Source organism: Mesorhizobium sp. B2-4-14, from assembly GCF_006442155.1.
Taxonomy (GTDB): domain Bacteria; phylum Pseudomonadota; class Alphaproteobacteria; order Rhizobiales; family Rhizobiaceae; genus Mesorhizobium.
Window position 1 is genome coordinate 53,476 of the sequence record NZ_VFVA01000020.1, and the last position, 48,919, is coordinate 102,394.

53 protein-coding genes and 2 pseudogenes (1 of these 55 cut by a window edge) are annotated in these 48,919 nt (G+C 63.8%); 31 read left to right on the plus strand and 24 right to left on the minus strand.

The window, feature by feature from the left end; genetic code table 11:
• On the minus strand, positions 1-86 hold the 5' portion of the coding sequence (locus tag FJ938_RS18145; RefSeq protein WP_140610205.1) for an invasion associated locus B family protein. The gene continues 418 nt to the left of window position 1, outside the view; only the first 86 of its 504 coding nucleotides appear in the window; it begins with the start codon at positions 84-86; the stop codon falls past the left edge of the window.
• A 388-nt stretch (positions 87-474) separates the two neighbouring features.
• On the opposite strand from FJ938_RS18145, the gene FJ938_RS18150 reads away from it, so the two are divergent.
• Positions 475-1,089: an isoprenylcysteine carboxylmethyltransferase family protein gene (locus FJ938_RS18150; RefSeq protein WP_140695979.1), complete on the plus strand. Its 615-nt coding sequence runs from the start codon at positions 475-477 to the stop codon at positions 1,087-1,089.
• Positions 1,090-1,134: 45 nt separating this feature from the next.
• Here FJ938_RS18150 and FJ938_RS18155 read toward each other — a convergent pair whose 3' ends face one another.
• Together FJ938_RS18155 and FJ938_RS18160 are read right to left on the minus strand one after the other, a co-directional pair.
• Positions 1,135-1,497, minus strand: coding sequence for a YkvA family protein (locus FJ938_RS18155; RefSeq protein WP_140610203.1), 363 nt, complete (start codon positions 1,495-1,497; stop codon positions 1,135-1,137).
• Between the two features lie 135 nt (positions 1,498-1,632).
• Positions 1,633-1,929 carry a 4a-hydroxytetrahydrobiopterin dehydratase gene (locus FJ938_RS18160; protein ID WP_140695981.1) on the minus strand — a complete coding sequence of 99 codons (297 nt, stop codon included), beginning with the start codon at positions 1,927-1,929 and terminating at the stop codon, positions 1,633-1,635.
• 157 nt (positions 1,930-2,086) lie between these two features.
• Between FJ938_RS18160 and FJ938_RS18165 the strand changes: the two genes are divergently transcribed.
• Positions 2,087-2,602, plus strand: a complete 516-nt coding sequence (locus FJ938_RS18165) for a low molecular weight protein-tyrosine-phosphatase (RefSeq protein ID WP_140695984.1) — start codon at positions 2,087-2,089, stop codon at positions 2,600-2,602.
• Here FJ938_RS18165 and thpR read toward each other — a convergent pair.
• On the minus strand, positions 2,506-3,102 hold the full coding sequence (gene thpR, locus FJ938_RS18170) for an RNA 2',3'-cyclic phosphodiesterase (RefSeq protein WP_140695987.1): 597 nt from the start codon (positions 3,100-3,102) through the stop codon (positions 2,506-2,508). The genes FJ938_RS18165 and thpR overlap by 97 nt on opposite strands.
• A gap of 128 nt (positions 3,103-3,230) precedes the next feature.
• The gene (locus tag FJ938_RS18175) at positions 3,231-3,875 is read right to left on the minus strand and encodes an arylesterase (protein WP_140695990.1); all 645 of its coding nucleotides are present in this window, start codon (positions 3,873-3,875) and stop codon (positions 3,231-3,233) included.
• An 88-nt stretch (positions 3,876-3,963) separates the two neighbouring features.
• Between FJ938_RS18175 and FJ938_RS18180 the strand changes: the two genes are divergently transcribed.
• The 4 genes from FJ938_RS18180 to FJ938_RS18195 all read left to right on the plus strand — a co-directional run bounded on the left by FJ938_RS18180 (position 3,964) and on the right by FJ938_RS18195 (position 8,915).
• Complete coding sequence (locus FJ938_RS18180) at positions 3,964-4,659, plus strand: ABC transporter ATP-binding protein (protein WP_140695993.1); 696 nt, start codon at positions 3,964-3,966, stop codon at positions 4,657-4,659.
• On the plus strand, positions 4,659-7,208 hold the full coding sequence (locus FJ938_RS18185) for an ABC transporter permease (RefSeq protein WP_140695996.1): 2,550 nt from the start codon (positions 4,659-4,661) through the stop codon (positions 7,206-7,208). Before FJ938_RS18180 ends, FJ938_RS18185 begins: the two co-directional genes overlap by 1 nt.
• A gap of 244 nt (positions 7,209-7,452) precedes the next feature.
• Positions 7,453-8,226, plus strand: a complete 774-nt coding sequence (locus FJ938_RS18190; protein WP_140695999.1) for a Bax inhibitor-1/YccA family protein — start codon at positions 7,453-7,455, stop codon at positions 8,224-8,226.
• Positions 8,227-8,345: 119 nt separating this feature from the next.
• On the plus strand, positions 8,346-8,915 hold the full coding sequence (locus FJ938_RS18195; RefSeq protein ID WP_140696002.1) for a GNAT family N-acetyltransferase: 570 nt from the start codon (positions 8,346-8,348) through the stop codon (positions 8,913-8,915).
• A 63-nt stretch (positions 8,916-8,978) separates the two neighbouring features.
• On the opposite strand, the gene FJ938_RS18200 is transcribed toward FJ938_RS18195, so the two are convergent.
• From FJ938_RS18200 to acnA, 3 genes are all read right to left on the minus strand, one after another.
• Positions 8,979-9,365 (minus strand): DUF2794 domain-containing protein, encoded by a 387-nt coding sequence (locus tag FJ938_RS18200; RefSeq protein WP_140696005.1) that lies wholly within the window; start codon positions 9,363-9,365, stop codon positions 8,979-8,981.
• Between the two features lie 538 nt (positions 9,366-9,903).
• Positions 9,904-10,689 (minus strand): thioredoxin family protein, encoded by a 786-nt coding sequence (locus FJ938_RS18205; RefSeq protein ID WP_140696008.1) that lies wholly within the window; start codon positions 10,687-10,689, stop codon positions 9,904-9,906.
• A gap of 389 nt (positions 10,690-11,078) precedes the next feature.
• Positions 11,079-13,769, minus strand: a complete 2,691-nt coding sequence (gene acnA / locus FJ938_RS18210; RefSeq protein ID WP_140696010.1) for an aconitate hydratase AcnA — start codon at positions 13,767-13,769, stop codon at positions 11,079-11,081.
• A gap of 286 nt (positions 13,770-14,055) precedes the next feature.
• Here acnA and ccmA point away from each other — a divergent pair, with 286 nt between their 5' ends.
• The 4 genes from ccmA (at position 14,056) to FJ938_RS18230 (ending at position 16,335) form a co-directional block, all read left to right on the plus strand.
• Positions 14,056-14,664: a heme ABC exporter ATP-binding protein CcmA gene (ccmA, locus tag FJ938_RS18215; RefSeq protein WP_140696012.1), complete on the plus strand. Its 609-nt coding sequence runs from the start codon at positions 14,056-14,058 to the stop codon at positions 14,662-14,664.
• Positions 14,665-14,744: 80 nt separating this feature from the next.
• On the plus strand, positions 14,745-15,410 hold the full coding sequence (gene ccmB, locus FJ938_RS18220) for a heme exporter protein CcmB (protein WP_140696014.1): 666 nt from the start codon (positions 14,745-14,747) through the stop codon (positions 15,408-15,410).
• Positions 15,411-15,586: 176 nt separating this feature from the next.
• Positions 15,587-15,760, plus strand: coding sequence for a heme exporter protein CcmD (gene ccmD, locus FJ938_RS18225; protein ID WP_140696016.1), 174 nt, complete (start codon positions 15,587-15,589; stop codon positions 15,758-15,760).
• Positions 15,757-16,335, plus strand: a complete 579-nt coding sequence (locus FJ938_RS18230) for a DsbE family thiol:disulfide interchange protein (protein ID WP_140696018.1) — start codon at positions 15,757-15,759, stop codon at positions 16,333-16,335. Before ccmD ends, FJ938_RS18230 begins: the two co-directional genes overlap by 4 nt.
• Positions 16,336-16,558: 223 nt before the next feature.
• Here FJ938_RS18230 and FJ938_RS18235 read toward each other — a convergent pair whose 3' ends face one another.
• On the minus strand, positions 16,559-16,726 hold the full coding sequence (locus FJ938_RS18235; protein ID WP_140696020.1) for a hypothetical protein: 168 nt from the start codon (positions 16,724-16,726) through the stop codon (positions 16,559-16,561).
• A gap of 286 nt (positions 16,727-17,012) precedes the next feature.
• Between FJ938_RS18235 and FJ938_RS18240 the strand changes: the two genes are divergently transcribed.
• The gene (locus FJ938_RS18240) at positions 17,013-17,933 is read left to right on the plus strand and encodes an SMP-30/gluconolactonase/LRE family protein (RefSeq protein WP_140696023.1); all 921 of its coding nucleotides are present in this window, start codon (positions 17,013-17,015) and stop codon (positions 17,931-17,933) included.
• 162 nt (positions 17,934-18,095) lie between these two features.
• Positions 18,096-18,302: a 4-oxalocrotonate tautomerase family protein gene (locus FJ938_RS18245; RefSeq protein WP_140610186.1), complete on the plus strand. Its 207-nt coding sequence runs from the start codon at positions 18,096-18,098 to the stop codon at positions 18,300-18,302.
• Between the two features lie 240 nt (positions 18,303-18,542).
• Here FJ938_RS18245 and FJ938_RS18255 read toward each other — a convergent pair whose 3' ends face one another.
• The 11 genes and pseudogenes from FJ938_RS18255 to FJ938_RS18295 form a co-directional block, all read right to left on the minus strand.
• Positions 18,543-18,863 carry an NAD(P)H-dependent oxidoreductase gene (locus FJ938_RS18255; RefSeq protein ID WP_281407070.1) on the minus strand — a complete coding sequence of 107 codons (321 nt, stop codon included), beginning with the start codon at positions 18,861-18,863 and terminating at the stop codon, positions 18,543-18,545.
• 40 nt (positions 18,864-18,903) lie between these two features.
• Positions 18,904-19,122 (minus strand): annotated as a pseudogene (locus FJ938_RS30400) (NAD(P)H-dependent oxidoreductase); the annotation flags it as partial.
• On the minus strand, positions 19,116-19,736 hold the full coding sequence (locus FJ938_RS18260) for a pyridoxamine 5'-phosphate oxidase family protein (RefSeq protein WP_140610185.1): 621 nt from the start codon (positions 19,734-19,736) through the stop codon (positions 19,116-19,118). The gene FJ938_RS18260 and the pseudogene FJ938_RS30400, both read right to left, overlap by 7 nt.
• 11 nt (positions 19,737-19,747) lie before the next feature.
• Complete coding sequence (locus FJ938_RS18265; RefSeq protein WP_140610184.1) at positions 19,748-20,422, minus strand: septation protein A; 675 nt, start codon at positions 20,420-20,422, stop codon at positions 19,748-19,750.
• A 62-nt stretch (positions 20,423-20,484) separates the two neighbouring features.
• Positions 20,485-22,185 (minus strand): signal recognition particle-docking protein FtsY, encoded by a 1,701-nt coding sequence (gene ftsY / locus FJ938_RS30000; RefSeq protein ID WP_246673395.1) that lies wholly within the window; start codon positions 22,183-22,185, stop codon positions 20,485-20,487.
• 82 nt (positions 22,186-22,267) lie between these two features.
• Positions 22,268-22,495 carry a hypothetical protein gene (locus tag FJ938_RS29540; protein ID WP_181169128.1) on the minus strand — a complete coding sequence of 76 codons (228 nt, stop codon included), beginning with the start codon at positions 22,493-22,495 and terminating at the stop codon, positions 22,268-22,270.
• A gap of 12 nt (positions 22,496-22,507) precedes the next feature.
• A complete protein-coding gene (gene mtaB, locus FJ938_RS18275) occupies positions 22,508-23,854 on the minus strand; it encodes a tRNA (N(6)-L-threonylcarbamoyladenosine(37)-C(2))-methylthiotransferase MtaB (RefSeq protein WP_181169130.1) in 1,347 nt (448 codons plus the stop codon).
• The gene (gene dapF, locus FJ938_RS18280) at positions 23,851-24,735 is read right to left on the minus strand and encodes a diaminopimelate epimerase (RefSeq protein ID WP_140696025.1); all 885 of its coding nucleotides are present in this window, start codon (positions 24,733-24,735) and stop codon (positions 23,851-23,853) included. Before dapF ends, mtaB begins: the two co-directional genes overlap by 4 nt.
• Positions 24,736-24,833: 98 nt before the next feature.
• Positions 24,834-24,995, minus strand: a complete 162-nt coding sequence (locus FJ938_RS18285; RefSeq protein ID WP_140696027.1) for a DUF1328 family protein — start codon at positions 24,993-24,995, stop codon at positions 24,834-24,836.
• 75 nt (positions 24,996-25,070) lie between these two features.
• A complete protein-coding gene (locus tag FJ938_RS18290; protein WP_140696030.1) occupies positions 25,071-25,637 on the minus strand; it encodes a hypothetical protein in 567 nt (188 codons plus the stop codon).
• 77 nt (positions 25,638-25,714) lie between these two features.
• Positions 25,715-26,719, minus strand: a complete 1,005-nt coding sequence (locus FJ938_RS18295) for an MBL fold metallo-hydrolase (protein WP_140696033.1) — start codon at positions 26,717-26,719, stop codon at positions 25,715-25,717.
• A 331-nt stretch (positions 26,720-27,050) separates the two neighbouring features.
• On the opposite strand from FJ938_RS18295, the gene FJ938_RS18300 reads away from it, so the two are divergent.
• Positions 27,051-27,590, plus strand: coding sequence for a protease inhibitor Inh/omp19 family protein (locus FJ938_RS18300; protein WP_140696035.1), 540 nt, complete (start codon positions 27,051-27,053; stop codon positions 27,588-27,590).
• A gap of 188 nt (positions 27,591-27,778) precedes the next feature.
• The gene (gene zapE / locus FJ938_RS18305) at positions 27,779-28,981 is read left to right on the plus strand and encodes a cell division protein ZapE (protein WP_140696037.1); all 1,203 of its coding nucleotides are present in this window, start codon (positions 27,779-27,781) and stop codon (positions 28,979-28,981) included.
• Between the two features lie 176 nt (positions 28,982-29,157).
• Here the strand turns inward: zapE and FJ938_RS30305 are convergent, their stop codons facing one another.
• Positions 29,158-29,283 carry a hypothetical protein gene (locus FJ938_RS30305; protein WP_281409100.1) on the minus strand — a complete coding sequence of 42 codons (126 nt, stop codon included), beginning with the start codon at positions 29,281-29,283 and terminating at the stop codon, positions 29,158-29,160.
• 232 nt (positions 29,284-29,515) lie between these two features.
• Between FJ938_RS30305 and mdh the strand changes: the two genes are divergently transcribed.
• The 13 genes from mdh (at position 29,516) to lpdA (ending at position 42,310) form a co-directional block, all read left to right on the plus strand.
• Positions 29,516-30,484 (plus strand): malate dehydrogenase, encoded by a 969-nt coding sequence (gene mdh / locus FJ938_RS18315; protein WP_140696038.1) that lies wholly within the window; start codon positions 29,516-29,518, stop codon positions 30,482-30,484.
• 32 nt (positions 30,485-30,516) lie between these two features.
• Positions 30,517-31,710: an ADP-forming succinate--CoA ligase subunit beta gene (sucC, locus tag FJ938_RS18320; RefSeq protein WP_140696040.1), complete on the plus strand. Its 1,194-nt coding sequence runs from the start codon at positions 30,517-30,519 to the stop codon at positions 31,708-31,710.
• 4 nt (positions 31,711-31,714) lie between these two features.
• Positions 31,715-32,086 (plus strand): cupin domain-containing protein, encoded by a 372-nt coding sequence (locus FJ938_RS18325; protein WP_140696042.1) that lies wholly within the window; start codon positions 31,715-31,717, stop codon positions 32,084-32,086.
• Between the two features lie 60 nt (positions 32,087-32,146).
• Positions 32,147-32,389, plus strand: a complete 243-nt coding sequence (locus tag FJ938_RS18330) for a hypothetical protein (protein WP_140696045.1) — start codon at positions 32,147-32,149, stop codon at positions 32,387-32,389.
• A complete protein-coding gene (locus FJ938_RS18335) occupies positions 32,379-32,798 on the plus strand; it encodes a PIN domain-containing protein (RefSeq protein WP_140696048.1) in 420 nt (139 codons plus the stop codon). The genes FJ938_RS18330 and FJ938_RS18335 overlap by 11 nt, the downstream gene beginning before the upstream one ends.
• Positions 32,799-32,811: 13 nt before the next feature.
• Complete coding sequence (gene sucD, locus FJ938_RS18340) at positions 32,812-33,714, plus strand: succinate--CoA ligase subunit alpha (protein ID WP_140612901.1); 903 nt, start codon at positions 32,812-32,814, stop codon at positions 33,712-33,714.
• Positions 33,715-33,755: 41 nt separating this feature from the next.
• A complete protein-coding gene (locus FJ938_RS18345) occupies positions 33,756-34,502 on the plus strand; it encodes a hypothetical protein (protein ID WP_140696050.1) in 747 nt (248 codons plus the stop codon).
• Between the two features lie 36 nt (positions 34,503-34,538).
• Positions 34,539-37,526, plus strand: coding sequence for a 2-oxoglutarate dehydrogenase E1 component (locus tag FJ938_RS18350; protein ID WP_140696053.1), 2,988 nt, complete (start codon positions 34,539-34,541; stop codon positions 37,524-37,526).
• Positions 37,527-37,551: 25 nt separating this feature from the next.
• Positions 37,552-38,838, plus strand: coding sequence for a 2-oxoglutarate dehydrogenase complex dihydrolipoyllysine-residue succinyltransferase (gene odhB / locus FJ938_RS18355; RefSeq protein WP_140612898.1), 1,287 nt, complete (start codon positions 37,552-37,554; stop codon positions 38,836-38,838).
• Between the two features lie 94 nt (positions 38,839-38,932).
• Positions 38,933-39,604: a DUF4241 domain-containing protein gene (locus FJ938_RS18360; protein WP_246673398.1), complete on the plus strand. Its 672-nt coding sequence runs from the start codon at positions 38,933-38,935 to the stop codon at positions 39,602-39,604.
• 35 nt (positions 39,605-39,639) lie between these two features.
• A complete protein-coding gene (locus FJ938_RS18365; protein ID WP_140696086.1) occupies positions 39,640-40,143 on the plus strand; it encodes a hypothetical protein in 504 nt (167 codons plus the stop codon).
• Positions 40,140-40,889 (plus strand): SDR family oxidoreductase, encoded by a 750-nt coding sequence (locus tag FJ938_RS18370; protein WP_140696059.1) that lies wholly within the window; start codon positions 40,140-40,142, stop codon positions 40,887-40,889. Before FJ938_RS18365 ends, FJ938_RS18370 begins: the two co-directional genes overlap by 4 nt.
• Positions 40,890-40,903: 14 nt before the next feature.
• Positions 40,904-42,310 carry a dihydrolipoyl dehydrogenase gene (gene lpdA / locus FJ938_RS18375; RefSeq protein ID WP_140612894.1) on the plus strand — a complete coding sequence of 469 codons (1,407 nt, stop codon included), beginning with the start codon at positions 40,904-40,906 and terminating at the stop codon, positions 42,308-42,310.
• 783 nt (positions 42,311-43,093) lie between these two features.
• On the opposite strand, the gene FJ938_RS18385 is transcribed toward lpdA, so the two are convergent.
• Positions 43,094-44,161, minus strand: coding sequence for a TraB/GumN family protein (locus tag FJ938_RS18385; protein ID WP_140696062.1), 1,068 nt, complete (start codon positions 44,159-44,161; stop codon positions 43,094-43,096).
• A gap of 376 nt (positions 44,162-44,537) precedes the next feature.
• Positions 44,538-45,476, minus strand: coding sequence for a tyrosine recombinase XerC (locus FJ938_RS18390; protein ID WP_140696065.1), 939 nt, complete (start codon positions 45,474-45,476; stop codon positions 44,538-44,540).
• Positions 45,477-45,704: 228 nt separating this feature from the next.
• Here FJ938_RS18390 and rimM point away from each other — a divergent pair, with 228 nt between their 5' ends.
• The 3 genes and pseudogenes from rimM (at position 45,705) to FJ938_RS30005 (ending at position 47,161) form a co-directional block, all read left to right on the plus strand.
• A complete protein-coding gene (gene rimM, locus FJ938_RS18395) occupies positions 45,705-46,304 on the plus strand; it encodes a ribosome maturation factor RimM (RefSeq protein WP_140696068.1) in 600 nt (199 codons plus the stop codon).
• Positions 46,301-46,975, plus strand: a pseudogene (gene trmD, locus FJ938_RS18400) (tRNA (guanosine(37)-N1)-methyltransferase TrmD); the annotation flags it as partial. The gene rimM and the pseudogene trmD, both read left to right, overlap by 4 nt.
• Entirely contained in the window at positions 46,973-47,161 is a 189-nt protein-coding gene (locus tag FJ938_RS30005; RefSeq protein ID WP_281409101.1) for a KTSC domain-containing protein, read from the plus strand. The pseudogene trmD and the gene FJ938_RS30005, both read left to right, overlap by 3 nt.
• Positions 47,162-47,187: 26 nt before the next feature.
• Here FJ938_RS30005 and FJ938_RS18405 read toward each other — a convergent pair whose 3' ends face one another.
• Positions 47,188-47,940: a sulfite exporter TauE/SafE family protein gene (locus tag FJ938_RS18405; RefSeq protein ID WP_140696074.1), complete on the minus strand. Its 753-nt coding sequence runs from the start codon at positions 47,938-47,940 to the stop codon at positions 47,188-47,190.
• Between the two features lie 323 nt (positions 47,941-48,263).
• Here FJ938_RS18405 and rplS point away from each other — a divergent pair, with 323 nt between their 5' ends.
• On the plus strand, positions 48,264-48,803 hold the full coding sequence (gene rplS, locus FJ938_RS18410) for a 50S ribosomal protein L19 (RefSeq protein ID WP_137930413.1): 540 nt from the start codon (positions 48,264-48,266) through the stop codon (positions 48,801-48,803).
• Positions 48,804-48,919 lie beyond the last annotated feature (116 nt).

Genomic DNA, 48,919 nt, shown 5'->3' on the forward strand with positions numbered 1-48,919 from the left:
CCGATCTTGGTCGCCTGCTGCGCCAGTGCCGGCGCTGCAAAGGCCACCAGGACCAGGCTCGAAACTATAGCTGTCAATCCGCGCATCGTCTTTCCCGTATTCCAAATGGTGCGGAGGCGGGCCGCCTTGCGTCCTGCCGTCGCTTCATTTTGATCTGCCGTCGCTTCATTTTGATTTAATCTGGGTTACCAAACGGTGAACTTCCTTTGAGAAAAGGACCCACACCCCCCAGGAAACCGCCGCCATTTCCGCACCGCCGCCTTGTCAGCTGCCGGCACGGCGTCCCTTTGGCGACTTGGAGGCCACGAAAGCGGCAAGAGTTTGACTTTTCAAGCCAGGTCCGGCAGCCCCCCTGACTTCCGGGACACGTGACGAATTTCCCTCCAGCCGCTAAGATGCCCGCTTTCGTTTCTGAGGCGCTCCGAGGCGCTCGGCCTGGGCGCCCTCATTGGTAGCGTATGGGAGATTTCAGTCATGGCCATATCCGGGACAGTCCTGATCCTGGTGGGTGGCACTGTTGTCCTGTTGGTCGTGTTCGGCATTCGTGTTGCCATTCGGGCGGTGACCGGTGGCGCCGCGGCGGCGCCGCGATCGGGTGATCGGGAGGCTGCAGGCGGATCGGGCGCGCCCGACGTGGCGGGGGTCATCACGCTGCCACCTTTGATCTTTCTCGGCTTCCTGGCGGCGGCAGCGGTCCTCGAGGCTGTCATCCCCCTCCCGGTCCTGGCCGCGCCGTCGCTCACCCGCTATCTGGGCGGGGCCGTGCTCGCGGCGTGCGGCTTCGTTATCATCTTCATGGCGGCGGGGCGCTTTCGCGCCGCTGGCACCAATATTCCGCCGACACTGCCGACGACGGCGCTGGTCATCGACGGGATCTACCGGCGGACCAGGAACCCATTTTATCTGGGAGCGACCCTCGTCTATTTGGGCCTGGGCGTCGCGGCGGGAAGTTTTTGGGTCATCGGGCTGATCGTCCCGTTGCTGTGGGTGATCAATACCGGCGTCATCGCGCGGGAAGAGCGCTATCTAGAGCGGAAATTCGGCGATGCGTATCGTGCCTACAAGGCGCGGGTGCGGCGGTGGGTTTGACCGGCCGCGGAGCAGAGCCTCGTCCACGCCTTACACCGCGCCGGCTCAGCTCCTATCGGCGATGGCATCCTTGGCGGCTTGGCGATGCGCCGGCGTGATATGGGCGCTGACGGCGGTGATCGCGGCGGTCAGCACGGCGATGTCGTCGGTGAAGCCGAGCCCGACGATGAAGTCCGGGATCAGGTCCACCGGCAGGACGAAATAGCCGAGCGCCGCCACCAATATGCCCTTGGCACGCAGCGGCGTGTTCTTGTCCATGGCGCAGTAATAGGCCGCGACGACGTCCTCCATGAACGGGATCTGCCGCGCGGCCTTCTTGGCCGTGCGCCAGAACTTCTCGCGCACTTCGCCTTCGCCGCCGAGCTTGTCGCCAAAGCCGAAGAAATCAAAACCGGATTCTTGCGCCATCAACATCTCCTTGCCGGCCTATGCGCTTCCTGGCGCATGTCCGCGCGGGAAGATGTGGTGAAAGCCCAACCCCCCTGCAAGATGCCGGCGCCAATTTGGCTGTCTGGCCGGATGGTGACAGGAAGGAAGAGGTGTTCAGCCGCCGGCGAAGCGGTTCATCTTCTTCGCCAGCTCGATGTCCAGCGCGGTCACGCCGCCGGCATCATGGGTGTTCAAGGTCACGTCGACCGTCTTGTAGACATTCGACCAGTCCGGATGATGATCCATCTTCTCGGCCGCCAGCGCGACGCGGGTCATGAAGGCGAAAGCTTCGGAGAAATTGCTGAAGACGAAGCCGCGCTTGATAGAAGCGCCGTCCGGGGCCAGCGCCCAGCCGGCGAGCCCGGCCAGGGCTTCGGTGATGGCATCCTTGGACAGTTTTTCTCTCGTCATGTTCGGTTCCCATGCTATTTGCAAAAACGACCCTCACCATACTGCATGTCGCCCAAAAGTGCGTTGCGGTTTTGGGAAAACGACATGCACAAGCAGGCATGTCGCCCAAAGTGGGTTGCGGTTTTAGGAAACGACCTGGATAGAACAGCCTGGATCGATGAGCGCAAAGCCCATAAAATCCATTCTCTTCGTCTGCCTCGGCAATATCTGCCGCTCACCGTTGGCCGAGGGCGTCTTTCAGGCCGTATGGACGGAGCGCGGACTGATGCGGGACATGCTGCTCGATTCGGCGGCGACCAGCAGCTGGGAGGTCGGCTCGGCGGATCCGCGCGCGATGGCGATCGCGGCGCATCACGGCATCGACATTTCCGGGCAGCTGGCGCGCAAGATCACGTCGCGGGATTTTCACTGCTTCGACCTGATCCTCGGCATGGACCATTCGAATGTCGCCGGCATCAGGGCACTGGCGCCCGCCGCCATGCGCGACCGGGTGCATCTGTTCCTCGAGTTTGCACAAGGCAAGGCGCGCGACGTGCCGGATCCCTACTATGACGGGCAGGAGGCCTTTGCCGAGGTCTACCGCATGATCCGCGAGGCATCGGAGGCATTGGCGACGCGGCTGGCGGCGCGGGAATCACCGCCCGACAAGGGCCATGCCTCCTCGACGATATAGGGGCCGCCGCCGACCGAATCGCGTGACGACATCAGGACGAAGCGGCTGATGCGGAACGGCAGCGTCGAGAAATTGCCGCGCGCCGAGAGATATTGGGCGACATCCAGCGGGCTTGAATTGCGCAAGCGCGCCAAAGTCACATGCGGCATGAACTTGCGCGGATCGGCGGGAATGCCGAGCCGCTGGCAGATGCGCTCGATCTCGCCCTGGAGGGCGTTGAGATCGGGCGAGGGGACGGCGCCGGCCCACACGGCATGCGGCTTCTTCTGGCCGAAGGCGCCGACGCCGGACAAGGTCAGCGAGAAGGAGGGGCGATGGACCCGGTCGAGCGCATTGGCGATCTCGTCGGCGACATGGCCCTGGACATCGCCAATGAAGCGCAGCGTCAAATGGTAATTTTCGACATCGATCCAGCGGGCCCCGGGCAAGCCGCCCCGGAGCAGGGACAGCGAAAGGGCAGCATCACGCGGAATTTCGAGGGCGGTGAAAAGACGCGGCATGAAGAGCCTCCCTTCCTCGAATCGAACTGTCACCCATAGCGAATCATCGATAGTCAAACGGAGCAAGAGGTATATTGGTCACAGGCTTTGCTAAAAGTTTCCCTAAGGGAAGGCAGTTTTCTCGGTTTTCATGCACCTCCCGGCGCCGCCGTGATGGCCTTCTCGACCGTCGGCAGGATGCGCTCGACCATCAGGTCGACCCCCTTTGCGTTCGGATGCAGGCCGTCCTCGAGCTGCAAAGCGGGTTGGCCGGCGACACCGTCGAGGAAGAACGGGTAGAGCGGGACATCGTATTTCTTCGCCAGGTCCGGAAAGACGGCGTCGAAGGCGCTTTGGTAATCCGCGCCGAGATTGGGCGCGGCGCGCATGCCGGCGAGCAGCACGGCAATCTTGCGCTGTTTCAGCTTGCCCAGCATCTCATCGAGGTTCTTCCTGGTGATGTCGGGCGAGATGCCGCGCAGCATGTCGTTGGCGCCGAGTTCGAGGACGACCAGTCGCGTGCCGTCCGGCACCGACCAGTCGAGCCGCGCCAGCCCGCCGCTCGACGTATCGCCGGAGACACCGGCATTGGCGACAGAGACGTCGTGGCCCTTGGCGCGCAGCGCTGTCTGCAGCTTGTCGGTAAATCCATCGCCGGGCCCGAGGCCGAAACCCGCCATCAGGCTGTCACCGAAGCCGACGATCTTGAATGGCTCGGCCCGCGCCGACGAAATGGCGCCGCAAATGGCAAGGAAAAGGATCAGGCCTGCGGCAAATCGGCGTTTGAAAGACATGCGTCAGGCCCCATATGACCAAGAGATTCTTTCGGGCGACGGCTACAAGTAAGCAAAGCCCTCATCCTCCATATAGGACGCTTTCATTTTGACAGAAGCGGTCATCACGCTGAAAGACGTATCGCTGACGCTCGGCGAAGGCGCTTCGTCGGTCCATGTGCTGAAAGGCGTCAGCCTCGAGGTGGCGTATGGCGAGGCGACCGGCATCGTTGGCCCTTCGGGCTCCGGCAAGTCGACTCTCCTGATGGTGATGGCAGGCTTGGAGAGGGTCGATTCGGGCACGGTACGAATCGCTGGCGAGCTCCTCAACGGCAGGAGCGAGGATCAGGTCGCTTCGTTTCGCGGACGAAACATTGGCATCGTGTTCCAGTCTTTCCATCTTATCCCGAACATGACGGCGCTGGAAAACGTCGCCGTGCCACTGGAGCTGGCTGGCTATGCCGATCCGTTTTCGGTGGCGGAACGGGAACTGGCGGCGGTGGGCCTGAGCGACCGCGTCACCCATTACCCCGGCGAACTGTCGGGCGGCGAACAGCAGCGCGTGGCGATCGCCCGGGCGCTGGCGCCTTCCCCACGCATCCTCATCGCCGACGAGCCGACCGGCAATCTCGACCAGGCGACGGGGCGGCAGGTCGCCGACCTTCTATTCGCCAAGGCGGCGGAACGTGGCATGACGCTGGTGTTGGTCACCCATGATCCGGCGCTGGCGGCGCGCTGCTCGCGCCAGGTTTGGATGCGCTCCGGGCGGATCGAGGCGTCGGCGCCGTTGAAGGTCACCGCCTGATGCCATTGGCGCGGACATTGAAGCTTGCCGTCCGCTTCTCGCTGCGCGAGCTGCGCGGCGGCCTGTCCGGCTTCCTGATCTTCCTCGCCTGCATCGCACTCGGCGTCGCGGCGATCGGCGGTGTCAATTCGGTGGCCCGCTCCATCACCGCCGGTGTCGCCAACCAGGGGCAGACGCTGCTTGGCGGCGACCTCCGCTTCCAGATCAACCAGCGCGACGCCAGCCAGGCGGAGCGCGGCTTCCTCGACGGGCTGGGTGTCGTCTCGCGCACCGCGAGCACGCGCTCGATGGCGCGTCTGGCCGATGGCTCCGACCAGGCGCTGGTCGAGGCCAAGGCGGTCGACGATGCCTATCCGCTCTATGGCGCGCTGGAAACCGAACCGAAGCTGACGAAGCATGAACTTTTCGGCGAAGAATTCGGCGTCTTTGGCGCGGCCGCACCCGATCTGCTGTTCGAACGGCTGCATCTCAAGCCTGGTGACCGGCTGAAGCTTGGCACCGCCACCTTCGAACTGCGCGCCAGGCTGGTGACCGAGCCGGACGCCGTGTCCGACGGTTTCGGCTTCGCGCCAAGGCTGATGATCTCGACCGAGGCCCTGGCGGCCACCGGGTTGGTCCAGCCGGGCAGCCTGGTCGAAAATGCCTACAAAATCCGGTTGCCCGCCGATGCCGACGAGGCGCGGCTCAAGGCCATCCAGGACCAAGCCGCCAAGGATTTCCCCGAGGCCGGCTGGTCGATCCGCACGCGCGGCAACGCGGCGCCCGCGCTGTCGTCCAACATCGAGCGCTTCTCGCAATTCCTGACGCTGGTCGGGCTGACGGCGCTTGTTGTCGGCGGTGTCGGCGTCGCCAATGCGGTGCGCGCCTATCTCGACGGCAAGCGCGGCGTCATCGCGACTTTCAAGAGCCTGGGCGCTTCCGGCGGCTTCGTCTTTGCCGTCTATCTCGTGCAGATCCTGATCATCGCGGCACTCGGCATCGCCGCCGGCCTGGTGCTCGGGGCGCTGATGCCGTTCGTGGCAAGCGCCGCGCTGCAGTCCGTCATTCCGGTGCCGGCGCAAGGCGGCTTCTACCCCGGCGCGCTCGCCATGGCGGCGCTGTTCGGGCTGCTGGTGACGCTGGCCTTCGCGCTTTTGCCGCTCGGGCGCGCCCGCGACGTGCCGGCAACCGCGCTGTTCCGGGAGATGGGCCTGGAGGGCCGCGGCTTTCCGCGCCCCATTTATGTCGCGTCGGCCATCGGCATCGCGCTGCTGCTGGCGGCGCTCGCCATCCTGTTCTCCGGCGACCGGCGCATCGCCTCGATCTTCGTCGGCGCCACCATCTTCGCCTTCCTGGTGCTGCGCCTGGTCGGCGGGCTGGTGCAATGGGCGGCAAGGAAAAGCCCGCGGGTGCGCTTCGTGGCGCTCCGGCTCGCCGTGGGCAACATCCACAGGCCAGGTGCGCTGACGCCGTCGGTGGTGCTGTCATTGGGGCTTGGGCTGACGCTGCTGGTGACGCTGGCGCTGATCGACGGCAATCTGCGGCAGCAGATCTCCGGCAGCCTGCCGGAGCGGGCGCCGAACTTCTTCTTCGTCGATATCCAGGGCAGCGATGTCGACGCGTTCTCCGCGCTGATCGGCAAGGAGGCGCCACGGGGGACGCTGGTCAAGGTGCCGATGCTGCGCGGGCGGATGATGGCGCTCAACGGTGTCGATGTCGACAAGGTCAAGGTCCCGGCTGAAGGCGCGTGGGTGCTCAAAGGCGATCGTGGCCTGACCTACGACGCCAGGCAGCCGGAAAACGCGACGCTGACCGAGGGCAATTGGTGGCCGGACGATTATGCCGGCGAGCCGCTGGTCTCGTTTTCGGCGCGGGAGGGCAAGGAGATCGGGCTGAAACTCGGCGATACCGTCACCGTCAATGTGCTCGGCCGCAATGTCACGGCCAGGATCGCCAATTTCCGCCAGGTCGAATGGGAGACGATGGGCATCAATTTCGTCATGGTGTTCTCGCCCAACACCTTCGCCGGCGCGCCGCATGGCTGGATGGCGACGCTGACCGAAAAGAGCGCCACCACGGCCGACGATGCCCGCATCCTCAATGCCGTCACCCGGGCCTTCCCGGCGGTGACCACGGTGCGCGTCAAGGACGCGCTCGAAGTCGTCAACCGGCTGGTCGGCCAGCTCGGCACGGCGATCCGGGCGGCGGCCGGCGTGGCGCTGATCGCCTCGGTGCTGGTGCTGGCCGGCGCGCTCGCCGCCGGCAACCGGGCGCGCATCCACGATGCGGTGGTGCTGAAGACGCTGGGCGCCACCAGGAGAACGCTGATCACGGCATTCTCCCTGGAGTACATGCTAATCGGATTGGCCACGGCGGTATTCGCGCTGGCGGCCGGCGGCATCGCGGCCTGGTACATCGTCGCCCGCATCATGACATTGCCATCGCATTTCATGCCCGAGGTGGCGGTGGCGGCCATCCTGTTTTCGCTCTTCATCACCGTCGGCATCGGCCTCGCCGGCACCTGGCGTGTGCTCGGCCACAAGGCGGCACCCGTGCTGCGCAATCTCTGATTCGCCGGTCGGAGCGCCCTGTCTCGGGTTAAATCTTGGTAAGAATGCCGCCTGAAGGCACTGATGGAGCTGGATTTCGTCCTCTCACGAACCGTTACACGCCGTTACGGTCTTGTTCTCGACGCGAATAACCATCATATTTCGCCACAGGCATGCTGGAGCCCCGCCAGCGGCGCCTGGGTTCGGCGGATGTATATCCGGCAGGGCCCGACACCGGACGGGGCAGAAGCAATAGAGGACTACAATGGCTGATCCCATTCGCAATTATCAGACGCGCGCCGTGCCCGGCGCCGCTGTCGATATCGACCAGGGCCTGCGCGCCTACATGATCAAGGTCTACAATTTGATGGGGCTTGGTCTCCTCATCACCGGCCTTGCCGCCGTCGGCACGATCATGCTGGCGACCACGACCGATCCGGCCTCGGCTGTCGCCACGCTGCCGAGCGGCGAGATGCTGACCTCGTTCGGCTACGCGATCTTCGGTTCGCCGCTGCGCTGGGTGGTGATACTGGCGCCACTTGCCGCCGTGTTCTTCCTGTCGTTCCGCGTCCAGTCGATGAGCGTTTCGGCGGCGCAGACCACATTCTGGGTCTATGCCGGCCTGGTCGGCCTGTCGCTATCTTCGATCTTTCTTGTCTACACCACGGCAAGCATCTCGCAGACCTTCTTCGCCACCGCCGCCGCCTTCGGCGCGCTGTCGCTGTACGGCTACACGACCAAGCGCGACCTGACGGCGATGGGCTCGTTCCTGATCATGGGCGTGTTCGGCATCATCATCGCGTCGGTGATCAACATCTTCCTGCAGTCTTCGGCGCTGTCCTTCGCCGTTTCGGCGATCGGCGTGCTGGTCTTCGCCGGCCTCACCGCCTATGACACGCAGAACATCAAAGAGATGTATTTCGAGGGTGACGCTTCCGATGTCGCCGGCCGCAAGGCGATCATGGGCGCGTTGAGGCTCTACCTCGACTTCATCAACCTGTTCATGTTCCTGCTGCAGTTCATGGGCGACCGCCGCTAAGGCTTCGTCCGCGGGTCTCGCTGGACCATCGACTGGCGGAAGGGCGGCCCAACGGCCGCCCTTTCCTTTTGTGTCGGCCTTTGCTGTTATTGAAGGCAGATGAAAGGCTTGCATAATAAATGAGCATTATCGTGATTCGGCCGGCGATCTCGGCCGACCTCGACGCCGTCACCGAAATCTATGCCGACGCAGTAACCAACGGCACGGCGAGTTACGAGTTGGAGCCACCCGGCCGCGCCGAGATGGGTGCGCGATTCGAAACGCTCGCGGCCGGCGGCTTCCCCTATCTGGTGGCGGAAAAGGCTGGCCTCGTGCTCGGCTATGCCTATGCCGGTCCCTTCCGGCCGCGCCCGGCCTATCGCTTCATCGTCGAGGATTCGGTCTATATCGCGCCCGATGCCAAGGGCCAGGGCGTCGGCCTCAAGCTGATGCAAAGCCTGATCGCGGCGGTCGAGGCAGCGGGCTTCCGCCAGATCGTCGCGGTGATCGGCGACGGCCATGCCGACAGCGCCTCGGTCAAGCTGCACGAAAAGCTCGGCTTCCGCCATTCAGGCCGCCTCGAAGGTTCCGGCTACAAGCACGGGCGTTGGCTGGACACGGTGTTCATGCAATTGCCACTGAATGGTGGAGCGTCACTGCCGCCTGATCCGGCTTCCCTACCGGAGCGTCGATTTCAGCAGCAGAAATAAGGGATTGAGTTCTTTACGCAATTCCGGACGCAAAAACCGCTGCGCACTTTTCCTGGAATTGCTCTAGGCCTGCACCAGCTTCAGCTTGCCATCGAAGACGCCGAGCACGCGGCCAAGCTCCTGGCCGCGTTTGAGGATGCGCCCGCCCGCCGCGATGACGGCGAACGCACCCTGCTTGCGCGCCAGTTTCGGATCCTTGACGATCTGAAACAGCGGCACTTCGCTGGCGCGGCGGAAGACGGAAAACACGGCTCTGTCGGTCAAATGGTCGATGGCGTAGTCGCGCCATTCATTGGCGGCGACCATGCGCCCGTAGAGCCTGAGGATCTGGTCCAGTTCCCGCCGGTCGAAGCGCACCGGCTGGTCGAGGCGGTCACGTCGCGCCTCGTGCAGCGGGATCAATATTGCGGATGCGTCACCATCCCCCGTCCCGCCGCCATCGTCCGTCATGCCTCGATCCTTCAAAATGAATCTTTGCCAACCAAAGTTGGCCCCTTCGCGTTACAATTGCAAGAGCCGGCGAGGAGAGGCGGGGGTGCGCCTTTTTGGACACGTCCAGTCACTTTTGTAATGCGTCCTGTTGGAATTGGTGATGCTTCGCCACATTTCTGCCTTTTTTTATCCGCGCTCATGCCCCAATGTCCGACGAATTTACCGGCGTTGCCTGAGACGGTTCGGTCCGGCACCGACTCGTAAACCCCAAGCCCCCCGCCCACGGGTCTGCGTCGGATCGAACCAACCTCGGTTTTTCCTTGGAGAAATCGGGTGCGACGATCCCAAATACCCTGAATGACCGGCGTCAGAAGCAAGCTGACGTCGGTTTTTTCATGCCTGCGGTTTGGCGTGCCAGCCGGTCTCCCGGACAACTCAGACATCCTGTTGCAGTCAGCAAAGCAATTCCAGGAAATGTGGAACGGTCTTCCGTCCAGAATAGCGTTTGCGATAGGTTCAGCGTTTTCGTGAACCGATGAACCGCTCGCTATGGCCGTCAGGGCTTGTGAATGAAGGCGGCACCCAGGATAGGCCCCGGCATGCCGTCCTTGCCGACGGACTGCAGCAGCACGGCGCAACCGCCCTTCTTGGAAACCTCGCTCAGCGGCAATTCATAGCGTTGCGCCTTGCCGTGCCACATGCCCGCCGTCTGGATGTCGGTGACTGCGTTCCAATAGGTCATCTTGCGACCGGTGTTCTCGCCCTGGGCGATCTTGATCGTCTGCGGCGGCTCGAAATAGACGATGACGACATGGGCATCGCTGGGGCCGGCGCCGGCGTCGCCGGCGTCGATGATCACACGGTCGCTGGTCCGACTGACCTTGACAGGGACCCGAATGCCCTCGCCACCCCTGGCCATGCGGGCGAGCGCGCCATTGACCTCGCTGCGGTTGGCGCCGTTGACATGGATGCGGCCGTTGATGACCGCCTGTGGCGTATAAACGGACCGGCTGCCGAAGGCGCGCATGTAGTCATTCTGCCGCTCGGTGTTTTCCTTTTGGCTCAGCGTGTCCTTCCAGCCGAGATAGTCCCAATAGTCGACGTGATAGGCGAGCGCGACAATGTCTTCCTTGTTGGCAAGCTCGGCGAAGAAGGCGTCGGCTGGCGGACAGGAACTGCAGCCTTGGCTGGTGAACAGTTCGACCACGCCAAGCGGCTTGTCGGGCTGGGATTTTTCGGCCTGGACCCTCTCGGACTCGCCCGCGTGGCCCGAACCGGCAAACGCCGAGAAGGCCAGCGCAAAGGCTGCCAGCCACAGTGATCTTCGCCTGGCCATGACCATTCCAATTCCCGCCGGTGATGCCGGCTTTGTTCTGATTTGCGGAAATATGTGGCAGAAGCGCAAGTCAACGGGAAGTCACGTTGCGGTGAAATTTTTGCATCGCAGCCGCAGATAAGGCGGCGATAGGAGCGGCACTGCATTTCACGACGCGGTTCGATTTGGGGGTGGCATCACCACCATGTGGCAAACTCTCCTGATCCCCGACGATCTCTATTGCGGGCGAACTGGTCAGGAACTTGGGCCGAGCCGCTAATGCTTTGAGCGGCCTGGCTTTTATTGCCGGGCAGTAGGGCAGTAGGGCAGTAGGGCAGTAGGGCAGTAGGGCAGTAGGGCAGTAGGGCAGTAGGTGTTGCTTCCCTACGGCCCTACTGCCTCATTCCCTTGCTGCCTCAGGCAGCGAGATCGCGCAGCACGTATTGCAGGATGCCGCCGTTCTTGAAGTAGTCGAGCTCATCCAGCGTATCGATGCGGCAAACGATCGGCACGTTCTTCACCGTGCCGTCGCCATAGGTGACCTTGGCGTTCATCGTCTGGCGCGGCTTGATCGCATTCAGGCCGTCGATCTCGACGAGCTCGTCGCCCTTGAGGTTGAGCGACGCCCAGGAGGTGCCGTCCTCGAAGACGAAGGGGATGACGCCCATGCCGACCAGGTTCGAGCGATGGATGCGCTCGAAGGACTGGGCGATGACCGCGCGGACGCCAAGGAGATTCGTTCCCTTGGCCGCCCAGTCACGCGACGAGCCGTTGCCGTATTCGACGCCGGCGAAGATGACCAGCGGCACGCCTTCCTTCTTGTACTCCATCGCCGCGTCGTAGATCGATTCCTCTTCCTTCGACGGGTAGTGGATGGTGTAGCCGCCCTCGCGGCCGTTCTCGCCCAGCATGTGGTTGCGGATGCGGATGTTGGCGAAGGTGCCGCGCATCATCACCTCATGGTTGCCGCGTCGCGTGCCATACTGGTTGAAGTCGGCAACGCCGACGCCATGGTCGGTGAGGTATTTGCCGGCCGGCGACGCGGCCTTGATCGAACCCGCCGGCGAGATGTGGTCGGTGGTGATCTTGTCGCCGAACAGGCCGAGGATGCGAGCCCCCTTGATATCACCGATCTTGCCGAAGCCCGAGGTCATGCCGGCGAAATAGGGCGGGTTCTGCACATAGGTCGAGTTGTCGTCCCAGGCATAGGTCTGGCCTTCCGGCGCCTTGACGTTCTGCCAGTATTCGTCGCCCTTGAAGACGTCGGCATATTTGCGGGCGAACAGCTCGCGGGTGACGTTCTTCTCGATGAACTCCTGGATCTCGGCCGAGCTTGGCCAGATGTCCTTGAGGTAGACCGGATTGCCGTTGCTGTCCTCGCCAAGCGGCTCTGACGTCAGGTCCTTGGTGACGGTTCCAGCCAAGGCGTGGGCAACGACCAGCGGCGGCGAGGCGAGGTAGTTGGCTTGCACGTCGGGCGAGACGCGGCCTTCGAAGTTGCGGTTGCCGGACAAGACCGCGGCAGCAATCAAACCTTTATCGTTGATGGTCCTGGAGATCGGCGCCGGCAGCGGGCCGGAATTGCCGATGCAGGTGGTGCAGCCGAAGCCGACTAGGTTGAAGCCGATCTGGTCGAGTTCCTTCTGCAGGCCGGATTTCTCCAGATATTCGGCGACCACCTGGCTGCCGGGCGCCAGCGAGGTCTTCACCCACGGCTTCTGCTTGAGGCCAAGGCGGTTGGCGTTGCGGGCGAGCAGCCCAGCGCCGATCAGCACGCTCGGGTTCGAGGTGTTGGTGCACGACGTGATGGCGGCGATGACGACGTCGCCATGGCCGAGATCATGATCGGTGCCTTCGACGGCGTAGCGCTTGGAAATTTCCGCCGCCTTCCTGTATTCGGTGTCCATCGCCTTGGCGAAGCCGGCCGGAATGCCTTCGAGCGCGACACGGCCTTCGGGGCGCTTGGGGCCGGCCATCGACGGCACGACATCGCCGAGATCAAGTTCGAGCAGGTCGGTGAAGACGGGGTCGGCGGAGCCTGCCTCGCGCCACATGCCTTGCGCCTTGGAATAGGCCTCGACCAGCGCGATGCGGCTTTCCTCGCGGCCGGACATTGTGAGGTAGCGGATTGTCTCGCTGTCGACCGGGAAGAAACCGCAGGTGGCGCCGTATTCGGGCGCCATGTTGCCGATGGTGGCGCGGTCGGCCAGCGTCATGTTGGAGAGTCCGGGGCCGAAGAACTCGACGAACTTGCCGACGACGCCCTTCTTGCGCAGCATCTGGGTGACGGTGAGCACGAGGTCGGTGGCGGTGACGCCCTCCTTGAGCTTGCCGGTGAGGCGAAAGCCGATGACTTCCGGCAAAAGCATGGAAACGGGCTGGCCGAGCATGGCCGCCTCGGCCTCGATGCCGCCGACACCCCAGCCGAGCACGCCAAGGCCGTTGATCATGGTGGTGTGCGAATCGGTGCCGACGCAGGTGTCGGGATAGGCTGTCGTTTCGCCATCCTCGGTGTTGGTCCACACCACCTGGCCGAGATATTCGAGGTTGACCTGGTGGCAGATGCCGGTGCCGGGCGGCACGACGCGGAAGTTGCGGAACGCCTGCTGGCCCCACTTGAGGAACTTATAGCGTTCCTCGTTGCGCTCATATTCGAGCTCGACATTGCGGGCGAAGGCCATCGGCGTGCCGAACTCGTCGACGATGACGGAATGGTCGATGACGAGGTCGACCGGCACCAGCGGATTGATCTTCTGCGGGTCGCCGCCGAGCGAGGCCATGGCGTCGCGCATGGCGGCAAGGTCGACCACGGCCGGAACGCCGGTAAAATCCTGCATCAGCACGCGGGCCGGGCGATAGGCGATCTCGACGCCGGCGGTGCCCTTGTCGGTCAGCCAGCCGGCGACCGCCTGGATGCTGTCCTTGGTGACGGAGCGGCCATCCTCGTTGCGCAAGAGGTTCTCCAGCAGTACCTTCATCGAATAGGGCAGTTGGGCGATGCCGGTGAGACCGTTCTTCTCGGCCTCGACGAGGTCGAAATAGGCATACTCCGCACCGCCCGCGGTCAGCGTGCGGCGGCAATTGAAACTATCCAGGGATTTTGACACGTGCGATCCGTCCTTGTCTGTTCAGCCTGAAAGGGAACGGACGCCGATGGCATGCAATCACGCGCAAAGGTGCGGGTACGGCCATTTCCGCTGTCCGTTCCCAAGCAACCCGAGCCGTTCAAGGCGGCGCGTGCGCTGGTTTCGGCGCAAATTCTGTTCCCGCGCCGACCGCTGGCACGGATGCACCGCATATAGAGAATTTTCTGGAATAGTTCTAGACAGTTGCGGAGCAAATTTGTGCGATGCGGCAGCGCTCGCGAAACATTGTTTTCAGGGCAGGCGAGGGATGCGGCTTATCGCCGAAAATCTGGGCGGCGAACGCGGCGGCGAATCGGTTTTCTCCGGCATCGGCTTCGCGCTCGACCAGGGCCAGGCGCTGGTCGTCACGGGACCGAACGGCGCCGGCAAATCAACCCTGCTCCGGATCATCGCCGGGCTGCTGCCGAAGGCCGAGGGCCATCTGCTGCTCGAGGGCGGTGGTGAGGCGTTTCCGTCGATCGCTTCGGCCTGCCATTATCTCGGTCATCAGAACGCGATGAAGACGGCGCTCAGCGTGGCGGAGAATTTGCGCTTCTGGCGGGAGTTCAATGGCAGTGGAGATACCGGCGTTGAAGAGGCGCTGGAAACGGTCGGGCTGGGGGGCATCGGCCATCTGCCGTTCGGCTATCTCTCGACCGGGCAGCGTCGCCGCGCGGCGATCGCGAAGCTGCTGGTCAGCCATCGACCCTTATGGTTGCTCGATGAGCCGACGGCGGGGCTGGACAAGGCTTCGGAGGAGCGGTTCGCGGGGCTGATGCGCAAACATCTGGGAGACGGAGGGATTGTCGTGGCGGCAACGCATCTGCCGCTGGGGATCGAGGGGGCAAAGGCGCTGCGGATGGGGGAGGCCGGCTGATGTCTGCGCTCTACGGCACCCCCCTCTGTACAGAGGGGGGCGCGAAGGAACTCCCACCTAAACAAAAGGCCGCAGTGTAAATGTGGTCCCTCTTCCTGCGCGACATCCGTCTCTCGATCCGCGCCGGCGGCGGGGCGCTGACCGGCGTCATCTTCTTCCTTGCCGTCATCGCCACCATCCCGTTCGGTGTCGGGCCGGACCTGAAGCTGCTTTCCCGCATCGGCCCGGCGATCCTTTGGATCGGGGCGCTGCTGTCCTGCCTGCTCGGGCTCGACCGGCTGTTCCAGGCCGACCGTGAGGACGGTTCGCTGGACCTGCTGGTGCTCGGCAACGACCGGCACATGCTGGCGCTCAGCGTGCTGGTGAAGTGCCTGGCGCATTGGGCGGGAAGCGTGCTGCCGCTGGTGGTCGCAGCTCCCCTGCTCGGCCTGTTCATGAACATGGAGCCGCTGGCGATCGGCGCCACGGCGCTCACCTTGCTGGTCGGCACGCCGGCGATCACCTTCATCGGCGCCGCGGGTGCGGCCGTGGCGGTGGCGCTGCCGCGCGGCGGGCTGCTGATCTCGGTGCTGGTGCTGCCGCTGACCATCCCGGTGCTGATCTTCGGCGTCTCGGCGAGCTATGGGGCGACGGCCAATCCGGACCCCTTCCTGCAACCCTTCCTCATTCTTGCCGCGCTGACGCTGTTTCTTGCCGTGCTGGGGCCGGCCTCGGCGGCGCTGGCCTTGCGCCATGGTACGGATTGAGTGACCTCGGCCAGGGTTTTGCGCGACATCACGGCGGCGGCGCGGCGACCATGCAGGTTTGGGACTGCGGCGCGGCAGCCGATTGCGAAGCCACGGGCAGGCCGTTAAGGGAAAAGCATGATCGAGCGAGGCGAAACGATCCGGTCGGAAAGAAGAACGTCGATGGAGCGGCGGCCGTGAGCGCGTATGCCCTCTATGTCGCTGCGGCCTATGCGATTACCGCCGTGGTGCTGGCCGGCTTGATCGGCTGGATCCTTCTCGACCAGCGGGCGCGCAAGCGCGAACTCGCCGAACTCGAAGCCGCCGGCGTGCGACGCCGTTCCGACAAGGCCGGGACACCGAAGCCATGAGCAGTGAAAGCGAAACACCGCCCCCCCGCCGGCGCCTGTTCGTATTTTTGCCGCTGCTGGTCTTCCTCGGCCTGGCGGGACTGTTCCTGTCGCAGCTGCTGTCGGGACGCGATATTTCGGAAGTGCCCTCGGCGCTGATCGGGTTGCCGGCGCCGCAAACCAGCTTGCCGGCGCTGGAAGGGTCAAACCTGCCGGGGCTCGATTCGAAGGCCTTCGCCGGCAAGGTCACGCTGGTCAACGTGTTTGCCTCATGGTGCGCGCCGTGCCGGGAAGAGCATCCGGTGCTGCTGGCGCTGGCGCAGGACAAGCGCTTCACCATGGCGGCGCTGAATTACAAGGACCGGCCGGAAAACGCCCGCCGCTTCCTCGGCGACCTCGGCAATCCATTCCAGGCGATCGGCGTCGACGAGGCGGGCCGCACGGCGATCGACTGGGGGGTCTATGGCGTGCCGGAAACCTTCGTCATCGGCAAGGATGGCAAGATTGCCTACAAGCATGTCGGTCCGCTGACGGCGGAGTCGGCGAGGGATCTCCTGCTGCCGCAGATCGAAAAGGCACTGGCGGCGCCGGGTTGAGGCGGCCCTTCGGTCGTCATTCTAGGGCGAAGCAAGAAGCGAAGCGACGCGGCGCAGACCCTAGAATCCATTCCGTGACATTCGTTAGAAGTGCGGCGGTCCGAAACGCGTACGAGCCCTGCACCGCGGTAACTCTCGAAAATCACGGCATGGATCCTTGGGTCATCGCTCCGCTTCGCGTCGCTACGCCCAAGGATGACGAACGTGATTGGCCGACCGAATACTAGCCGTAGATCTGCTTGTGGATCTGGTACAGCATCTCGCTGCGGTCGGCGCGCATGTCGGCCAGGTCGCGGCTGGAGAAGCTGTCGATTTCGGCGACGAGGCGGTTGTACTGCTTGCGCTTGGCGATGCTGGTGCGAGCGCGGGTCACGAGATCGTTGAAGATCATGTCAAGGTTCCTTCTATGCCGCGTTTGTCGCGGCTGGTTCTTCCTCCCTTGATCGATACGCAGCATGACATAGGAATGGTGCGCTGCAAAAAGAAGATGTTGCAATGCACCATTGCGCGGAGCGCATAGCAGGTTAATGGCGTTCTAAAGCGTCCTTCCGCACATCGGACCGCCGGCGCGAAAGGCTGGCCCAATCCATTTTGTCTTACAAATGCGAAATCCACGGCTTGCCATATCGATCGCGGGCTGGCTTGATCCGACGTCACGTGATGCCGGGAGGAAATGCATGGCGGCCTCAGACTATTATGAAGTTCTCGATCCGCGCTTCGCGCGCCTGTTCAATGGCAGCGCGCAGGTGGAGAAGCTGTTCACCGGATGCCGCTGGGCGGAAGGGCCGGCCTGGTTCGCCGCCGGCCGCTACGTCGTCTGGTCGGACATCCCGAACAACCGCATGCTGCGCTACGACGAGACGGATGGCAGCGTCAGCGTCTTCCGCCAGCCCTCCGGCAATTCCAACGGCAACACCGTCGACCGGCAAGGCCGGCTGGTCACCTGCGAGCATTCGGGCCGCCGTGTCAGCCGCACCGAGCATGACGGCTCGGTCACCACGATTGCCGCCAAATGGAAGGGCAAGCGGCTGAACTCGCCCAACGACGTGGTGGTGAAATCCGACGGCTCGATCTGGTTCACCGACCCGAGCTATGGCATCGACACCGACTATGAGGGCGACAAGGCCGAGAGCGAGATCGGCGCCTGCCATGTCTACCGGGTCGATCCCGAGACTGGCGAGGTGGAGGCCGCCATCACCGACATGGTCAAGCCGAATGGCCTCGCCTTCTCGCTCGACGAAAGCCTGCTCTATGTCGTCGATACCGGCCGCACGCATGGCGCTGAGAACCCGGCGCATATGCGCGTGTTCAACGTCGGCAAGCACGGCAAGAAGGTTTCGGGCGGCAAGGTGTTCGCCGACTGCACCGCCGGCCTGTTCGACGGCTTCCGGCTCGACGCGGACGGGCGCATCTGGACGAGCGCGGCTGACGGCATCCATTGCTACGATCCGGACGGGACGCTGATCGGCAAGGTCAAGGTGCCGGAGGTGACCGCCAATTGCGTGTTCGGCGGCGCCAAGCTGAATTGTCTCTACATCGCCGGCACCACCTCGCTCTATTCGGTGCGGCTGATGGTGAATGGGGCCAAGACCTATTGAGGCTACTGGAAACTTTTCTCTGGCGGCCTCTGCTGGCGTTTCTGCGCCTATCTGATGCGCTCGCCGCGCCACGGGTACTGCAACCCCCGCGCTGCGGTTTGCCGGAGCGAGCTTCGAAACACTTGCCGGGCGGCGACCGGCAGAATCCAAGGGGAGGACGTCATGCCATTCGTCAACATCCGCATCGTCAAGGAAGTGATCGCCGCCGATCCGGCCGGCAAGAAGGCTGAGATCGCCAGGAAGGTCACGGCCGCCATCATGGACGCCACCGGCCTCGGCAATGACGATGTCTGGGTGGTTTTTGAGGAGGTCAATGCCCGCGACTGGTATGTCGGCAAGACCGATGTCGAAACGCTGCGCAAGGGCTAACCCGACTAAGGCTGCTACGCGGACATTGTGAGGGGCCGGCGGGACAGCGCCCCCCTCTGTCCTGCCGGACATCTCCCCCACATGGGGGGAGATCTGATGCCGCTACCGCTTTCGCCAATAATCAACGTTACGAGAGGAAGCCGGCGGCGGAACTGCCAATCTCCCCCCAAGTGGGGGAGATGCCCGGTAGGGCAGAGGCGGGCGCGAAGGATCGCAAACGAAGGATAGTGGCCAACACGCTCAACGCGTCCCGATAAACTCCGCAAAAGCCGCAACCGCATCGTGCATGACCAGCCGGTTCGCCGGTTCCGTGAGAATATTCTCCACCTCCGGCGACTTCTTCCCCAGCAAGGCAATCTCAAGCCCGCCATCGTAAAGCGCGAACGACATGGTGCGCATGATCTCGGCCAATGCGGCGCGCGCATAGAGCGAGCGCGGCGAGGCGTGCACCAGCATCGCCGGCTTGTCGATGGCGGCCTCGCCCGACACCAGCCAGTCGAGCGCGTTCTTCAGCCCGCCCGGAACGCCATGGGCATATTCCCGGGCACGAGATGATGACACCGTCCGCGCGGGTGATCATCTCGATCAAGCGTGCCGCTTCGGAAGGCGTGCGCTCGCCTTCGTCGTCGGGATTGAAGATCGGCAGCCGGCTGAGGCCGTCATAAAGCTGGACGCGGCAGTCCGCAGGCGCGTTGGCGGCCAAGGCCGCCACCAGGGCCGAATTGGTCGAGGCGGCGCGCAGGCTGCCGGAGATGGCGATGATGTTGAGCACGGTGAAGAAGGCCGGTTCGGACGAATCGTGTCCGTCCGAGCCTACCACATGGTCCGCCGGTAATCGTCGTCCAGCCAGCGGTCAGTCGCCTCGGCGGAGTCGGCGAGCGCCAGCTGGTCACGCAGGATCTGGCCGAGCGTCGGCAGCATGGCGCGGTCGTACCAGCTCTCCGGCTTCCACAGATCGGAGCGCATGAAAGCCTTGGCGCAATGCATGTAGGTGGCCTTGACTGACACCACGATGACGCTTTGCGGTTCCTTTCCGTTAACGGCAAGGCGCTCGCGCAAGGTGGCATCCACGGTGATGCGGGCATCGCCATTGACGCGCAGCGTCTCGTTCATGCCGGGGATGAGGAAGAGCAGGCCGACCGAAGGATTGCGCAGGATGTTTTCCAGCGTGTCCAGCCGGTTGTTGCCGGGCCGGTCGGGGATGGCGATGGTGCGGTCGTCGAGAATGGCGGCGAAACCGGGCTTGTCGCCCTTCGGCGTCACGTCGGAATTGCCTTCGCCGTCGGAGGAGCCGATCAGCACGAAGGGGCTCTTGCCGATGAAGGAGCGGCAGTGGCCGTCGAGGGTCTTCAATTCCTTGCGGATGGAACCGTCGGTGGGGCGCGGCGTCTTGTAGATCGTCCGCAGCTCTTCGCGCGTGGTGACGAATTCCATGCCTTTACTCCCTATTTGCCGGCCTTCTCCTCGCCGCCTGCCTTGTCGTCCAGCGAATGGCGCAGGATCAGCGGCATCTGGCTGAAGGTGAACAGGAGCGTGATCGGCATGATCCCCCAGACCTTGAAGGTAACCCAGGCGTCGGTGGAAAAGTTGCGCCAGACAACTTCATTGACGATGGCCAGGAACAGGAAGAACAGGCCCCAGCGGAAGGTCAGTTTCCGCCAGCCTTCGGCATCGAGCCGGAACGCCGAATCGAAGACATAGCCGAGCAGCGACTTGCCGAAGAACAGGCCGCCGAGCAGCACGCCGCCGAACAGCGTGTTGACGATGGTCGGCTTCATCTTGATGAAGATGTCGTCCTGCAGGTAGAGCGTCAGCGCGCCGAAGATGAGGACGACGACGCCCGACACCATCGGCATGATTGGCAAGGTGCGGGTGAGCAGCCACGAGACGGCAAGGGCGATGACGGTTGCCGCCATGAACAAGCCGGTGGCGACAAAGATCGGCCCGCCGAATTCGGCCAGCACCGGAAATTTCTGCGTCAGCCATTCGCCACGCGCATTGGCGAAGAAGAAGACCATCAGCGGCCCGAGCTCAAGCACCAGCTTGAGCACGGGATTGACGCCTTCCTTCTTCTCTTTCTGCGGATCGGAGGGATCGCGCTCGAGGATAGGTGGGTTCATGGAATCTCTTTCTTATGCATGGTCTGGCCCAAAAAGCCTGCAACTTTTTGGGGCATGCTTGTTTAGGCCACTCCGGCGATCGCCCTGGCGAATTCGCTTGCCGAGAAAGGCTCGAGGTCCTCGACCTGTTCGCCGACGCCGATGAAATAGACCGGCAATTTGTGCTTTGCCGCGATCGCCACCAGAATACCGCCGCGCGCCGTGCCGTCCAGCTTGGTCATCACCAGGCCGTTGACGCCGGCGACATTGCGGAAGATCTCGACCTGGTTGAGCGCGTTCTGGCCGGTGGTGGCATCGACCGTCTGCAGCACCGTGTGTGGCGCCTCGGGGTCGAGCTTGCCCAGCACGCGCACGATCTTTTCCAGCTCGGCCATCAGTTCGGTTTTGTTCTGTAGGCGGCCGGCGGTGTCGATGATCAGCACGTCTGAACCCGCCTCCTTGGCCTTCTCGAAGGCGTCATAGGCGAGGCCGGCGGCGTCGGCGCCAAGTTTCGAGGCGATCACCGGCGATTTCGTCCGCTCGCCCCAGATCTTCAGCTGCTCGATGGCCGCGGCGCGGAACGTGTCGCCGGCGGCCAGCATCACCGACAGGCCGCCATCGGTCAGTTTCGCCGCCAGCTTGCCGATGGTGGTGGTCTTGCCGGTGCCGTTGACGCCGACCACCAGGACGACATGCGGCTTGTGCGAGAGATCGAGCTCCAGCGGCATGGCGACAGGTGTCAGCACCTTTTCGACCTCGGCCGCCATGATGGCGCGGACTTCGGTGTCGGAGACATCCTTGCCGTAACGGCTGGAAGCCAGCGCATCGGTGACGCGCAGCGCCGTTTCCATGCCGAGGTCGGCGCGGATCAGCACATCCTCCAAATCCTGCAGCGTGTCCTCGTCCAGCTTGCGCCGGGTGAAGACGCCAGCGATGTTGCCGGTGAGTTCACGCGACGAGCGGGCAAGCCCGTCCCGCATGCGCTGGAACCAGGACCGCCGCGGCGCCGCCTCGGGCGCTTTCGCCGGCTCGGCCTTCTGCTCGACCTTTTTGGAGACGGTTACCTTTCCCTGGGCGGGTTTCGGTTCCGGCAGGGGTTGTGGGACAGACTGAGGTTCCGGCGCGATCTCGGCAATGACCGGCTGTACTTCGACCGGGGATGGTTGCCGAAGGGGGGGCACGATTTCCGCTGGTGGCGCCGGAATCGTCGGCGAAGCTTCGGCGGTCGGTGCGGAATTTTCCGCAGGTTGGCGCTGCGCCTCACCCTTACCCTCTCCACGTGAAGTACGGGGAGAGGGGGGCGTCAGCGTCGAGGCTTCTTCTTCGGTATCAGCAAAAGGGGTTCCGGCGTCGCGATCAGCGCCCTTCCCCCCGTCCCTATACGGGGAGAAGGTGCCGGCAGGCGGATGAGGGGCGGCGCTGACTTCCGGGGCAAGCCTTGCGGACGGGATCGTCGACGGCGTCTCGATCGGTGCCGGCACTTCGGCGGGCGCTGGCTCCGGCAGTTCCTCCGGTTCCGGCGCGATCCCTGGCCGTTCAGGAATTTCCTGTGGCGCAGGTTCCGGAAGCCGTTCCGGCACCACCGGCACGTCGGGGGTTTCTTGCGGCGCTGGCTCTTCGGCGGGTATTTCGGGAGCCGGCGGCTTCGGGGCGGGCTCGACCGGCGCCGGTTCCTCTTCCGGCTCGGGTTCCGGCAGCGGCTCCGGTTCGGCGGGAACCGTCGGCTCCTGCGGTGACGGTATAGTCGGAATGGGCTCGGGTGCCGGCGCCTCGACAGGCGCCATCGGGGGCGCGTCCTTTACCTCCCCCTCGATGGGGGAGGTCCCGAGCGCAGCTCGGGGGTGGGGGTGATCGGCGCCGGCGCTATCACCCCACCCCCGAGCTGCGCTCGGGACCTTCCCCATCGAGGGGAGGGTGGGGCGCTGCTTCCGGTTCTTCGCGCTTCAAAAATTCCGGCATGGCCTGCTCGGCCGCCGGCTTTAGCGCGTCCAGTGCTTCCCATTTGATCGGCGGCAGCGGGGCGGTCTCGTCGATCCGCTCCTCGACAACCTCTTTCTTGCCGAACGAAAATATCTTCTTGAAAAAACCAGCCATGCTTTGCGTTTCTCAGGCGGCGCGGGCGGCAAGGGGCGCGGCGATCAGGCGAGCGCCGTCATGGCCCGATATCTCGGCCTCGACGATTTCGCCCGGCGCGCCTGTGCCCAGTGCGGCAAGTGTAAAACCCTCGGTGCGGCCAAGGCCATCGCGTTCGATCAGGATCGACTGGCGTGTTCCGGCAAGCGAGGCCAGATGGCGCCGATAGGCCGCCTCGCCGGCGGCGCGCAGTCGTGCGGCGCGCTGCTTGACCACTTCGCGGCGCACTTGCGGCATGCGCGCGGCGGGCGTGCCTTCGCGCGGGCTGAACGGGAAGACGTGGAGATGGGTCAGGTCGCACTCCGCGACGATCTTTATCGAGTTCTCGAACATGTCGTCGGTCTCGGTCGGGAAGCCGGCGATGATGTCGGCGCCGAAGACGATGTCCTTGCGCAGCTTGCGCACATCCTCGCAGAAGCGGATCGACTGGTCTCTGCTGTGGCGGCGCTTCATGCGCTTCAGGATCATGTCGTCGCCCGACTGCAGCGACAGGTGCAGATGCGGCATCAGCCGGGGCTCGGTGGCGATGGCGTCGAGCAATTCGTCGTCGGCCTCGATCGAATCGATCGAGGACAGCCGCAGGCGCTTCACGTCGGGCACCTGCTTCAGGATGGTTTTCACCAATTTGCCGAGCTTGGGCGCGCCCGGCAGGTCGGCGCCGAAAGACGTCATGTCGACGCCGGTCAAAACGACCTCGGCATAGCCGTTGCCGGCAAGCCGCTTGACCTGCTCGACGACAGCGCCCATCGGCACCGAGCGCGAATTGCCGCGGCCATAGGGAATGATGCAGAAGGTGCAGCGATGGTCGCAGCCATTCTGCACCTGGACGAAAGCACGGGCCCGGCCCTCGATGGCGTCGACCATATGGCCGGCGGTCTCGCGCACCGAAAAAATGTCGTTGACGCGCGCCTTCTCGGTGTCGTTGACGCCGAAATCCGGCAGCGCGCGGTAGGAGTTCGCTTTCAGCTTCTCCTCATTGCCGAGAACGAGATCGACCTCGTCCATGGCCGTGAAGTCCTGTGGCGCGGTCTGCGCGGCACAGCCGGTGACGATGATGCGCGCGCGAGGGTTGTCGCGGCGAGCCTTGCGGATCGCTTGCTTGGTCTGGCGGACCGCCTCGCCGGTGACGGCGCAGGTGTTGAAGATCACGGCGCCGCCGGCCAGCGTGCCAAGGCCGGCACTTTCAGCCTCGCGCCGCATCACCTCGGACTCATAGGTGTTCAGCCGGCAGCCGAAGGTCACCACGTCAATGCCATTGGAACGGGGAGCCTCGGAGAGGGGGCCCTCGAAGACCGGGCTCTTGGACAGAGCCGACATCAGGCCGCGCTTTCGGTGTCGCGGGCCCAGGTGCCGTTGGACGGATCGAAGCTGCCGGAAAACTCCCATTCGGCCGCACCGGTCAGGATGACGTGGTCGTCGTCGCGCCATTCGACATGCAGCGTGCCGCCGCCGGGGGTCAGCAGCCTGACGCTGCGCCCGGTCCGCCTGGTGCGGGCCGCCGCCACCACGGCAGCGCAAGCCGCCGAGCCGCAGGCCTTGGTCAGGCCGGCGCCGCGCTCCCAGGTGCGGATGACCATGGTTTCGGGCGACGTCACCTGCGCGATGGTGATGTTGGCGCGCTCGGGGAAGATCGGGTGGTTTTCGAGGAGCGGGCCGAAGCGCTCGAGTTCATAGGACCAGACATCGCGGTTGACCCAGAAGATGGCGTGCGGGTTGCCCATCGAGACGGCGGAGGGCGAATGCAGCACCGGCGCGTCGATCGGGCCGATCTGCAATTCGATCATGCGGGTGTCGCGGAATTCCTCGGCGAGCGGAATTTCCTGCCAGCCGAAACGCGGCATGCCCATGTCGACCGAGATCAAGCCGGCGGCATGCTCTTCCGCATTGAGAATGCCGGCGCGGGTCTCGAAGGTAAACGTCTTCTGGCCGGTCTCGGCGGCAAGCGCCTGCACAACACAGCGCATGCCGTTGCCGCAAGCCTGCGCGCCCGAGCCGTCGGAATTCAGGATGTCGACATAATAGGCAGTGCCCGGCGTCTTCGCGTCATGGATCGCCATGATCTGGTCGAAGCGGGTCGCGGGATCGGCGTTGAGCGCGATCGCCGCCGCCGCCGTCACCCGGTCGGCACGGCCGCGCATATCGGCGACGATGATCTCGTTGCCGATGCCGTTCATCTTGGCGAAGGGGGCGATGCCTGCCATTTCTTGCGGTCGTTCCATATCCGTTTGGCGCTATATGGCGGAAACGGGCGGGAATTACCAGTCTGCCAGCGTGTTCAGCCGCGCTGAAGGCGCCGGCCCTACGTCACCGCGAAGATGCCAAGCACCACCAGCAGGAAGATGATCAGAACGATGCCGATGAGGACGCGCGCGCCGGTGGCCGCGGCTCCCGCGAGCGCCGGCATGCCGAGCAGGCTCGCCGCGGCGGCGATGATGAGAAGAATGATGATCCATTTGATCATGGGGATGCCTCAGACGTCGGATTTTTGAAAGCGTATGAAAACGTCCCCATGGCATTTGGGTTCCAGGCTACGAAATTAGCCGGCGATCTCGATATCGGTGCTGAACGGCGCCGTCTTGGCCGAATTCTCGTCATGCATGAGGAAGTCGCAGCGATATTTGCCGGGCGGCAGGCCATCGAGCGAGAGGTCCAGCTTGAAGAACAACTCGCGGTTGTGCGAGCGCGAGGCGACTTGCACACGGCCAACCTTCTCCATCGTGCCCAGCGTTTGTCCCGCGGCGGAGACGACGGTGATGTCGACCGAAAGCGCAATGGAGCTGTTGCCGAGCCCGTCCGAGCCATAACCATAGCCGACGGGTTCCATGTACAGGGCGATCTTCTCGCCGGGCTTATAGATGTGATTGGCTCGTTCGCCGTAGATGCCGAAGCCGGTGGCGCTGTCCACCTGCTTGACGTTCAGCACGCCAAGCGGCATCGCCTTCCAGAAGGCTTCCTCGGCGCTGTTGAATTTTTCCATCGCGCCGGAGCCATCCCCTGACTGGAGCAACTTCTCGGCCTCGGCGGCCCGGTCGCTGATTTCGCCCGCGAAAGCCGCCGGCGTGCAGATGGCGGTGGCGAGCAGGGCTGCCAGGATTATTTTCACGAGACGCCTCTCCGTTCCTTTGAGCCGGCATCGTGGGGCAAAACAGCCACGGCGTAAATGGCAATCGCCGATGCGCCTCAAGGCACGTCCCATACCTCGCCGGGCCGCAAGGCGCGAAAGCGCTCCCGCGAGATGCCTTGATCGTCCAGTGCTTCGGCCAGCTTGCGAACCGGCTCGTCGAACGACTCGTCGGTGAGCTGAAAGGTGCCCCAGTGGCAACCCGCGGCCAAGGCGGCGTTGCACAAAAGCATGCCTTGCACCGCCTCCTCCGGGTTCTGGTGCTGCGGCGCCATGAACCAGCGCGGCTCATAGGCGCCGATCGGCAGGATGGCGAAGCGGAAGCCGTCATGCTTCCCGGCGATCAGCCGGTAGTTAATGCCTTCATGGAAGCCGGTGTCGCCGGCGAAATAGATCTTTCCGCCTGGTGTCTCGATGACGAAGCCGGCCCACAGCGCCATACGCCGGTCGCGGGCGCCGCGCGCCGACCAGTGATGCGCGGGTTCGACGTGGATGGCGGTGCCATCTCCAACGGCGATCCTGTCGCCCCAGTCATGCGCCGTCAGCCGCATGCCGGGCACGGCGGCGTTGATGATGGTGTCGTTGCCGAGCGGTGTCATCACCAACGGGTCGTGCGTTTCCTTCAGCCGCTTCAGCGTGGCGAGGTCGAGATGGTCATAGTGATTGTGGCTGACCAGCACGAGGTCGATCGGCGGCAGGTCGGCGAAAGCGATGCCTGGCGGACTGACGCGTTTGGGACCGGCGAAGGAAAACGGCGACGAGCGCTGCGACCAGACCGGATCGGTGAGGATGTTCAGGCCAGCCGTTTGGATCAGCAATGTGGAATGGCCGACCATGGTAACCTTCAGATCGGAGCCTTCCACCCGTGCAGCCGGCCTTGCCTGCTGAAACGGGCTCGGCTGCGCCGCCGGCCATTTCGAGCGCCGGCCATTCAGCTTCCATTTCAGGAGATCGGCAAAGCGGCCAGGCGGCTTGCCATCGGGATTGAAGAACAAGATGCCGTCGAAATGGTCGCTGGACGGGCCGCTGTAGTAGCGATTGGCGGCTCTCTTTCTCGCGATCAAGTCTTTGCTCCGGCGGGGTTCGTTTCCCTGACATAGGCCCTGCCTCGCCTGGCGCAAGCGTTTGCCGGCCGAATGCCATCGGTCAGGGCGGCACCTTGGCTACTTCGGGCTGCCAACTGGCCATACGTCGCTTGGATCATTTGACGCATGCCGTAGTCCCAAAATCGCTACGCATTTTTGGCGAGACGCATTATGTGATAAATCTGCAACAAATCCTGCTGCAAACCCTATTTTAACCATATCGGGTTGAAATTTCGCCACCTTCTCCATTTTGGTGGAGGTGAGATTGCGCGGACGGCGTTCCCCCCAGCCGGATCCGACGGAGGTGGTAATGAATTTTTCGAAAAGCGGCCTGGTGGCTGTATCCCTGGCTGCGCTTTTTGCAAGCGGCTGTACGACCTCGCGATTCTCGTCGATGGACGAACAGCAGCCGGCGCCGCTGCAGCCGGCGCCTTCCGGCCAGGTGACCTCCAACCAATTGCCGCCGCCGGCTTCGCCCGGCACCACCGACCCGTCGCAGTTCCCGACCGCGCCGCAGAACACGCAAGTGGCTTCGCTGCCGCCGGACGGCTCCGCGCCCGCCGGTGCCGCGGACCTTAACGCGGCAAGCGTCGCGGGCGTGTGGAATGCCAGCGTTTCCGGCCAGAGCTGCAAGATTGCGACGCCGCAGACCAAGTTCGGCGCCGGCTTCCGCGCCGGGCCGCTGCACTGTCCGGCGCCGATCGACGGCATCAAGTCGTGGAATGTCACCGGCAAGCAGCTGACGCTTTATGACGAGAATGGCGGCTCGCTGGCGCGGCTCTATTCTTCAGGCGGTTCGAAATTCGACGGCCAGACTTCCAATGGCCAACCGATTTCGCTTACAAGGTAGCTGGATGTGCCGATATTCAGGTGATGCCGGCCTGCGAGCGGCGGCTTTCTGCGCTTCCGGAGCCCACGTACCCAAAAGTACGCTCCGCTCCGGTTCTCGAAAGCCGACATTCTCGGCTTGGCCTGACCTGAATCTCAACACACCTAGTCCTCCCCGGAGCATCCTGCTCTGAACAAATGACGTGACCGATGCATCTGCGTGACGGCCTCCAGACCCATGTGACCGTCAGGCAGCGCTACGACCATCTGGTGGAAACCGGCGTGATCGGGCGCGATGCGGCGCAAGAGAGAATCGCCGCCGCGCTCGACCGATTGATCGACGAGATCTCGGCCAAGCGGCTGGCGCAAAAATCCAGTGCGCTGGGCTGGCTGTTTGCCCGCAAGCGCGAGACGCATGCGGCCGTCAAGGGCCTCTACATCCATGGCGGTGTCGGCCGCGGCAAGACCATGCTGATGGACATGTTCTTCGAGCTGGTGCCGGTCAGGCGCAAGCGCCGCGTCCATTTCAACGACTTCATGGCCGAGGTGCAGGACCGCATCCAGAAGCACCGGCAGGCGCGCAAGAACGGCGACGTCAGGGAAGACGATCCGATCCCGCCCGTGGCCAAGGCGCTCGCCGAGCAGGCCTGGGTGCTGTGCTTCGACGAGTTCTCGGTCACCGACATCGCTGACGCGATGATCCTGTCCAGGCTCTTTTCGGCGCTGTTCACCAATGGCGTGGTGTTGGTCGCCACCTCGAACGTGGCGCCGGAAGACCTCTACAGCGACGGGCTCAACCGCCAGCTCTTCCTGCCCTTCATTGGCATTCTGGAACGGCACGCGCAGGTGCTGTCGCTCGACAGCGACAAGGACTATCGACTGGAAAAGCTTGCCCGCACGCCGGTCTATGTCACGCCAGCCAATGCCGCGGCCGACCGGGCGCTCGACGAGGCCTGGCGGACGATGACGCGCGGCGCGCCGACGGCGGCGACATCGCTTGCGCTGAAGGGTCGGCAGGTGCTGGTGCCGGCCGCCGCCGGCGACGCGGCGCGGTTTTCCTTCGCCGACCTCTGCGAAAAACCGCTCGGCGCGCGCGATTTCCTGGCCATTGCCGGGCGCTTCTCGACCGTCTTCATCGATCACGTGCCGGTGCTGGGGGAAGGCAAGCGCAACGAAGCCAAGCGCTTCATCCTCTTGATCGACACGCTCTACGACCACCATGTCCGGCTGGTGGTGAGCGCCGAGGCGCCGCCGCAAGAGCTTTACGTGGCCAAGCGCGGCGTCGAGGTGTTCGAGTTCGAACGCACGGCGTCAAGGCTTATCGAGATGCAAAGCCGCGACTGGCTGGAGGATTGGGCGGAGCGGCGGAAGACGCGGACGATGCCAGCGGAAGCGGGGCGGGCGCAGGCGTAGCTCGTCATTCTAGGGCGCAGCGGCGCAAGCGCCGCGCAGACCCTGGGATCCATTCCGCGACCTGCGAGCGTCACATCGAGGCGCAGCCTTACGAAGTTCTCCGGTCGGCTTGTCCGGATGGCGGTGGATGACCGCCGCGCATTGGCCGACGACAACACCCTCGGCCAGGGCCATGATCATGAAATGGCCCGATGCGTGAGATAGCTGGCAAGGGGCCGCACCGGCTCATCGAACACGGCGCCGGCCACCCGCATCACAAGGGCGTCATCGCCGGGAAAGAGCCTTCTGATCGCGGTCGTCATTGTGTAAATTCCCCCAGGCGGCCTATAAAGTTTTGACGTTTACGTAAATCCCAACTGGTCTAACCGATTGAAAATGCTCGCTTCAAAATAATCGTTTGAATTTATCTTGCGCCGGGGCTATGGGTGCGGCGAAATCTCGCGGTTCTCGCATCCTTCCGGCCTCTTCCTCAATGTCGTCATCAAGTCGTCAAAGATTTGGGCGCAGTCACAGACAAAGGGAAAACATCCTCACATGGCACGCAACAAGATAGCGCTTATCGGCTCGGGCATGATCGGCGGCACGCTCGCCCATATGATCGGCCTCAAGGATCTCGGCGATGTGATCCTGTTCGATATCGCCGAGGGCATTCCGCAAGGCAAGGGGCTCGATATCGCGCAGTCGTCGCCGGTCGACGGCTTTGATTCCCGGCTGACCGGCGTCAACGACTATGCCGGCATCGAGGGTGCCGACGTCTGCATCGTCACCGCCGGCGTACCGCGCAAGCCGGGCATGAGCCGCGACGACCTGCTCGGCATCAACCTCAAGGTCATGGAACAGGTTGGCGCCGGCCTCAAGAAATACGCGCCGAAGGCCTTCGTCATCTGCATCACCAACCCGCTCGACGCCATGGTGTGGGCGCTGCAGAAGTTTTCCGGCCTGCCCAAGACCCATGTGGTGGGCATGGCCGGCGTGCTCGACTCGTCGCGCTTCCGCTATTTCCTGTCCGAGGAATTCAAGGTCTCGGTCGAGGACGTCACCGCCTTCGTGCTGGGTGGCCACGGCGATTCCATGGTGCCGATGATCCGCTATTCGACGGTCGCCGGCATCCCGCTGCCCGACCTTGTCAAGATGGGCTGGACCTCGAAGGAGAGGCTCGACCAGATCGTGCAGCGCACCCGCGACGGCGGCGCCGAGATCGTCGGCCTGCTCAAGACCGGCTCGGCCTATTATGCGCCGGCGGCTTCGGCGATTTCGATGGCGGAAGCCTATCTCAAGGACAAGAAGCGCGTGCTGCCATGCGCGGCACACCTTTCTGGTCAGTATGGCGTCAAGGGCACCTATGTCGGCGTTCCCGTGGTGATCGGCGCCGGCGGCGTCGAGCGCATCATCGAGATCGACCTGTCGAAGGCCGAGCAGAAGATGTTCGATAGCTCGGTGGCCGCGGTGCAGGGCCTGACCGAGGCCTGCGTCAAGATCGCGCCGCAACTCGCCTCGAAGTAAACCCCGCCAAAACGATCTGGAGACAGTTCCCCATGAACATCCATGAATATCAGGGCAAGGCGCTGCTGAAGAGCTTTGGCGCGCCGGTGGCCGAAGGCGTGCCGGTGTTCAAGGCGGGCGAGGCGGAAGCCGCGGCCAAGGCGCTGCCCGGTCCGCTCTATGTGGTGAAGAGCCAGATCCATGCCGGCGGCCGCGGCAAGGGCAAGTTCAAGGAACTCGGCCCCGACGCCAAGGGCGGCGTGCGGCTGGCGAAGTCGGTTGCCGAAGTCGTCGCCAACACCAACGAAATGCTCGGCCACACGTTGGTGACCAAGCAGACCGGCCCGGCCGGCAAGCAGGTCAACCGGCTCTATATCGAGGACGGCGCGGACATCGAGCGCGAGCTCTATCTGTCGATCCTTGTCGACCGCTCGGTCGGCCGGATCGCCTTCGTCGTCTCGACCGAGGGCGGCATGGACATCGAGGCGGTCGCGCATGACACGCCGGAAAAGATCATCACCGTCGCCATCGACCCGGAAAAGGGCGTTACGGCGGACGACGTGGAGAAGCTCAATGCCGCGCTGAAGCTCGACGGCGACGCGGCCGAGGATGGCGCCACGCTGTTCCCGATCCTCTACAAGGCCTTCGTCGAGAAGGACATGAGCCTGCTCGAGGTCAATCCGCTGATCGTCATGAAGAATGGGCATTTGCGTGTGCTCGACGCAAAAGTGTCGTTCGACAACAATGCGCTGTTCCGCCACCCCGAGGTGATGGAGCTGCGCGACACCACCGAAGAGGACGAGAAGGAGATCGAGGCGTCGAAATACGACCTCGCCTATGTCGCGCTCGACGGCAATATCGGCTGCATGGTCAACGGCGCCGGGCTTGCCATGGCGACGATGGACATCATCAAGCTCTACGGCGCTGAGCCGGCTAATTTCCTCGATGTCGGCGGCGGCGCATCGAAGGAGAAGGTGACGGCGGCTTTCAAGATCATCACCAAGGATCCGGCTGTCGAGGGCATCCTGATCAACATCTTCGGCGGCATCATGAAGTGCGACATCATCGCCGAGGGCGTCATCGCCGCGGTCAAGGAAGTCGGGCTGAAAGTGCCGCTGGTGGTGCGCCTGGAAGGCACCAATGCCGAGCTCGGCAAGAAGATCATCAACGACAGCGGCCTCAACGTCGTCTCCGCCGATGATCTCGACGACGCGGCCAAGAAGATCGTCAAGGCGGTGAAGGGCTGAGCGGATGCCCCCGCGCAAGATAAACCTGGTCGAGGCGGCGGACCGGAAGATCAGCAAGGTCTTCGATCCGCATATTGCCGGCGACGTGAACGACAGCCAGGCCAAGGTCGCCAAGTTCGGCGCGGTTTTCGACTGGCATGCGCATGACCATGAGGACGAAGCCTTCCTCGTGCTGCGCGGCCGCATTGCCATCGATTTCCGCGATGGCCCGGTCGAACTCGGCGAGGGCGACTTCATCGTCGTGCCGCGCGGCGTCGAGCACCGGCCGCGTTCGCTGACCCTGGAGCCGGTGGTGCTGATGTTCGAGCCGGCGACGACGCTCAACACCGGCAATGCCAAGGGCGATCTCACCGTCACCGATCTGAAGCGGTTATGAGGAACTTGCGATGGCTACACAGTTACACATATACTGTGGAACATTCGCGGGAGAAACGAAATGAAGAATATCACCCTGGCAGTCGAGGACGAGATTCTGGAGCAGGTCAAGCTGACGGCCGCCGAACAACGAACGACTGTCAACGGCATGGTGCGGGAGTTTTTCGCGACAGTGGCGGCGAAGCGGCGCGCCAAGGACGAGGCACGGCAAGCCCTTCTGCGGCTCGCTCGCGAGGCGGCTGGAGATGCAGCGGGAGATATGGGCAGCAAAAAGTGGAACCGGGAAGATCTCTATGACCGCTGAGTGCTTCCTGGACACAAACGTTCTCGTCTATGCCGCCATCGGACACAAATCCGAGCGTGCGAAGTATGAACGCGCCGTGGAATTGATTGCCAAGGAAGACTATTCGACCTCCGCGCAGGTGCTGCAGGAGTTCTACATAAATGTGACCAAACGAGCGGAGGTCGTGCTCGCGCCAGCGAAGGCGGCCGAGTGGGTCGCTGCGATTTCGATGAAGCCCTGCCAGGATCTGGACAGCGCCGTTGTGATGCGAGGCATCGAGAATTCGCAACGGTACCAGATTTCCTATTGGGACGGCGCAATCATCGCCGCGGCCGAACGCCTCGGCGTCAAGGTACTTTACACCGAAGATCTCAATCACGGGCAGACTTACGGTTCCGTGGTCGCCGTCAACCCCTTCCGTACTCACTGATCAGGTCGCAAAAATGTCCATTCTCGTCGACAAGAACACCAAGGTTCTCGTGCAAGGCCTGACCGGCAAGACCGGCACGTTCCACACCGAACAGGCGCTGGCCTATCACGGCACCAAAATGGTCGGCGGCATCCACCCGAAGAAGGGTGGCGAGACCTGGACCGGATCGAAGGGCGAGAGCCTGCCGATCTTCGCCACGGTTGCCGAAGGCAAGGAAAGGACCGGCGCCAATGCGTCCGTCGTTTATGTGCCGCCGGCGGGTGCTGCCGAAGCCATCATCGAAGCCATCGAGGCCGAGATCCCGCTCATCGTCTGCATCACCGAAGGCATTCCGGTGATGGACATGATCAAGGTCAAGGCGCGGCTCGACCGCTCGGCCTCACGGCTGATCGGCCCCAACTGCCCGGGCGTGCTCACCCCCGACGAATGCAAGATCGGCATCATGCCCGGAAACATCTTCCGCAAGGGTTCGGTCGGCGTTGTTTCGCGCTCGGGAACGCTTACCTATGAAGCTGTGTTCCAGACCACCAATGTCGGCCTCGGCCAGACCACCGCCGTCGGCATCGGCGGCGACCCTGTCAAGGGCACCGAGTTCATCGACGTGCTCGAGATGTTCTTGGCCGACGACGAGACCAAGTCGATCATCATGATCGGCGAGATCGGCGGCTCGGCCGAGGAAGACGCCGCGCAGTTCCTCAAGGATGAGGCCAAGCGTGGCCGCGGCAAACCGATGGCCGGCTTCATCGCCGGACGCACGGCGCCGGCCGGCCGCACCATGGGCCATGCGGGCGCGGTCATCTCCGGCGGCAAGGGCGGCGCGGAAGACAAGATCGCGGCGATGGAATCGGCCGGGATAAAAGTTTCGCCGTCGCCGGCACGGCTTGGCACGACGCTGGTGGAAGCCATCAAGGGTTAGGACCGTGGGCAGTCGAGCTTTCGAGTGCCGGTGAGCAGGACATGGAAGACGAGAAGCGCATCATCGTTTGCATACCTGGCCCGTGGGAAGGCAAGTCGGCCTTCGTGCGCGCTGTTGCGCAGGCATCGATGCATTCAGAGGATTATGCCGCCGCCGGGATGGTCATGATGCATGGCCCGAGCAAAGCTGCGTTCGAGTTTGATTTCTGCGATCGCGACGAGGACATGACGAGAGCCTTCGCAAGCGCAGGGCTCGCCAATGGGCTCGGTAAGGATGTCATCGAAAAGATCGACTCGCATAAGAGCGTCGTCTACCTGCTTTCCACCGCCCCTCAAACGAAGGAAACATCGATTTCCATCGCGAAGGCGGCAGCTCATCTGGTCAAGGCCGGCGGTCTTGGTGTGAAGATCGAAACGGCTGGCAAGGCGTTCTCAGCGGATCAATGGCTTGAACGGACAAGCGGTGGTTTTGTTGAGATATATGAGTTGATGGTTTTGGATTCCGTCACGGACGGTACCACGACCTACAGCTGCGGCATGCGTAATCTGGGGCTTTGGGACGCTATCGTTTCAGGTGACGAGTTTCAGTCTGCCGTGAAGTTGCTTCGCGGCTTCAACATGTATCAACTTTACGAAAGCCCCGAGCTTTTGGCTGGTCAGACGTTTGGGCTGGAAGCAGGAGCGCCGCGATATCGTTTGAGTGTGGAAACGCAGCAGCCCGACGCGGAACACAATCTACATACAAACCCTTTTGGCATGTGGCGGCTTAGCCGTGTTTTGGCGCATTAGCGATAGGGAGAACGGAGCAGAGCTCCGCTAGGCAAAATGGCACGACAAGATCAAACCAACGCCCAATTTTCGCTCACCTCTTTCCTCTATGGCGGCAATGCCGACTATATCGACGCGCTCTACGCGGCGTATGAGGACGATCCCGCCTCGGTCAATCCCGAATGGCAGGAGTTCTTCGCCGGGCTGAAGGACGATGCCGGCGATGTGCGCAAGAACGCCAAGGGTGCGTCCTGGGCAAAGCCTTCCTGGCCGCTGCAGGCCAACGGCGAACTGGTGTCGGCGCTCGACGGCAATTGGGGCATTGTCGAAAAGCACCTGGAAAAGAAGGTCAAGGACAAGGCGGTCACCAACGGCGTCGTGCTGTCCGACGCCGACGTGCACCAGGCGACGCGCGATTCGGTGCGCGCCATCATGATGATCCGCGCCTTCCGCATGCGCGGCCATCTGCACGCCAATCTCGACCCGCTCGGCATCGCCAAGCCGCTCGAGGATTATAACGAGCTGTCGCCGGAGAATTACGGCTTCACCGCAGCCGATTACGATCGGCCGATCTTCCTCGACAATGTGCTCGGGCTCGAATTCGGCACCATCCGGCAGATGCTGGAAATCCTGACCCGCACCTATTGCTCGACGCTGGGCGTCGAATTCATGCACATCTCCGATCCCGAGGAGAAGGCCTGGATCCAGGCGCGCATCGAAGGCGCGGACAAGGAAATCTCGTTCACCGCCGCCGGCAAGAAGGCGATCCTGTCGAAGCTGGTCGAGGCGGAAGGCTTTGAACAGTTCATCGACGTCAAGTACAAGGGCACCAAGCGCTTCGGCCTCGACGGTGGTGAAGCGCTGATCCCGGCGCTGGAGCAGATCGTCAAGCGCGGTGGGCAGCTCGGCTTGAAGGAAATCGTGCTCGGCATGGCCCATCGTGGCCGCCTCAACGTGCTCTCCCAGGTGATGGCGAAGCCCCATCGCGCCATCTTCCACGAGTTCAAGGGCGGTTCGGCCGCCCCCGACGAGGTCGAGGGCTCGGGCGACGTGAAGTACCATCTCGGTGCCTCCTCGGACCGCGAGTTCGATGGCAACAAGGTGCATCTGTCACTGACCGCCAACCCGTCGCACCTGGAAATCGTCGACCCGGTGGTGATGGGCAAGGCGCGCGCCAAGCAGGACTATTTGTTCGCCCGTGGCCGCGAGGAGATCGTGCCGCTGGAGGAACGGGCCAAGGTGCTGCCGCTCCTGCTGCATGGCGACGCCGCCTTCGCAGGCCAGGGCGTGATCGCCGAAATCCTCGGCCTGTCCGGCCTGCGCGGTCACCGCGTCGCAGGCACGCTGCATTTCATCATCAACAACCAGATCGGCTTCACCACCAATCCGCGCTTCTCGCGCTCGTCGCCCTATCCGTCAGACGTGGCCAAGATGATCGAGGCACCGATCTTCCACGTCAATGGCGACGACCCGGAAGCCGTGGTCCATGCCACCAAGGTGGCGATCGAATTCCGCATGAAATTCCATAAGCCGGTGGTCGTGGACATGTTCTGCTATCGCCGCTTCGGCCATAATGAGGGTGACGAACCGGCCTTCACGCAGCCGATCATGTACCGCAACATCCGCACCCACAAGACGACGGTGCAGATCTACGCCGACCGCCTGATCGCCGAAGGCCACATCACCCAGGCCGAATTCGACAAGATGAAAGCCGACTGGCGCGCGCATCTGGAATCCGAATGGGAAGTCGGCCAGCACTACAAGCCCAACAAGGCCGACTGGCTGGACGGCGCCTGGTCGGGCCTGCGCACGGCCGACAACCAGGATGAGCAAAGGCGCGGCAAGACCGCCGTGCCGGTCAAGACGCTGAAGGAAATCGGCAAGAAGCTGACCGAGGTGCCGAAGGGTTTCGAGGCGCACAAGACGATCATCCGCTTCCTCGAGAATCGCCGCGAGGCGATCGAGTCCGGCGAAGGCATCGACTGGTCGACGGCCGAGGCGCTGGCTTTCGGCGCCATCCTGCTGGACGGCAATCCGATCCGCCTGTCGGGGCAGGATTCTGAACGCGGCACCTTCTCGCAGCGCCATTCCGTGCTCTACGACCAGCGCGACGAGACCCGCTATATCCCGCTGAACAATCTGTCGGCGGCGCAAGCCGGCTACGAAGTCATCAATTCGATGCTGTCGGAAGAGGCGGTGCTGGGCTTCGAATATGGCTATAGCCTGGCCGAGCCGAAGGCGCTGACCCTGTGGGAAGCGCAGTTCGGCGACTTCGCCAATGGCGCCCAGGTGGTGTTCGACCAGTTCATCTCGTCGGGCGAGCGCAAGTGGCTCAGAATGTCGGGCCTCGTCTGCCTGCTGCCGCATGGGTATGAAGGCCAGGGCCCGGAACATTCCTCGGCCAGGCTGGAGCGCTTCCTGCAGCTTTGCGCCGAAGACAACATGCAGGTGGCGAATTGTACGACGCCGGCTAACTACTTCCACATATTGCGCCGGCAGCTGAAGCGCGACTTCCGCAAGCCGCTGATCCTGATGACGCCGAAGTCGCTGCTGCGCCACAAGCGGGCAGTGTCGACGCTGCCGGAAATGTCGGGCGAAAGCTCGTTCCACCGGCTGTTGTGGGATGACGCCCAGCTGTTGCCCAACCAGGCGATCAAGCTTGTCAAGGACAGCAAGATCCGCCGCGTCGTGCTGTGTTCGGGCAAGGTCTATTACGACCTCTACGAGGAGCGCGAGAAGCGCGGCATCAACGACATCTACCTGCTGCGCGTCGAACAGCTCTATCCGTTCCCGGCCAAGGCGCTGATCACCGAATTGTCGCGCTTCCGCAATGCCGAGATGGTGTGGTGCCAGGAGGAGCCCAAGAACATGGGCGCCTGGTCGTTCATCGACCCGTATCTGGAATGGGTGCTGGCGCATATCGACGCCAAGCACCAGCGGGTGCGCTACACCGGCCGCCCGGCGGCCGCGTCGCCGGCGACCGGATTGATGTCGAAGCACCTTGCCCAGCTCGCCGCCTTGCTCGAAGACGCGCTTGGCGAATAGAACTCAGGAACAACGGACAGGCACAATGGCTACCGAAATCCGCGTCCCCACTCTCGGCGAATCCGTCACCGAGGCGACCATCGGCAAATGGTTCAAGAAGGTCGGCGATGCCATTGCCGTCGACGAGCCGCTGGTCGAACTCGAAACCGACAAGGTGACGGTCGAGGTTCCGGCCGCTGCCGCCGGCACGCTGGGCGAAATCACCGTCAAGGAAGGCGAGACGGTCGGCGTCGGCGCATTGCTGGGCTCGATTTCGGTTGGAGGCGCGGCCGCGCCGGCGGCCAAGCCGCAGGCGGTGGCGCAGGCGTCGAGCCCCGACGCGGCGCAGACCACCAAGCAGGCCGCCGCCGAGACCGCCAAGATCGCCGGCGATGCCGGCCCGGTCGAGCCTCGCACCATGCCGCCGGCGCCGGCGGCTGCGAAATTGATCGCCGAGAACAATCTGTCGGTCGACCAGCTTTCCGGCTCGGGCAAGCGCGGCCAGGTGCTGAAGGGCGATGTTCTCGACGCCATCTCCAAGGGTGCGCCATCGCAGCCGGCCGAGACGCCGAAGGCGGTGCCTGCTCCGGTGGCTCCGGCCGCTGCCCGCGCCCCTTCCTCGGGTGACGACGCGTCACGCGAGGAGCGCGTGCGCATGACCAAGCTGCGCCAGACCATCGCGCGCCGGCTCAAGGAAGCGCAGTCGACCGCCGCCATGCTCACCACCTTCAACGAGGTCGACATGAGCGCGGTGATGGCGCTCAGGACCAAGTACAAGGACGTGTTCGAGAAGAAGCACGGTGTGAAACTCGGCTTCATGGGCTTCTTCACCAAGGCCGTCACCCACGCGCTGAAGGAAATCCCGGCGGTCAACGCCGAGATCGACGGCACCGACATCATCTACAAGAATTTTGCGCATGTCGGCGTCGCCGTCGGCACCGAAAAGGGCCTCGTGGTTCCGGTCGTGCGCGATGCCGACCAGATGTCCATCGCCGAGATCGAGAAGGAGATCGGCCGGCTGGGAATCGCCGCGCGCGATGGCAAGCTGTCGGTCGCGGATATGCAGGGCGGTACGTTCACGATCTCCAACGGTGGCGTTTACGGGTCGCTGATGTCGACGCCGATCCTCAATGCGCCGCAATCCGGCATCCTCGGCATGCACAAGATCCAGGACCGGCCGGTCGTGGTCGGCGGCCAGATCGTGATCCGGCCGATGATGTACCTGGCGCTCAGCTATGATCACCGCATCGTCGACGGCAAGGAAGCGGTGACCTTCCTGGTGCGGGTCAAGGAAAGCCTGGAGGATCCGGAACGGCTGGTGCTCGATCTGTGATCGGAGCTGATCCGCAATGGGCAGCTGGGTAGAGGAGTTAGGGTTCAGGCTAGGCCGTGCGCTGCGGATGTTGCGGCGTGAGCCCTGGACTTCCATGACCATGCCGACCGCGCCGGCCGAATGGAATCCGGCGCAAGCGAGCAGCAATCTCGGCCTCTTCGACCTGAGCGAAGCGCAAATGGCGGAGCGAGAGATAACCGTCACTGCGATCGGGGAGCTGGATTTGCCGACAGGCGAAATCATTGCCTGCGATCCGCTGACTACCGGAATCGACTGGCCAGCATTGAGCCGTAAGATCAAACCGGGGCGCTACCCGGTCTCGCTGCTTGAGGCACAAGGCCGTGTTGCTGTGGCAGTCCTGCGTTTCCGGCCCGGCAAGCCAATTCGCTGGGAACTGGCAACCTTGCCCGGCCAGGATGCATCGACCTTGAAGGGCGACGAGGTATTTGGCTATCCCGTCGATGCCGGCCTTGGTTCGTTCATGGACAAGATGGCGATGGCGTTGATGTCGGATCAGCAAGACAAGCTTGAGGCCGACCAGAATTACTATGACGACGTGCTGGCGACCGAGTTCGCGCCCAACCAGGACCGGTTCGTCATGCACTATCCCGTTCCTGGTAACTCGATCAATGTTGCGATGTTCTGGAGTGGTTGGGGTGATGGGATTTATCCGTCTTTCTGGGGATTGAATGCGGCCGGCGAGCCGTTGCTTTTGATGACGGATTTCGGCGTGCTGGAAAACGCCGACGGCCGCGAAAGCCAGTAGGCCGCCTAATGCTGCGCGACGCCCTGGCATCCGTCATGATCAAATGCGCCGCCGGGGCGCCGGTGATCCTGTTCACCGGCTCGACAGCCTTCGCCACCTGTCCAATCGAACTCGCCGTCTATGGCGACGCCCAGAGCGGTGGCGAATCGAGCGGCAGCGAGATCGACTTTACCCCGACAGGCACATCGGCGACCGTCACCAACACGTTTCGGTTGGTCCTCGACAACAATGTCGTGCTGAGCGGCATCGTCATGTGGACGCAAGGGGCTCCTCGGCCGAATGGTTCCTTGATGTACAAATGCCCGGAGGGCGATGCCACCGGCCAGGAGCTTGCCGCCTGCACATTGTGGGGCGGCGTCATCTACACTGGGGATGACAAGGGCACGATCGGCCTGTTGCCGGCCGAGGGCATAGAGGCGCCGAAAACCCTGGTCCTGCCTGATCTCGGGCCGGTGCTGCGGCAATCCAGCGCCTTTGGCGGCAGCGGCTTTTCGAAAATACCGTCCGATGTATTTGCCCTGAAGGGATGCCAGGAATGAGCGGGAAGGTTCTGCTGGTCACTGGAGGCAGCCGCGGCATTGGCGCCGCGATCTGCCGGCTCGGATCGAAGGCCGGTTATCGGGTCGCGGTCAATTATGCCTCGAACAAGGCTGCCGCCGACGCGCTGGTCGCCGAGATCGAGGCCGCCGGCGGGGAGGCTTTCGCGGTAAAGGGCGATGTCGGCAACGAGGCCGATATCATAACCATGTTCGAAGCGGTGGACCGCGCCTTCGGCGGGCTCGATGCGTTCGTCAACAATGCCGGCATCGTCGACGTCAAGGCGCGCGTCGACGAGATGGATGTGGCGCGGCTCGAGCGCATGATGCGCATCAATGTCGTCGGTTCGTTTCTCTGCGCCCGCGAGGCGGTGAAGCGCATGTCGACACGCCACGGCGGCAAGGGCGGGGCGATCGTCAACATCTCGTCCGCCGCCGCCAGGCTCGGTTCGCCCGGCGAATGTGTCGACTACGCCGCCTCCAAGGGCGCGATCGACACCATGACAGTCGGCCTGGCGCGCGAGGTGGCGCTGGAGGGCATCCGAGTCAATGCGGTCAGCCCCGGCATCACCGACACCGAAATCCATGCCTCCGGCGGTCAGCCCGATCGCGTGGCGCGGATGCAGGACATGCTGCCGATGAAGCGGGCGGGCACGGCCGATGAAGTCGCAAGCGCGGTCCTCTATCTTCTATCCGACGCCGCGTCCTATACGACGGGCGCGATCCTGAATGTCAGCGGCGGCCGCTAGAGAAGGACACCATTATGGCTTATGACGTCGTTATCATCGGATCGGGACCAGGCGGCTATGTCTGCGCTATCAAGGCGGCACAGCTCGGGCTTAAGGTCGCCGTGGTCGAGAAGAACGCGACCTTCGGCGGCACCTGCCTCAACATCGGCTGCATCCCGTCCAAGGCGCTGCTCCATGCCTCCGAGATGTTCGCCGAGGCCGGCCATTCCTTCGATACGCTGGGCGTCGAGATACCGGCACCGAAGCTCAATCTGAAGAAGATGATGACGCACAAGGACACGACGGTGGCGTCGAACGTCAACGGCGTCGCCTTCCTGTTCAAGAAGAACAAGATCGACTCCTTTCGAGGCACCGGCAAGGTGGTCGCGGCCGGCAAGGTGTCGGTGACCGGCGAGGACGGCAAGGTCGAGGAGATCGAGACCAAGAACATCGTTATCGCCACCGGCTCCGATGTCGCCGGCATTCCCGGCGTCAAGGTCGATTTCGACGAGAAGGTGATCGTGTCGTCGACCGGCGCGCTATCGCTAGAAAAGGTTCCCGGCCATCTCGTCGTGGTCGGCGGCGGCGTCATCGGGCTCGAGCTCGGCTCGGTCTGGGCGCGGCTTGGCGCCAAGGTCACGGTGGTCGAGTTTCTCGACACGATCCTCGGCGGCATGGATGGCGAGGTCTCCAAGCAGTTCCAGCGGATGCTCTCCAAGCAGGGGTTCGAGTTCAAGCTCGGCGCCAAGGTCACCGGCGTCGCCAAGGCCAAGAAGGGCGCCAGCGTCACCTTCGAGCCGGTAAAGGGTGGGGCGGCCGAGACGATCGAGGCCGATGTCGTGCTGATCGCCACCGGCCGCCGTGCCTATGCCGACAGTCTCGGCCTCAAGGAGGCTGGAGTGGAGGTCGACGAGCGCGGCCGGGTCAAGACCGACGGTCATCTCAGGACCAATATGCCCGGCATCTATGCCATCGGCGACGTCATCGCCGGACCGATGTTGGCGCACAAGGCCGAGGACGAGGGCGTGGCGGTGGCCGAAACCATCGCGGGCCAGGCCGGCCATGTGAACTACGACGTCATCCCGAGCGTCGTCTACACCAGCCCGGAAATCGCCTCGGTCGGCAAGACCGAGGAAGAGCTGAAGAAGGCCGGCATCGACTACAAGGTGGGCAAGTTTCCGTTCAGCGCCAATGGCCGGGCGCGCGCCATGCTGCACACGGACGGTTTTGTGAAGATCCTTGCCGATAAGGCCAGCGACCGCGTGCTCGGCGTGCATATCGTCGGCTTCGGCGCCGGCGAAATGATCCACGAGGCGGCGGTGCTGATGGAGTTCGGCGGATCGTCGGAGGACCTCGCCCGCACCTGCCACGCGCATCCGACGACGTCGGAAGCGGTGAAGGAAGCGGCGCTGGCGACGTTCTTCAAGCCGATCCACATCTAGAGGTAACGGTTCGCCGGGCCACGCTTCGCCTGCCCTGCTCCGCGGCGCTCGCAAGAGTTTGCCAGCGTCGCGCTGCCCCTGGCTGCCGCCGGCGGTTTCGCCAATTGCCAGCGTTGCAAGAGAAGCGCCGGCGCTGGCACCAGCCTCTTTCTCCCCGTTTACGGGCAGAAATGCTCGGCGGGACTATGAGGGGCGGCACTGCCATTGACAATATCCTGCAGAGGCGGTTCCCGTCCGGCTTGTCGCATGCTCCAAACAAAACGGCCCGCTTTTCAGCGGGCCGTCTCGGATTTGGCACTGAGCCGCTTACTGGGCGGGTGCTGGCGCCGGAGCGGGTGCCGGAGCCGGGGCTGGCGCAGGAGCTGGCGCTGGAGCCGGCGCGGGTGCTGGCGCCGGGGCGGGAGCAGGTTCGGCTGGCTTGGCCGGTTCAGCAGGCTTCATCGGTTCCGCCGGTGCGGGCGCCGGGGCCGGTGTGCTGGCGGCCGGTGGCTCGGCGGGTGTCGGATGTTCACCACTTCTTCCGAAAACGTAATACGCTACAACCGCCAGGATGACCACGACCAGCGCAATCAGCCAAGTGCTGCCGCCGCCGCTCGGCCGCGGAGCATTGGTGGTCGAATTGTACGGGTCGTTTGGATTTGGTGCGTTCGCCATAAATCTGTCCTCCGAGAAATGAAAGTGATCAATCAACATCCATCAACGCGCAACCGTTGAATGGGTTTCACGCTAGGGGAGGAAAACACCGGAAACGCGGCGCTTGGGCCCCCTCCACTGCCGTCCGACTCAATTGACGGCGGTGACAGTATAACCGGCTTTGCGGAAATCTTCGACCAGCCCCTCTGGACCGGGAAGGTGCAGGGCGCCGACCGCCATGAAGGCGTTGCCCTTGGCCAGGATCGGCCCGGCATGGTCGACCATCACCTTGTTGCGGCTGGTGATCATGGTTTCCTCGAAGGCCGCATAGCCGGCTGGGTCGTCCTGCTCTTCCGGCATGGCGGCGCGGAACAGCGGCCAGAACATGCCTGTATCGCCGCGCTGGTAGAGCAGGATCATGGTCTCGTTGATATCATTGACCTTGTCGCCCAGCTTCAGCGTGTCGACCAGCCCCTTCATGTGAAAGGCGAGCGGCAGCGAGGCCATGGCGCGCAACTGGCTTTCGGCCGTTTCCAATCCTTCCACCGGCTTGCCGGCCGCCTTGGCGCTCTGCGCCAGCTTGACGTCGAGCACCGGCGCTCCGCCGGACTGGCGGGCGAGTTCGCAAGCCGGAAGCGCCATCATGGCCGACAGCATCCATGGCTTCATCTTGGCGACGGTTGCCGGCGGGATGCCACGCGCGTCCAGTGCCGCATTCATCGCCGCCGCATCGTCGGGTGACAGCAGTGACGACAGCGTGGTGGAGTCCGTGAACATCATCAGGTCCGGCTGCTTGAGCATCGCCGTCATCATCTTCTGCTTGTCGAGCACGTCGGTGGTCTCGATGATGAGGGTGCCGGCTGCGTCAAAGGCCTTTTGTGCGTCCTCCGGCAGCGTGGTGACGCGCGGGTCGGTCATGTGCATGGTGCCGAACAGATAGGACGGCTGTTCGCCTGATTTCTCCAGCTTCCACAACAGGCCTTTGCCGTTGAGCGTGGCGGCGGCGTCCGCCTCGATCTTGCTGTAGGTGGCAGGGCTGCTCTTCTGCAGGGCCGACAACATGTCGGCGCCGGTGCAGGTCGGGATTTCCGCATGCGCCCTGCCGGCCGCGAACAGCAGGACGGCAAGGAAGGACAGGAAAAACAGGGCGTTGAGCGCGACAAGCAGCTTCAGCGACACGGAAGCCGCGCGGTCGGCCATAGCGATGACACGTTTCATGGTTTTTTCCTAAGACCAAAAAACGGCGAAACGGTTAATTGGCGTTACGAAATTGTCCTAACCGGCTATCAGCCCTGTGCTGACGTTGATTGGCGCATGCCCAGCGATTGGCGGAACCGGCCATTCTTCGTCATCCACGGGCGGAGCAAGGAGCGTAGCGACGCGGCGCAGGCCCGAGGATCCATGCCGCGACACACGAGCGCCGCTGCGGTGCAGAATTCTGCTCCGCTGCACTCGGCTAAGGTAACGGCATGGATCCCAGGGTCTCCGCGACGGAGCTTCGCTCCTGCTTCGCCCAGGGATAACGAAGTTGGGAAGGTTTCAACCAATCCCGAACGTTTACAATAGCCCCGATCCGGTGCGGGCCACCGGGCGTTCATGCCCTCGGATGAGCCGATTCGTAGATTTCGAGCAGCCTTGCGGTGTCGACGCCGGTATAGATCTGCGTCGTCGACAGGCTGGCGTGGCCAAGCAGTTCCTGGATGGTGCGCAGGTCGCCGCCACGGCCGAGCAGATGCGTGGCGAAGGAATGGCGCAGCGCGTGCGGCGTTGCGGTGTCGGGCAGGTTGAGCGCCGAGCGCAGTTTCGCCATGTCGCGCTGGACGATGGCCGGGTTGAGCGGGCCGCCGCGCGCGCCGCGAAACAACAGGCCCTTCGGATCGAGATGATGGGGGCAGAGCCGGCGGTATTCGGCAATCGCCTTGAGCGCGACCGGCAGCACCGGCACCAGCCGCGTCTTGCCGCCCTTGCCGGTGATGCGCAGCACGGTGTCGGCCTCCGAGGCCAGGTCGGCGCCGGCGAGGCCGAGTGCTTCGGAAATGCGCAGGCCGGAGCCGTAGAGCAGCGTCAGCACGGCAGCATTGCGAGCGGCGATCCAGGGTTCCTCCGCCAGTTGGCCTTCCACCGACACGACATGTTTGGCGTCGCTCGCCGTCAGCGGTTTTGGCAGGGATTTGGGCTGGCGCGGCGCGCGCAATGCGGCGGCACCCGCCGCATTGGCGAGGCCACGCCGCTCGAGGAAACGCAGCAGCGAGCGGATGCCGGCCAGCCCGCGGCCGAGGGTGCGGGCGCCGGCGCCGGCGTTGCGGCGGGCGGCGAGGAAACCTCGCAGGTCGGCCGGGCGCAGATCGGCGATATCCGAAATGGCGGGTGGCCCGCCGAGATGGCCGGTGAGGAAATGCAGGAACTGCCTGACATCACGCTCATAGGCCTCGACGGTTTCCGGCGACAGCCGGCGCTCGCTCGCCAGCATCTTCAGCCAGCTTTCGCGCGCCGCCTGGAGATCGGGTTTCGCCGGGATGAGAAATTCCTGCATGGCGCCTGTTCCGGTTCGCGGTCATTTTCGGGCAGCCTGGTTAGGAAGCGGTGAAGAGCCCGTCATTGAAATGCCGGCCCGGCGGGGCTAGGAGATTGGCTGGAACGAGACCGGTGAGCCTCTTCTGAATTGCCGGGTGTTTTGGCCACCGTAACGGAATGGATCCTCGGGTCTGCGCAGCCGCTCCGCGCCTGCTTCGCTCGTGGATAACGAAGGTAAAACCGCGCCATGAGCAAACCGCAAAATCCTGTCCAGATGGCTGTCATCGGCGCCGCTCACGGCATCAAGGGCGAACTCAGGGTGAAAACCTTCACCGGCGAGCCGATGGCGCTGGCCGACTATGGGCCGCTCTATGCCAGGGATGGCCGTGCCTTCCAGATAACAGACATAAGGCCCGCGAACACCGTCGTCGTGGTCCGCTTCAAGGGCATCAATGACCGCAACGCCGCCGAGGCGCTTGCCGGCACGGAGCTGTTCGTCGACCGCTCGATGCTGCCCGACGACGGCGAGGAGGACGAATTCTACCATGCCGACCTGATCGGACTGGAAATCCGGGACGATACGGGTGCGGCCATCGGCAAGGTGGTCGCGGTGCACAATTTCGGTGGCGGCGACATCCTCGATGTGACGCTCTCCGGCCGCAAGGGCGTGCTGATCCCGTTCACGCAGGCAGCCGTGCCGCAGGTGTCGATCGCCGAGGGTTTTGTCCGCGTCGACCCGGTGGCCGCCGGACTGGTCGGGGACGAGGACGGCGACGCGCCACGCGAGGAAGGCTTCGACCCGAAGGGCAGGCCGCGCGGACCGCGCGATGCCGGGGGCAACCGGTGAGTTTTGCCGCTTCGGTCCTGACGCTCTATCCCGAGATGTTCCCGGGCCCGCTAGGCCTGTCGCTGGCCGGGCGGGCGCTGGAGGCCGGAACATGGTCGCTGGAAGCGATCCAGATCCGCGACTTCGCCACCGACAGGCACCGCACCGTCGACGACACGCCGGCCGGCGGCGGCGCCGGCATGGTGATGCGCGCCGATGTGCTGGCCAGGGCGATCGACCATGCTTCGCCAGCGGGCGATGTGCGCCCCCGCCTGCTGATGAGCCCGCGCGGCAAGCCGCTGACGCAGGCGCGTGTGCGCGAGCTCGCGGCTGGTCCGGGCGCCGTCATCCTGTGCGGCCGCTTCGAAGGCGTCGACCAGCGGTTGATCGACGCGCGGGCATTGGAAGAAATATCGGTCGGCGATTTCATCCTGTCGGGCGGCGAGCCGGCAGCGCTCGTGCTGCTCGACGCGGTGGTGCGGCTGCTGCCCGGCGTGATGGGCAACGCGGTGTCGGGCGAGGAGGAAAGTTTCGAGAACGGCCTGCTCGAACACCCGCACTACACGCGCCCGCAGGAATTCGAAGGACGGGAGATTCCCGATGTCCTGGTTTCTGGCAACCACAAAAAGATCATGCACTGGCGGCGCGGTGAGGCAGAGAAGCTGACGGGTGAACGGCGGCCGGACCTGCTGACGGTCGTAGACTACGACCCCTCGACAAAGGTTCTTTCGGTGCGGTTCGCACCAAGCGGGACCCAATATGACTATGAGGGAGTCGAGCCAGAGACCTTCGCGAAATTCAATGCTGCCTTCTCTAAGGGTCGGTTCTTCACCGAATTCATCCGCGACCACTACAAGTACCGTCGCGTCGGGCACTAGCGCGTACTGAGCACCCCGTCGGCTGGTTATGCTTTGCCGAAATAGTAAAAGGCGAGAAACAGGCCGACGGCGATGACGAAGCCGCGCACCACGTTCTGCGGTACGCGTTTGGCGATCCAGACACCGGCATAGCCGCCAAGCGCACCGCCCGGGATCATGACGATCGCCTGCGGCCAGGCGACGACGCCGCCCGAGACGAAGACGATAATGGCGACGGCCGCGATGACGATGGCCAGCATGTTCTTCAGCGCGTTCAGCCGGTGATAGTCGCCGGCTTGCGTCAGCCCCAGCGTCGCCAGCATCATCACGCCCATGCCGGCTCCGAAGAAGCCGCCATAGGTGGCGGTGGCGAATTGCGCGAGCGAACCGGCGAATGAGCCTACCGACGCTTCATGGCCGGGTTTCGGCGCCGGCTTCAGCCAAGGTCCGGCGGCGAACAGCGCCGTTGCGCCCAGAAGCAGCCACGGCACCAGGACGCGAAACGACGGATTGTCAAGCGCCAGCAGGATCAGCGCGCCGGCCAGCGCGCCGACCGCCGATATCAGGCACAGCAGCAGGGCGCCGCGCCAGAAATGCCGGATGTCGTCCCAATAGGCCAGCGTCGAGGTGACGTAGCCTGGAAATTGCGTGACCGAGGAGGTCGCGTTGGCGACGATCGGCGGCAGGCCGACCAACGTCATGGCGCCAAAGGTGATGAAGGTGCCGCCGCCGGCGACCGCATTGGCGGCGCCTGACAGAAAGCCCGCGAGGAAGAGAAGGATGGCGTCGAAGAGAGACATGGTGCGGCCGCTTGGAATTGTGCTACCGCTGCTTAGAAAGCTTGTGGAACGTATACAACCCGGCACGGCGCGATTACGATGATGCCATGCCGGCGAAAAATACACCGTTCGGGCGTGACAAAGCGCCGAAATAGCTGTATGTGCCCGCCCGTACTGGCTGGAAAACCCGCCGGACCCGTCAACAATGACGGTGTAGTCGCCCCTGTCCGATGTCTCGGAGACAAATGTCTCAGGGACAAAGGACATAGCCGAGCGGTCGATGGGACTGCAAGGCGAGTGTCGGACGCTCTGACTGTCGGAAGAACAAGAAGTGGATTTTTAAGATGGATCTCATCCGTCAGCTCGAGGCCGAGCAGGCCGCCAAGATCGAAGCCAAGCGCAAGCTTCCCGAATTCCAGCCCGGCGACACCGTGCGCGTCCAGGTCCGCGTGACTGAAGGCACCCGCACCCGCGTCCAGGCCTATGAGGGGGTGGTCATCGCCCGCTCCGGCGCCGGCTTCCAGGAAAATTTCACCGTCCGCAAGATCTCCTATGGTGAAGGCGTCGAGCGCGTGTTCCCGGTCTACTCGCCGATGGTCGAAGGCGTCGAGATCGTGCGTCGCGGCAAGGTGCGCCGCGCCAAGCTCTATTACCTGCGCGATCGTCGCGGCAAGTCGGCCCGTATCTCGGAAAACACCGGCGTGCGCGCCCGCAAGCTCAATGACGAAGAGCGCGATGCGCTGAACGCCGAGAAGGCCCGCATCGAGGCCGAGAAGGTCGCCGCTGCCCAGGCGCTGGCCGCCGAGACGGCCGCCAAGGAAGCCGCCGAGAAGAAGGCAGCCGACGAGGCAGCCAAGGCCGCGGAAGCGACCCCCGCCGAATAAGTTTTGACGACGATGTTTTCAAAAAGGCGGCTTCGGCCGCCTCAGACTGCTGACAAACCCCTGGCATTTGCCGGGGGTTTTTGATTCACTGGGTCATGTTGAAGCGACCCGCCCCT

Excerpts from the sequence above, each read along its gene's own strand:
- FJ938_RS18150 (WP_140695979.1), top strand. The coding sequence starts at position 475 with ATGGCCATATCCGGGACAGTCCTGATCCTGGTGGGTGGCACTGTTGTC.
- FJ938_RS18155 (WP_140610203.1), bottom strand. The coding sequence starts at position 1,497 with ATGGCGCAAGAATCCGGTTTTGATTTCTTCGGCTTTGGCGACAAGCTC.
- FJ938_RS18160 (WP_140695981.1), bottom strand. The coding sequence starts at position 1,929 with ATGACGAGAGAAAAACTGTCCAAGGATGCCATCACCGAAGCCCTGGCC.
- FJ938_RS18165 (WP_140695984.1), top strand. The coding sequence starts at position 2,087 with ATGAGCGCAAAGCCCATAAAATCCATTCTCTTCGTCTGCCTCGGCAAT.
- thpR (WP_140695987.1), bottom strand. The coding sequence starts at position 3,102 with ATGCCGCGTCTTTTCACCGCCCTCGAAATTCCGCGTGATGCTGCCCTT.
- FJ938_RS18175 (WP_140695990.1), bottom strand. The coding sequence starts at position 3,875 with ATGTCTTTCAAACGCCGATTTGCCGCAGGCCTGATCCTTTTCCTTGCC.
- FJ938_RS18185 (WP_140695996.1), top strand. The coding sequence starts at position 4,659 with ATGCCATTGGCGCGGACATTGAAGCTTGCCGTCCGCTTCTCGCTGCGC.
- FJ938_RS18190 (WP_140695999.1), top strand. The coding sequence starts at position 7,453 with ATGGCTGATCCCATTCGCAATTATCAGACGCGCGCCGTGCCCGGCGCC.
- FJ938_RS18195 (WP_140696002.1), top strand. The coding sequence starts at position 8,346 with ATGAGCATTATCGTGATTCGGCCGGCGATCTCGGCCGACCTCGACGCC.
- FJ938_RS18200 (WP_140696005.1), bottom strand. The coding sequence starts at position 9,365 with ATGACGGACGATGGCGGCGGGACGGGGGATGGTGACGCATCCGCAATA.
- FJ938_RS18205 (WP_140696008.1), bottom strand. The coding sequence starts at position 10,689 with ATGGTCATGGCCAGGCGAAGATCACTGTGGCTGGCAGCCTTTGCGCTG.
- ccmA (WP_140696012.1), top strand. The coding sequence starts at position 14,056 with ATGCGGCTTATCGCCGAAAATCTGGGCGGCGAACGCGGCGGCGAATCG.
- ccmB (WP_140696014.1), top strand. The coding sequence starts at position 14,745 with ATGTGGTCCCTCTTCCTGCGCGACATCCGTCTCTCGATCCGCGCCGGC.
- FJ938_RS18230 (WP_140696018.1), top strand. The coding sequence starts at position 15,757 with ATGAGCAGTGAAAGCGAAACACCGCCCCCCCGCCGGCGCCTGTTCGTA.
- FJ938_RS18235 (WP_140696020.1), bottom strand. The coding sequence starts at position 16,726 with ATGATCTTCAACGATCTCGTGACCCGCGCTCGCACCAGCATCGCCAAG.
- FJ938_RS18240 (WP_140696023.1), top strand. The coding sequence starts at position 17,013 with ATGGCGGCCTCAGACTATTATGAAGTTCTCGATCCGCGCTTCGCGCGC.
- FJ938_RS18245 (WP_140610186.1), top strand. The coding sequence starts at position 18,096 with ATGCCATTCGTCAACATCCGCATCGTCAAGGAAGTGATCGCCGCCGAT.
- FJ938_RS18260 (WP_140610185.1), bottom strand. The coding sequence starts at position 19,736 with ATGGAATTCGTCACCACGCGCGAAGAGCTGCGGACGATCTACAAGACG.
- FJ938_RS18265 (WP_140610184.1), bottom strand. The coding sequence starts at position 20,422 with ATGAACCCACCTATCCTCGAGCGCGATCCCTCCGATCCGCAGAAAGAG.
- ftsY (WP_246673395.1), bottom strand. The coding sequence starts at position 22,185 with ATGGCGCCTGTCGAGGCGCCGGCACCCGAGCCCATTCCGACTATACCG.
- FJ938_RS29540 (WP_181169128.1), bottom strand. The coding sequence starts at position 22,495 with ATGGCTGGTTTTTTCAAGAAGATATTTTCGTTCGGCAAGAAAGAGGTT.
- dapF (WP_140696025.1), bottom strand. The coding sequence starts at position 24,735 with ATGGCAGGCATCGCCCCCTTCGCCAAGATGAACGGCATCGGCAACGAG.
- FJ938_RS18285 (WP_140696027.1), bottom strand. The coding sequence starts at position 24,995 with ATGATCAAATGGATCATCATTCTTCTCATCATCGCCGCCGCGGCGAGC.
- FJ938_RS18300 (WP_140696035.1), top strand. The coding sequence starts at position 27,051 with ATGAATTTTTCGAAAAGCGGCCTGGTGGCTGTATCCCTGGCTGCGCTT.
- zapE (WP_140696037.1), top strand. The coding sequence starts at position 27,779 with ATGCATCTGCGTGACGGCCTCCAGACCCATGTGACCGTCAGGCAGCGC.
- FJ938_RS30305 (WP_281409100.1), bottom strand. The coding sequence starts at position 29,283 with ATGACGACCGCGATCAGAAGGCTCTTTCCCGGCGATGACGCCCTTGTG.
- mdh (WP_140696038.1), top strand. The coding sequence starts at position 29,516 with ATGGCACGCAACAAGATAGCGCTTATCGGCTCGGGCATGATCGGCGGC.
- sucC (WP_140696040.1), top strand. The coding sequence starts at position 30,517 with ATGAACATCCATGAATATCAGGGCAAGGCGCTGCTGAAGAGCTTTGGC.
- FJ938_RS18325 (WP_140696042.1), top strand. The coding sequence starts at position 31,715 with ATGCCCCCGCGCAAGATAAACCTGGTCGAGGCGGCGGACCGGAAGATC.
- FJ938_RS18330 (WP_140696045.1), top strand. The coding sequence starts at position 32,147 with ATGAAGAATATCACCCTGGCAGTCGAGGACGAGATTCTGGAGCAGGTC.
- FJ938_RS18335 (WP_140696048.1), top strand. The coding sequence starts at position 32,379 with ATGACCGCTGAGTGCTTCCTGGACACAAACGTTCTCGTCTATGCCGCC.
- sucD (WP_140612901.1), top strand. The coding sequence starts at position 32,812 with ATGTCCATTCTCGTCGACAAGAACACCAAGGTTCTCGTGCAAGGCCTG.
- FJ938_RS18345 (WP_140696050.1), top strand. The coding sequence starts at position 33,756 with ATGGAAGACGAGAAGCGCATCATCGTTTGCATACCTGGCCCGTGGGAA.
- FJ938_RS18350 (WP_140696053.1), top strand. The coding sequence starts at position 34,539 with ATGGCACGACAAGATCAAACCAACGCCCAATTTTCGCTCACCTCTTTC.
- odhB (WP_140612898.1), top strand. The coding sequence starts at position 37,552 with ATGGCTACCGAAATCCGCGTCCCCACTCTCGGCGAATCCGTCACCGAG.
- FJ938_RS18360 (WP_246673398.1), top strand. The coding sequence starts at position 38,933 with ATGACCATGCCGACCGCGCCGGCCGAATGGAATCCGGCGCAAGCGAGC.
- FJ938_RS18365 (WP_140696086.1), top strand. The coding sequence starts at position 39,640 with ATGATCAAATGCGCCGCCGGGGCGCCGGTGATCCTGTTCACCGGCTCG.
- FJ938_RS18370 (WP_140696059.1), top strand. The coding sequence starts at position 40,140 with ATGAGCGGGAAGGTTCTGCTGGTCACTGGAGGCAGCCGCGGCATTGGC.
- lpdA (WP_140612894.1), top strand. The coding sequence starts at position 40,904 with ATGGCTTATGACGTCGTTATCATCGGATCGGGACCAGGCGGCTATGTC.
- FJ938_RS18385 (WP_140696062.1), bottom strand. The coding sequence starts at position 44,161 with ATGAAACGTGTCATCGCTATGGCCGACCGCGCGGCTTCCGTGTCGCTG.
- FJ938_RS18390 (WP_140696065.1), bottom strand. The coding sequence starts at position 45,476 with ATGCAGGAATTTCTCATCCCGGCGAAACCCGATCTCCAGGCGGCGCGC.
- rimM (WP_140696068.1), top strand. The coding sequence starts at position 45,705 with ATGAGCAAACCGCAAAATCCTGTCCAGATGGCTGTCATCGGCGCCGCT.
- FJ938_RS18405 (WP_140696074.1), bottom strand. The coding sequence starts at position 47,940 with ATGTCTCTCTTCGACGCCATCCTTCTCTTCCTCGCGGGCTTTCTGTCA.
- rplS (WP_137930413.1), top strand. The coding sequence starts at position 48,264 with ATGGATCTCATCCGTCAGCTCGAGGCCGAGCAGGCCGCCAAGATCGAA.